Origin of the sequence: Deinococcus planocerae (assembly GCF_002869765.1) — a bacterium.
GTDB lineage: Bacteria > Deinococcota > Deinococci > Deinococcales > Deinococcaceae > Deinococcus > Deinococcus planocerae.
This window is the reverse complement of the sequence record NZ_PNOR01000023.1, coordinates 1-55,136: the sequence shown is the minus strand read 5'-3', so window position 1 is coordinate 55,136 and position 55,136 is coordinate 1. Positions and strand designations below refer to the sequence as shown.

Genomic DNA, 55,136 nt, shown 5'->3' with positions numbered 1-55,136 from the left:
TGATCCTGGCGGGCGCCGTTCTCAGCGCCATTCCCGTCATCATCGTCTTCGTGATCTTCCAGCGTTACTTCGTGGACACCGGGGCCGACAGTGCCGTCAAGGGGTAAGCTTCTCCTTTCCATCCTCCTCTCCCCCACCCCAGAAAGACCCCCATGCTGAGCACCCGCACCGTCCTCAAGGAAAACGACCTCTACCTCGTCGGCAACCGCCACTACCAGGCTGTCGGCGAGGAGGGGGGCCTGTACCGCCGCGACACCCGATACCTCTCCCGCTACGCCTGGAGGCTGGACGGCCAGCCCCCGCAGCACCTCGTCCTGCACGAGCGCTGGCCCTTCTGGCTCCACGAGCAGGCGGCGAACCCCAACGTGGGCTACACCATGCGGGTCGGGATCACCCGCGACCTCACCGTCACCGGGACCGAGCTGCGCGACCACCTGCGGGTCACCCTGTACGAGCCCGGCACCCACCGCCTGAGCCTGGAGCTCGGCGCGGACTTCCTCGACATGTTCGAGGTGCGCGGCTGGCCGGGCAAGCTCGGCGCGCGGGAGGTGGAGGCGCGCGAGACGCCGGGCGGAGTGGAGTTCAGCTACACGGCCCGGGACGGGTTGCGCTGCCGGACGCTCGTGCGGGCGAGCCCGGCGCCGAGTTGGGACGGCGGGGCGCTCGTCTGGGAGATCACCGGGGACACCGAGATTCGGGTGAGCGTCTTTCCCCTCCAGGGGGACGAGGAGCCCACTCCCGGCGACCCGGACGCCCTTGCCCGCGAGTACGCGGCCCTGCGCCCGCCCGTCACGCTGCCCGACCCCCTCGACGCGCAGGTGGTCGAGCGCAGCGTGCAGGACCTGCGCAGCCTGAGCTTCCACACCGACTTCGGCCCCTTCCCGGCGGCGGGGCTGCCGTGGTTCGTAGCCCCCTTTGGCCGCGACAGCCTGATCATCGCCCTTCTCGTGCACGAACAGCACCCGGACCTCGCCGTGACCGTCGCCCGCTTCCTGGCCGCGCGGCAGGGGAGGAAGCACGACCCGGCCACGCTGGAGGAGCCCGGCAAGATTATGCACGAGGAGCGGGTGGGCGAGCTCACCCGGCTGGGCCGCACGCCGCACCGCCCCTACTACGCGACCGCCGACGCCACACCCCTTTTCGTGTGGCTGGTGGGTGAGCTGAGCCAGAAGCGCCCCGACCTCGCCCGTGAGCTGCGCCCGAACTGGGAGGCCGCGCTGGAGTGGCTGACCACCCTGGGTGACCCGGACGGCGACGGCCTGATCGAGTACACCCCCGACCCCGGCGGCATCACGAACGCGGTGTGGAAGGACAGCGGCGACTCCACCTTCACGGAAGGCGGGGTGGACGTGAGCGGTCACGTCGCCGTGATCGAGGTGCAGGGGTACGCCTACGCGGCCTACCTCGCCGCCGCCCGGATGTACCGCGAACTGGGCGAACCGGAAAGAGGGGCGGAGTGGGAGGGGCGGGCCGCAAGCCTGCGCGAGACCTTCCAGCGCGCCTTCTGGTGGCCCGAGCGCGGCTACTACGTCCACGGCCTGAACGGGGACAAGCGGCCTCTGCGCGTCCTCGTGTCGAACCCGGCGCACACGCTCTGGACGGGGATCATCCCGCCCGAGTACGCCGAGCAGGTGGCCCGCACCGCCCTGGGAGACGAGCTGTGGAGCGGCTGGGGCATCCGCACGCTGGGGGTGAACGAGATTCGCTTCAACCCCGTGTCCTACCACAACGGCAGCGTGTGGCCGCACGACACGGCGGTCGCGGCGCTGGGGTTTGAGCGCTACGGGCTGCACGAGGAAGCGCGGCAGGTCACCCGGGCCCTCTTCGACGCGGCGCGCTGGGCGACCGATCACCGCCTGAGCGAGCTGTTCGCGGGCTTCCCCCGGGAGGACGGCCCTCCTGTGCCCTACCCCGCCGCCTGCCACCCACAGGGTTGGGACGCGGCGATTCCCCTGGCCCTCGCGCACCTGCTCGCCGAGCCCGTGGAGCGTGAAACGGTGGGCGCGACCCTTCTTTAACGCCCGCTCACCCGCCTTCCGGGAGGGGGGGCGAGAATCACGCCATGCTGGACAACCTTCTGAACAGCGTGCGCCGGGGGGCCGGGCGGGTGCAGCGCCGGGGCGAGGAGGTCGCGCAGGTCGCGCGGCTGCGCCTGGAGGTCTTCCAGCTCACCCGCGAACTCGACCTGCTCTACGCGCGCTTAGGCCGCTCGTACCACGCAGGAGCCGACGTGGGCATCCTCCAGGGCATCCGCGACGACATCCGCCGGGTGGACGACGAGATCGGCGCCCGCGAACGGCTGATGCGCGAGCTGGGCGGAGACCACCCGGAGAGCGGCGAGGCGGCCCCGGAACACCCCACCGACCTGCTCCCCGCCGCTCGGCAGCCCGACCCAGAGCTGGGCCCCAGGGTCGTGGTGGTCACGACGACCCCGGGCACCGAGCCCACCATCCCCGACGCCATGCCCCGCCCCCACGAGAAGGAATAAGGAGACCCATGACCGACCGCGACGCGAATATCCCGACCAGCCCCAATCCCACCGTCGAGCACAGCGACGAGCGGCCCGACCTCGGCGACTCGACCGCCAGCCAGGGCAACCTCCCGGCCCGCGAGAAGGGCTTTATCAACGAGCACCGCAAGGAAGAAGGCCGGGCCGCCACCGAGATGCCCGATCCCCTCGACCTCTAGCCTGACCCGCGCGCTCCAGGGGCCAGCGACCCACCCGTCGCTGGCCCCCCGTCGTGTCTAGAAAAGCCCGGGCGGTCACATCCCCTTCACGAGCCCGTGGGCTTCCCTGGGGCATGACTCAGGAGAACTGGAACTCCGGAACCGCGGTGATCGAGTTGCGCGGCGCGTGGCGCGGCGAGGTCCACGACCCGGAGCGCGCCTTCGAGGGCGTCGTCACGGACTCGAGCCTGCCCGAGGTCGGCCCGGGCGAGCGGCTGGAGGTGCAGTACCGGAGCAGCACGGGACGCGTTCCCGGAGCGGCCCAGCACGGCAGGTACGTGATGAACCTGCGAGGGGGCCGGGTGAGCTGGCCCCTGATGAGCTTTACCTGCCACGACACCGCCGGGCCGGGCCGCCAGGGCAACGACGACACGGCGGAGGCGAACTGGCGCGCGGTGCCCCTCCCGCCCGAGGAGGCCGAGCTCTGAGCCTTTCCAAACCTTTAGAGCGGTCACCTCTAAAAGGTGAAGTGTCTCCTCTTCCCGAAACGAAACGCTTCGCTCCTCTCAGCCTGACGGCGCTCCTGGGTCAATCCCGCTAGAGATCCCGGCGGCTGAAGTGCCACATCCCGGCGGCAACCGCCAGCACGGCGAGGGCGCACGCCCACACGATCAACCCCGGTGCGAGGGGCTCGCTTCCGAAAAAGGGGTTGGCCCCCCGCGCCGCCTGCCCCAGTTGCCGCAGCACCTCGGGCTGGAGGTGGTAGCTCGCGCCCAGCCACAGCGAGTTGGTGGGCATCAAGGTGTTGGCGAGGCGCCCGAGGGAGGTCAGCGTGGGGCTGTCCGCGAAGGAGCCGATGGTGCTGAGGATGCCCCCCGCGAAGCCCACCCCGTACAGCACGAAGACGCCGATGCCGTTCGCCAGCGTGGTGAACAGGGTGCTTCCCAGGACCGTCAGCGCCGTGATCAGGGCGATGGCGAGCAGGATCAGCCCCACGGCGGGCAGCGGCGCGGGCGGCACGAAGCCCGTGATGAGCCGGATGCCCCACAGCAGCGCCCCGCTGATCAGGGCGACGTACCCCACGTTCACCAGCGTGAAGCCCACCCAACGCCCGAACACGAGCTGCGCCCGGGTGATGGGCCGCGCGATCACGCTCTGCATGACGCCGCTCTCCACGTCCCCGCTGACCGCCCCCACGGTGGAGAGCACGGCCATCAGCGACCCCAGGAAAAAGACGAGGTACATCCCGAACAGCGTGGCGTACATGACGGGCGCGTTCGCCGCCCCATACACGCTGCGACCGTCGAGCCCGAGGTCAGCGGCCCGCTGGTCGAGGGTCTGCTCCAGCCGCACGATGCCGTAGAGGTAAAAGCCCACGAAGGCGGCGGTGAGGAGCAGCAGCACGATTACCAGCCGCTTGCGGACCGCCTCGCGCAGGCTGAGTTCGGCGATCAGGAGGACATTACGCACGGGCCGCCTCCGGGGTGCGGGGGGCGCGGGCGGCTTCCGGCGTATCCTCGATGAGTTCGAGGAACATCGTCTCCAGGTCCGGGCGCCGGGGCGAGAGTGCGTAGAGCCGGGCGCGGTGGGCGTGAACGGCGTCCGCGAGGGCGGGCAACGCCTCCTCCCGCTCCAGCCACAGCTCCACGTCCGCGCGGCCCGGGGTGTTCGTGTCGATGTGCCGGACCTCGCCGAGCCCCCTCAGCGCGCTCAGCAGCCCCGGCGAGAGGTGATCCACCCGCAGGTCCACGGGAAGGACGCCACCCTGAAGGTCGCGCATCGTGCCCTGCCGCAGCACCCGCCCGGCCTTGACAAAGGCCACCCGGTCGCACACCTGCTCGACCTCCGACAGCAGGTGCGAATTCAGGAAGACGGCCACGCCCTCGGCCTTGAGCCGCTCGATGATCTCCCGCACCTCGACGCGCCCGATGGGGTCGAGGGCCGAGGTCGGCTCGTCCAGAAAGACGAGGCGGGGCCGGGCCAGGATCGCCGCCGCGAGGCCCGCGCGCTGAAGCATCCCCTTCGAGTAGCCGCTCATCGCCTCGCCGCCGCGCCCACCCAGCCCCACCGTTTCGAGCACCTGCGGCACGCGGGCCTGAACCTCGTCTGCCCTCAACCCCGCCAGCCGTCCGTGGAAGCGCAGGAACTCCTGGGCCGTCATCCACGTCTGGAAGCGGAACTGCTCGGGCAGGAAGCCCAGCCGGGCCCGCACCGCCGGGTCGAAGGGCCGCCCGCCGAGGACCCGCACCTCCCCGCCCGTGGGGTGGACGAGGCCGAGGAGCATCTTGACGGTCGTGCTCTTGCCCGCCCCGTTGGGGCCCAGGAAGCCGAAGACCTCCCCCTCCCCCACCGTGAGGTTCAGGCCGTCCACGACCGCCCGCCCCCGGTAGACCTTGCGCAGTTCCCGCGTCTCGATGGCCGCCATCCCGTCAGGATAGAGGGCAGGGGTGGGAGGGGCGTGCGTCGGAAGTTGCAAAGGGCCAGGAGGAGAAGGTTCCCCGTGCCCTCATGCCCTCCGCTCGTATGCTTCCCTGAGCGCAGCGGCCAACGCCTCCTGACGCTCGTCCGCGAGGTACCGAACCGGCGAGGGAACCGCGTAGTGCGCCGGGTAGTCCGGGTCCTCGAAAGCGAGCGACTGGAAAAGCCGCACCGCCGCGTATCGGGGAACGACATGCAGGTGAACGTGCCGGTCCTGGTTCCGCAAGAACAGGAAGTTGAAGTGGTCGGGTTGCAGGAGCGTAGTGAGCGCCCGCTCGGTACGCCGCATGTCCAGGTGCAACTCCGCCCACTCGTCAGGGCGCAGCTCGGACACCCGCTCCTCGTGACGGCGCAGCACGAGCATTAGCTTGCCGAGCAGGTTCTGGTTGCGGTTAAGGACGACTCGCCAGTGTTCCCCCTCGGCGATGATGGGGCCGAGAGTGGGCTGGCAGAGGGAGCAGGGGGTCATGGGAGAAACAGCGTAGCTCCTGCGGCCTCATCGAGAGACCGGGCTGTTCCCCGCCAGCGCGGCAAACCAAGCAGGGGACGGGACCCTTCCCCCACCCCCTGCCCCGTTCGCCTACACCTAGCGGTTCAGGATGTCGTCGATCCGCCCCAGCGCGTCCGCGTCCATCTTCACGCCCGCCGCCTTCACGGTCTCCTCGATCTGCTCGACCCGCGTGGCCCCGGTGATGACGCTGCTCACGCCCTTCTGGCGCAGGAGCCAGGCGATGGCGAGCTGGGCGCGGGTCACGCCCAGACCGTCGGCGATGGGCTTGAGGTCGCGGACCTTCTGGATGTTCTCTTCCGTCAGGAAATTCTTGCCCCAGTTCTCGTTGTCGCTCAGGCGCGCGCCCTCGGGACGGCCCTGATCGTACTTGCCGGTCAGCAGACCCATCGCCAGCGGGCTCCACACGACGAGGCCGACGCCCGCCTCCTCGGTGTAGGGCAGGATTTCCTTCTCCACCCGGTCGCGCCGCAGCATGGAGTATTCGGGCTGCTCGGTGACGGGGGCGTGCAGGCCGTGGGCCTTGGCGAACTCGACCGCCTGGGCGATGCGGGCGGCGGGCCACATGGACGTGCCCCAGTACAGCGCCTTGCCGTCGCGGACGACCTGATCGAAGGCCATCACGATCTCCTCCATCGGGACCGTCTCGTCGTAGCGGTGGGCGAAGTAGATGTCGAGGTAGTCGGTGCCCAGACGCTTCAGGCTCCCGTCGATGCTCTCCAGGATGTGCTTGCGCGAGAGGCCGCGGTCGTTCACGTCGTCGCTCATCGGCCAGAAGACCTTGGAGGAAATGACGAGCGTGTGGCGGGGCAGCTCGCGCAACGTGGCTCCCATCAGCTCCTCGGACTTGCCGCGGGCGTACACGTCGGCCTGGTCGAAGAAGTTCACGCCTTCCTCGTAGGCCTTCATCACGATGTCGCGCACCATGCTCTGGTCGTTCACGGTCTGCCCGAAGGTGACCCAGCCGCCCAGAGAGACCTCCGAGACCTTGAGGCCGCTCTTGCCGAGGTTGCGGTATTCCATGCGGCCCAATCTAGCGACTCGCGGGTAAGGGGCCCGTCAGATTCAGGGGTGGTTAAGGCGGAGGCGGAGAAAACGCGTCAGACAGGCGGTGTCCAGCCGGGCGGGGCGAGCTCGAAGCCGCCGAAGCGGAAGCCCGGCGCCACCACGCAGCCCACCAGGCTCCACTCGCCCAGGGAACGCGCGCTCTGCCACGCGTCGGCGGGCACGATCCCCTGGGGCCGCTCACCGCCCGCGAGGTCGGGTCCCAGGCGCAGACGGCGAACCTCGCTCCCCTCCCAGAGCGCCAGCTCCACCGCCGCCCCCGCGTGGTGGCACCAGACCTCGGTGGCGTCCACCCGGTGCCAGTGCGAGACCTCGCCCGCCCGCAGCAGGAAATAGATCGAGGTGCACACGGGCCGCCCGTCCACCTCCCGCGCGTCGGAGTGAATCTGGACGTAGTGCCCGCCTTCCGGGTGAGGTTCCAGGCCCAGCAGGCGGATGATCTCCTCGGCGGTCACCGTGCTCCCCGTCGCCACTGGTTCGCCCGTTCGCCCCGCGCCGCCAGCGTCGCCGTCTCGCGCACCCGTTTCTCGCGGGTGGCGGCGGTCTTCGCCTGCGCGATCCATTCGAGGATGCCCCGCCTCGCGCTGCGGGGGAAGGCGTCCCATTGCTCGCGTGCGCCTTCCTCCGCCAGCGCTGCCTCCAGGTCGGTCGGCACCTCCAGCGCGTCCACCGCGTCGAGGAGGGTCCACGAGCCGTCCCCGATAGCCGCGTCGATCTTCGCCTGTCCCGCCGGAGTCATCAGGCCCGCCGCCTGCATCCGCTCCACCCGGGCTTTATTGACGGCACTCCAACCGCTGCCGGGCTTGCGGGGGGCGATATACAGCATGGAGCGTGCCCCGTCGAGCTTGCGCGGCTTGGAGTCGATCCAGCCGAAGCAGAGGGCCTCTTCCACCGCGTCGTCCCCGCTGAGGTTGACTGGACCCGCCGACTTCTTGCGCAGCACGAGCCACACGCCCTTTTCCGTGTCGTGGCGGGCTTCGAGCCATACCCGCCAGTCCGCTCGGGAGTCCGGCTCGAAGGCGACGTCGGGCAAAGTCACGGGGAGACCTCCACGGCCCGGGAGGCGTTCCAGCGTTCGGGCAGGGTCGGCGTGAAGATGTAGCCGCCCTCCAGCGTGCCCAGCACCTCGCTCCGTTCCAGACCCCAGCGGTGGGCGTACAGGGCGATGTAGGCGCAGAGGATGGCGTCGGTGCGGTCCTCGTGGTTCTTGAGGGCGCGGCCACGCAGGGCGGCGGGGTTCACGGAGAGGTGGGCGTCGAGCCCGGTCAGCGGCGGGTCGGCGTGTTCCAGCGCAGCGAGGTGGGGGTGCAGGCTGATCCAGGCGGCGTCCATCACCTCGCGCGCCTGTCCCTTGTTCTTGTACTTGAGGGTGCGGCTCAGTCCGAAGAGGGCGACCGTCGCCGGGTGCGGATAGACCTCAACAACTCGGCGAACGGGTTTTCCAGCCGGAATTCGGGGGTCGTGGACGAAGCCGCGCGCCTCTAGACCCTGTGTCAGCGCCTCTCCCCGAACGACGCCCGCCGCGTCGGCCAGCCGGGTGCGGTTGGTGGGGTGGGCCGACGCCTGGAAGCGTCCGAACACGGCCCCGACCTCCGCCTCGGCAAGGCGGCGCCCGGTGACGTTGGGGACGGTGAGCGGCGCGTCAATGGCGACGATGGCCGGACCCTCCCCGGCGTGGGCCTCCACGAAGGCGAGGACGCTCGCGTCGTCCGAGAGGAGAGCTGTGTCCAGGAGCCGCCCGCCTCCTGCGCCCCCCTCGATGACGGTGCCACCCGTGGGGTTACGGGCGGACCAGGCGAGGTCGAGGCCGATGAAGCGCATGGAACACGTTACCGGAAGAGGACACTCCTCTGCACTCAGCCGCCCGCGCGCCCTTCCAAGTGACGGGCGTACCACTGAGGCTGCGTGCCGTCCAGATCGGTCACACCGTAGAGGTCCGCCAGCTCACCCACGTTGAGAATGCGCCCGGTGTGCCGGGAAACCTGGGGATCGCCGGCCAGGGCGACGATGCCCCGGGCGGCGTAGTGGGGCGTCTCGGTCTGCCCGGCGAGTTCCTGCTCGGTGTGGTGCTGGAGCATGATCTCGGTGCGCATCCACCCGGGCGCGACCCCGACCACCGCGATCCCCCGGTCACGCAACTGGTGCCCGAGAGCGTAGACGAGGCGGTTTTTCGCCGCCTTGCTGACCTCGTAGGGCACCCAGCCCGGCGGCTCGTCGGTGTGCCAGGTGGTGGAGACGATCAGGCCGCGCCCCTGCCCGGCCAGGACGTGTTTCAACGCCAGCAGGCTGGTGACGTAATCGCTGTAGGCCCCCGCCAGCAGCATGTTCCGCAGTTGTTCCAGGGGTTCGTCCCAGAGCTCCGGGGCGCTGCCGCCCACGTCCCCGTCGTGCGCGCCCCAGGCGTTGTTCACCAGCACGTCCAGCCGCCCGTGCGCGTCCGCGATGTGCCGGATGACGGCCTCGACCTGCGCGGGGTCGGTGTGGTCGCACCTCAGCGGCGTAGCCTGACCACCTGCCGCGCGGATGGCGTCTGCCGTGTCGTCAACCGTCGTCTGGGGCAGCGTCACCTGCGTACTGTGCCCCCGCGTGCTGCGGGCCGTCACGATCACGTGGGCGCCCGCCGCCGCAAGTTCCAGCGCAGTGGCGCGCCCCAACCCGCGCGAGGCCCCGGTGACCAGGGCGACCTGACCCGCGAGTGGACCGCTCATGCCCGCTCCTCCGCCGAGACAACCTGGCCCCGGGGCGGAGTGGGCAGACTGCCGAACAGCATGGGATCGGCGTCCAGCCGCCCCCCCAGCCGCCACAGCCACGCGCTCAGGAGGTGGCGGCGGTGCGCGTCCACGGTGAGGACGTGGGCGAGCATCCCGCCGTAGGGAAAGACCTCGGGCGGCTCGCACAGGGCGTCCACGAAGGTCTGCCGCCACCGGCCCTCCGCCTGCACCTCCCGGGCGAGGGCGCGGAAGGCGGGAAAGGCGACGTTCACCCGCGCTTCTAACCCGTCCGGGGTGCGGTCCCGGTTCTCGGTGGGCAACTCGCCGCCACGCACCGCCGCCACCCAGACCTCCTTGTTCATGACCAACTTGTCGAGGAGGTCGCGCAGCGTGCGGTCGGGCGCCTCGAAGCTCAGGGGTTGCGCCTCCCCCAACGGCGTGTCGAGTGCTCGGCCCGGCAGGGCGCGGGCGTGTGCGAGGGCCTGACGGACGAACGCCTCGTCGAAGGCGAGCAGGTGGTCGAGCAGGTCCATATGATCCTCCGTCCGCAGGGCGACCCCCAGGGACTGAAAGTGAATGCCGTCAGGGGAAGGGAGGACGTGAGAACGCAGGCCCACCCGGCGGTACAGGCTCGGCGAGGTGCCGTAGGCGCGGGAAAAGGCGCGCGTGAAGCCCTCCAGGGAGTCGAAGCCCGCCTCCAGCGCAATCTGCGTCACGCTGCCCGCCGTGTGCCGCAGCGTCCACGCCGCCCGTTCCAGCGTCAGCCGACGGCGAAAGGCCGCCGGACTCTCCCCGAAGCGCGCCCGGAAGAGCCGCGCCGCGTGCGAGCGGCTGAGGTTGACCCCGCGCGCCACGTCCTCGCCCCGCCGCACCTCCCCGAGTTCGCCCAGCAGCAGGGCGAGGAGCGCCGCCGCCCGGTCTTTGCCCCCTGAAGTCGCCATGCCCCGTCAGCGTAAGCCGGGGGAACGGGAAGCGCCTGACCGTTTGTGCTTCCCTATCCCGGCTCACAGACCCCCCCGCCGTACCTGTCCCGGTACACCACGTACGCGAGCCCCAGCGTGGCGAGGGTCGTGACCAGGCTGCTCAGGCCGTAGCTGATCAGGGGCAGGGTCACGCCCGTCAGCGGCAACAGGCCCAGCGCCGCCCCCACGTTTTCAAGCACCTGCGCCCCGAGCTGCCCCAGCACCCCCGCGAAGAGAATCTGGTCCTGCAAGCGCGGCGACTCGGCGGCCATGCCCGACAGCCGCCAGAACAGCGCTCCGTACAGCACGAGAACGGCGAGCCCGCCCACGAGCCCCTGTTCCTCCGCCCACGAGGAGAAGGCGAAGTCGGTGTGCGCCTCGGGCAGGAAGCCGTTGTGCGACTGCGACCCCTGCCTGTACCCCTTGCCCTGCACCCCACCCGATCCGACCGCGATGGTGCTTTGGATGACCTGATACCCCGCGCCCCTGGGTTCCTGGTAGGGATCGAGGAAGATGGTGAGCCGCTTTTGCTGGTACGGCTCCAGGTGCGGGTAGACCAGGGTCGGAAAGGCCACCCCCAGGGCGACCACCGCCAGCAGCGCGTGCCACCACGGCACCCGGGCGGCCAGCATCATCACCCCGAACATCACGCCGAGCACGAGCGCCCCCCCGAAGTCCTGCAACACCACCAGCGCGAGGGCGGGGAGGAAGACCGCCAGGGCCGCCGCGTACGTCTTCGCCCCCTGATACCCATTGCGCAGTACGACGGGCAGCATCAGGATCAGGGCGAACTTGAGGAGTTCGAGCGGCTGGAACTGCACTGGGCCCACCACGATCCAATTCTGCTGCCCGTTCACCTCCTTGCCGATGACGAAGGTGCTCGCCTGGAGCAGGAGCGCCCCCGCGTAGAGGTACGGCGCGGCGCGGTAGGCCCGGTCCCGCCCCGCCCACCACAGCAGGGCCACCGGGACGGCGGCGAGGACGACCCCGATCACCTGCTTGGAAAAGATGCCGGGTGCGGCCCTCGGGCTCAGCGCCGCCGTGCTCACCGTCATCAGGCCGACGACCAGCAGGGCGGCGACCACCAGGGGGAAGCGCAGGTCGTACTTCAGGTTCATGGCCGGATCACCCCTCCAGGCTACTCAGCCGTAGGGGCGGGGAGGTGAAAGGCGAGGGGGCCGAGGAGCGTGTGCCCTCGGCCCCCGCCCTCCCCCAGGCTCAGCGCCCCGGTCGTCCCGCGTTCTCCGGCCTCTCGTCGAGCGCGATGCTGGCCGTCAGCACGACCTGATCACCGCGCTGCTCGACCTCCACGTTGCTGTTGCCCGCCGGGAAGTAGCGCCGCACGACCTCCAGCAGATCGTTGCGCAGGGCGTCCACCTTGCCGGGCGGAATCTGCGCGCGGTCGTAGGCGAGGACGAGTTCGAGGCGGTCCTTGAGGGTCTCCTTGCTGCGCTTGCCCCGGAGCCACGAGAACATGTCAGGCCCCCCCGAACAGACGGCGCAGCATGGCGATGAAGCCCCGGTTTTCCTCCAGGTTCGGGTACGGCACGTCCTCCCCCTTGAGGCGCCGGGCAGTGTCCATAAAGGCCGTCCCCGCCTTCGTCTTGCCCAGCACGGCGGGCTCGCCCACGTTCGTGCTCACCAGGATGCCCTCGTCCTCGGGAATCACGCCGATGGGCTTGACCCCCAGGATTTCGAGCACGTCCGCCTCAGAAAGCATGTTGCCGCTGGCGACCATCTTGGGCCGCAGCCGGTTGATCACCAGCCGGATTTCCCGAATCTGCTGGGCTTCGAGCAGCCCGATGATGCGGTCGGCGTCGCGCACCGAGGAGACCTCCGGGTTCACGACCACCAGGGCTCCCTCGGCGGGGGCGGCGGCGGTCTTGAAGCCCGACTCAATCCCGGCGGGCGAGTCGATCAGCACCCGGTCGAAGCCCTCTTCTTCGATCAGTTGGCGCACCGCCGCGCGGAAGACCTCGGCGTTCAGCGCCTCCTTGTCGCGCGTCTGCGAGGCGGGCAGGAGGTAGAGCGTCTCCACCCGCTTGTCGCGGATCAGGGCCTGCGAGAGGCGGCACTTGCCCTCGATCACGTCGATCAGGTCGAAGACCACCCTCGATTCGAGCCCCATCACCACGTCGAGGTTGCGCAACCCCACGTCCACGTCGATCACGACGACCTTTTCCCCTAAGCGGGCGAGCGCCGCGCCGATGTTCGCGGTGGTCGTGGTCTTTCCCACGCCCCCCTTGCCCGACGTGACCACAATGACCTTGGCATTCATGACGAGGGGCAGTGTACCGCGTGAATGAAAAATCAAGGACACGCGGAGGTGCCTGTCCGCTCTCAGGACCCGGCGGGTTGAGGAGGGGGCGGGTGGGCTGCCGTGTTACGATCTGGTTAGCTGACCAGGAGGGGGCGCCCTATGACCGTCAAACCCAAGATTTGGAAGTTGGAAGACGCGAAGGCCCAGTTCTCGGACCTCGTGCGCCGTGCCCAAGCAGGCCAACCCCAGCTCGTGACCCGGCGCGGGCAACCTGCCGTGGTCATACTGGACGCTTCTCAGTTTCGAGAGGACGAGACAGCGGTGCGGAGCGGCTGGTCCACCTTCGAGGCGGCGCCGAAGATCGAGGAGTTCGAGCCCGTGCGTCTCCCCGGAACCGGGCGCGAGGTTGATCTTTGATCCGTGCTTTCCCTGGAGCTGGGTTCTTGCTGGACACCAATGTCGTCAGCCAGGCCACCAAGCCTCAACCTGCGCCGGGCGTCGTCGCGTTCTTGCGGACTATACCGCTCCCACGCCTTTACATCAGCAGCATCACATTGGGCGAATTGGAGTTTGGGACGGAGGACTTGACCGACCCCTCCAAACGTGCCCGGCTGCGACTGTGGTTGGACGACATCCTCCGTCCCGACTACCAGGGCCGCATCCTGACGCCGGACGACGGGGTGATGACCACCTGGGCGCGCATGATCTTGGCCTCGGGTCGCCGTCCCAAACAGGTTCCCTGCATGGACGCGTTGCTCGCGGCAACCGCCCTGCACCATGACCTGACGATGGTCACGCGCAACGTGGGCGACTTTCAGGGTTTCGGCGTGCGTGTGTTCAACCCCTGGGACGAGCCCCTCCCGATGTGACACCCGCCCTACCCCTCCCCTCCTCCCGCCCTGTAGACTACTCGGCTGGAAGTCTCCGCGCCCTCCCCTGAACTGCGGCGCGTGAGCGAAGGGGAACAGACCTTGACCATTGCAGACCATCCCGTGCCCCGCACGGCGAATCAAACGAAGAAAGTCGGCTTCATCAGCCTGGGCTGCCCGAAGGCCTTGGTGGACAGCGAACGCATCCTGACCCAACTGCGCGCGGAAGGGTATGAGGTGGCCCCCAGCTACGAGGACGCGCACGCCGTCATCGTCAACACCTGCGGCTTCATCACCCCCGCCGTGGAGGAGAGCCTCAGCGCCATCGGCGAGGCGCTCGACGCCACGGGCAAGGTCATCGTGACGGGCTGCCTGGGCGAGCGCCCCGAGAAGATTCTGGAACGCCACCCCAAGGTCGCGGCGATCACCGGCTCCGAGGCCGTGGACGACGTGATGGGCCACGTGCGCGAGCTGCTGCCCATCGAGACGGACGCCTTCACGGGGCTGTTGCCCGTCGCCGCCCCCGGAATGCGACCCGAGCAGGAGGTCACCCGGCACGGCGACGTGTTCGCCCCCTCAGTCAAGCTCACGCCCCGCCACTACGCCTACGTGAAGATCGCGGAGGGGTGCAACCACACCTGCGCCTTCTGCATCATTCCCAAGCTGCGCGGGCGGCAGGTCTCGCGCGACGCGGGCGCGGTGCTGTACGAGGCGTATCGCCTGATTGCGGGCGGCACCAAGGAACTGATGATGATTTCGCAGGACACCTCGGCCTACGGGGTGGACGTGCGGTACCGCGAGTCGGAGTTCCAGGGCGGGCAGGTCCGCGCGCACCTCACGGACCTCGCGGAGCGGCTGGGCGAGATGGGCGCGTGGGTGCGGATGCATTACGTCTACCCGTATCCACACGTCGAGCGGCTGGTGGAGCTGATGGCGCAGGGCAAGATCCTGCCTTACCTCGACGTGCCCCTTCAGCACGCCTCGCCCAAAATCCTGAGGTTGATGCGGCGGCCCGGCGCGGGCAAGCAGCTCGACACCATTCGCCGCTGGCGCGAGATTTGCCCGGAGCTGGCTATCCGCTCGACCTTCATCGTGGGCTTCCCCGGCGAGACGGAGGAGGACTTCCAGGAGCTGCTGACCTTCCTGGAGGAAGCGAGGCTCGACCGCGTGGGCGCCTTCCCCTACTCCGACGTGGACGAGGCGGACGCGAACAAGTTGCCGGACGCCGTGCCCGAGGAGGTCAAGCAGGAGCGCCTCGCCCGTTTCATGGAGGTCGCCCAGCGCATCAGCGCCGAGCGGCTGGCCGAGAAGGTGGGCCGAGTGCTGGACGTGATCGTGGACGAGTTCAACGACGACGAGGACGACCTGCCGGGCACGCGGCTCATTGGCCGCACGAAGGGCGACGCTCCCGGCATCGACGGTCAGGTCTACCTCTACGCGGGGGACTTCGCAGGGCAGGTGAAAATCGGCGACATCGTGCGGGCCCGCATCGAGGACAGCGACGAGTACGACCTCTACGGCGAGGTGGTCGAGCGGCCCGAGTGGCGTCCGAACGTGCCGCTCTTGGGACACTTCGGCAAGCACTGAGCGGGAGAGGACGGGGGGCGCGGGCCGGGTGAGCCGCGCCCCCTTCCTCACCCGGTCCTCGCAAGCCTCCTGTCAGAGCGGGCGGCCTAGACTCGGAGGGTGAGTCTCGACCTTCTCCTCGTGGTGTTCGCGGGTGTCCTCGGGCTGCTCGTGGGCTCGTTCTCGAACGTGCTGGTCTGGCGGCTGCCACGCGGGGAAAACGTCGCCTTCCCGCCCAGCCACTGCCCCGGATGCGACCACCGCCTCGCTCCCCTGGACCTCGTGCCGGTGGGCTCGTGGCTGGCGCTGGGGGGCAAGTGCCGGTACTGCCGCTCGCCCATCAAGTCCCGCTACCCGGTCGTGGAGGCGTTGACCGGGCTGGGGTACGCGGTCATCGCGGCCCTCTTTCCGCTGACGACCTACGGGGTGGGCACGCTGGGGCTGATGGTGCTGTTCACCCTGCTTCTCGTGGCGAGCGCCATCGACCTCGACACCTACACCATCCCCGACGAGTTGACGTTGCCGGGCGTGGCGTTGGGGCTCGCCTTCGCGTTTCTGAACACACGCTCGGGGGCGGCGGAGGCGGGGCTTCCGACCTTCCAAGGAGCGGTTCAGGGCGCCCTCCTCGGCGCGGGGCTGCTCGTCACCATCGACCTGATCGGGTCGTGGGTGCTGCGGCGCTTCCGGGAGCGGCAGTACCCGGAGGCGCCCATCGGCTACCAGCAACTCAGCCTCGCCCTGCTCGCGGGCGCGTGGCTGGGGCCGTGGTGGGGGCTGGGGGCGGCCCTTCTTGCGGCGGGGGTGAACCTCACGGCACGGCGGGTGGTGCGGGTGCCGGAGGTCGTCACGCTGGGCGGCTTCCTCGTCTCCGTGGCGCTGGGGGGCAGCGGGTTCGGGCCCGGCCTGATCGTGATGGTGCAGGGAGCGTTGATGGCGGCGGGGGCGGCCTCCCTCGTCGCGGGCGTGTACTGGTGGCTCAAATCCGAGCCCGAGGGCGAGGCGGACGCCCCCTTCGACCCCTCGGCGATGGGCTTCGGGGACGTGAAGCTCGCCGCCGTGATCGGCGCGTTCCTGGGGTGGGAGCGGCTGCTCGTGGCGGTCGTCGTGGCGGTCGTGGCGGGGGCGGTGCTGGGCCTCTTGCAACTCGCCCTGAAGAAAGAGAACCGGGTGAAGTTCGGCCCCTACCTCGCCCTCGGGGCGGTCGTCGCGCTGGTCTGGGGCGGGGCCATCGTGCAGGGCTACCGGGGGATGCTGGGGCTGTAGGGTCCCGCGGCCTCCTCCTCGACCTCGGGAGGGAAAGCGTGGGCGCCTCCTCGAAAGGGGCGGGGGCCGACGGGGACAGGCACACCAAGACCCTCCTCCCCATTGTTGCGAAGGCGAGGAGGGCTCTCCTGTGCCGAGCTGCCGCCCGTAGTCTGTTTGGCCCACTTGATCACGCCAGACATGAACAGGTTCCGGTTCGCCATGTCCAAGCGTACCCCTTCGGCTGCGGCGTCAGCCCACCTCGGGCCGCGCCAGCACCGTCACCCTCTGCTCCTGCCTGAGCGCCTTGAAACGCACGTCGGCGCTGGCCGTCACCTCCGCCCCCAGAGCATCGGCGGAATCCTGAGCGACCGTCTGGACGAAGAACTCCATGTCGCGCACGACCGGGTGCCCCACGAAGGCGTCGACGTACGCGTCGAGGCTGAACAGTTCGAGTAGCCGCTCGCCCGCCTCGTACCGCAGGGTGAGGGTGCTGCCGGGTGCCGGGTTGTGGGTCGCCGGGCACAGCTCGGGCAGGTGCAGGACGTGTTCGACGACGGTGGGCAGCCCCGGCCTCGCGTTGGCGATGGTCTTCAGCCGCTCGGCGGGAGTGGGGACGGTCACGAGGCGGCGGCGCGGGCAGCGTGACGCACCCGCAGGGCGAACAGGGCGGCGATGGCGTACTTGGCGAGGATGTCGGCGAAGATGATCTGCCCGATGTCGCGCGTGCTCATGTCGCCCCAGAAGGCGAGCAGCGTGAAGATCACCGAGTCGAGCGGCACGCTCACGGCGTTGCTCGTCAGCACACGGGTCCACCAGCTCTTCCGGATCAGGCGCTGGTACACGGCGGTGTCCGCGAGTTCGCCCACCAGGATCGCCAGAAAGGACGCCCCGATAAATCTCCACGGGGTGCCCGTCAGCAGCGCGGCGAGGGTGTTCACCACGAGGGCCGCCGCGATGGCGACGTAGACGGCCTTCAGCCCGCCCTCCCGGTGGATGCGGTCGCGCAGGGTGAAGACCGCCGCGAAAAAGATCGTTCCCACGCTCAGCAGCCCGAAGACGGGCAGGGGGATGAACTGGTTCAGGGTCAGGTTGGCGAGCAGGATGCTCGAGGCGTACAGGAGCGTCAGCAGCACGGGCGTGCGGCGCAGGGCAGGAATAGTCACGGCGTCCTCCGGCCACAGCGACAGAACAGGTCACGGGCCGCGTCAAAAGGTATCAGGTGCACGCCGGGGAGAAAGGGAGGGTCTCTTACCCTGAGCGGCCCAGCGGCGGGGTCAGCGGGACGGCATTCAACGCGCGGGCCAGCTCCAGAAAATCCGGGTCATGTGCCGGACTCGTCCACGCGGGCGACTGCACGAGCAGCACGGCGCTCACCTCGGAGGGGTCGGGCAGGCCCTCGCCGGGAGAGCCCATGCGCCGAAGGGTCACCCGTTCCAACACCCCGGACAGGAGATGCGGCCCGATCTCCGCCCGCGTCCGCCCCAGGTCGAAGCCCTCGGCGACGGGGAGCCCGGCGTGCCAGTCGGGGTAGAGGCAGGTGTAGCGGCGGATGAGCCCCGCGCGCAGCCCCAGCCCCGCCCAGTTGCCGGGCCGCACCCGCCCAGCGTCGCCGCTGAGGCTGAACAGGTCGTGGTGGCTGTCCACGTTCAGCACGTCCTCACCGGGGTGGGCCTCAAGCCACGCCCACGCGTCCGCGTGCGTGAGGGTCACGGTGGTGGGGATGCCCGCGTAACGCTCCAACCCCTTCCAACCGGGATAGAGGGGGAAGTCGGCGGCGAGGGCCGTCCAGCCCGGTGCTCGCGGGTCACGTCTGCGGGCCCGGTCCCGCCACGCCTCCAGCCGGTCGTGCTCACGGTCGGCGGTGCCCCAGATCGGCGCGTCGAAGACGAGGGGAACGGTGCCGCTGAAGGCGTCCCAGTCGAGGCTCAAGAGCATGGGGAGGGAAACCGGGAACGAGGAAAGCCGGGTGGGGGTGACACGCTTCTCCCCTTATCGCACGGAAGGCCACCCCTCGACACCCCCTCTCAACCCCCGAAGGTCCTGACGTAGCTCACGCTCGCCGGGTCGCGCACGAAGCCCAGGCGGCCATTCACGGCGAGCATGGGCGCGTTGTCGCTGGCGTTGTCGGTGCGGATCAGGGTGCCGCCCAGCGCGCGGCCCGCCCGGATCGCGTGCAACTTGAGGAGGGTGGCGACTCCCTGGCCGCGCCACCCGCGGGTCACGCCCGTCAGGCCGGTGAGGAGGTCGGGGCTCGCCTCACTGCGGAAAAGGGTGGTCTGGCCGATCCAGTCCCCCTGATATTCGGCGACGAGGTAGGCGTCTTCGAGCAGGCCGGGGTCGCCGAGGACGGCCTCCTCGAACACCTCGCGGGAGAGGGGCGTGGCGGGTTCCGAGCGGGGCACGTCCCCCCGCACGTCGCTCATCAGGGCGTGAAGGCGGGCGGTGAGGTCGGGCACGGCGGCGGCCCGCAACTCGGCGAGGCTGCGGACGCGCACGCCCCGGGCGGCTAAACGGCCCTCTAGTTCCCGGTAGCCCGAGTCGTCGAAGGTGGTCAGGTCGAGCGAACCCGTGAAGTACCGCTTGTCGCCCACGAAGCCGCGCCGGGTCAGGAAACCGGGGGCGACCGGGTGATCCTCCCGGGCCAGGACGCGGACGGACTCGGCGCCGTGGCGGGTCAGATCGGCCCGCACCGCGTCCCACAGCGCACGTCCCGCCCCGTGGCCCTGCCGCTCCGTGTGGACGGCGCCCTCCAGCGTGTAGCGGCGCGGGTGGTAGGCGCCGGGGTTCTGCGAGTACGAGGCGACGCCCACCACCTCCCCCGCCGGGTCCAGGGCGACGAGGGTGGCGGTGGTGTAGCCCCAGCCGCGCTGCTCGGCGTCCCGCTTGCGGAAGTCGGCGCCGCTGAAGGGGTCGTGGGGCACGGCGAGGGTGTAGACGCGCCCGGCAGCGTCCCACTCGCCTTCCCCAACGGGGCGCACCGCGAACGTCATGCGTCCTCCACCGTGCCGCGCCGCATCTCGATCCAGGCGGGGCGGGGGCGGAAACCCAGGCGGGTGTTCAGGGCGAGCATGGGCGCGTTGGTCGTGGCGTTCCCGGTCCAGACGCTCGCCGCGCCGCGCTCCCGGGCGACGCCCAGGGCCGCGAGCTTGAGGGCCAGCGCCAAGCCTTTCCTGCGGTGTGCGCGGCGGGCGCCGGTCAGACCCGTGTGCAGTTTGGCGGGGTCCACGGCGTCCGTGTACAGCTCGGTCATCGCCGCGACCTCACCGCCCGGGGTCAGCGCGAAGAACACACCCTGCGGCAGGAAGCGCGGGTCGTCTCCGCGCTTGCGGAAGTGCTCGAAGACGATGGGGGTCGCCTCCCCCGTGCGCGGCACGTCCTCCCGAATCTCCACCACCGCGTCGAAGTAGGCGTGCCAGGCGGGCTCCTCCCCCACCTCGGCGATCACTTCGGCGAGGGTGGCCTGGCGGTAGGGGGCGGGGAGACGGGCGGCGTCCTCCCAGGCGGAGGGGTCGAACTCGCCCAACTCCAACACGTTGTCGAAAAAGCGCATGACCTCGGCAAAGCCCTGCCGGGCCAGGAAGGCGAGGCCGCGCGGGCAGTCCTCCTGGGTGCCCGAGAGCAGTTCGCGGGCGCCGCGTTCTCCCAGGTGAGCGTCCATCGCCCCGGCGAGCGCGCGGCCCACGCCCCGCCCCTGCGCCTCCGGGTGGACGAGGAGGTCCACGTGGTAGCGGTCCGGGTGGAACATGCCCGGGTACTGGAGGGCGGACGCGGTGCCGACCACCCGCCCGTCCTCTTCCACCACGACGCGCCACAGGTGGGGACCGCGGGGGTGGTCACGCAATTCGCGGTCCTCGTGGGCGAGGAGGTCCCCGGTCGTCCCGTGGTCGGGCCACACCGTGCCTTGCAAATCGGCGAGGGCCGGGTAGTCGGCGTCCGTGGCCTCGCGGACGTTCACGCCCCACCGCCGAGGTGCAGTTCGTAGCGGAAGTGGGTGGGGCCGCGTTTGAAGCCCAGGGCCCGGTTCATCTCCAGCATCGCGGCGTTGGGCTTGTCGTTCATGGTGCGAATCTCGCCGCCGCCCCGCCCCGCCAGCGCCCGCATCGCCGCCACCTTGAGCGCCTTGGCGACGCCCCGGCCCCGGTCCCCCCGCCGCACCCCCGTCATGCCGATCACGTAGGGGCCGCCGGGGGTCTGCATCAGGGTCGTGTAGGCGACGTAGGGGCCCGTGAGGGGGTCGTCCAGCCCCGGGCGCAGCGCCACGAAGGACAGCTCCGGCGCGAAGGTCGGGTCCTCCACCTCCTGCCTCACCCACGCCTCGAAGGGCCGCTTGGTGAGGGCGCTTCCCATCGGCACGTCCTGAAAGAGGAGCCAGTCGAGTTCCCAGAGCCTGCGGTCACGCTCGGGATCGTCCGCCAGCTCGGCGACGCTGCGGAGTTCGAGGCCCTCCGATTGCACCCGGTCGAGCAGCCCGCCCAGAGAGCCCAGGTCCACCTCCGCCGTGTTCAGGCGCGACTCGTAGCGCTCCCAGGAGACGCAAAAGCCCCGGCGTTCGAGGAAGGCGCGGCCCGGGTCGTGGTGCGGCGCGTCGGTGAGCATGGTGCGGACCTCGCGCGCACCCCGGGCCCTCACTCGCTCCAGCAATGTGTCGTACAGCGCCGAGCCGATGCCGCGTCCCCGGGCGTCCGGGTGGACGGCGAGGTTGCCCCAGTAGCGCCACTCCTCGAAGGCGAAATCGTCGTGGCCGATGCCCCCCGCCCCCACCACCTGCCCGCCCGCCTCGGCGACGGCCTCGGTGTAGAAGAGGGCCGGGTCGCGGGCCCCGTCCCACACGGCGAGGAGGTCGGGGGTGACGGGCCACTCGGGGTTGGCGGCGGTGAGGACGCGGGCCGCACCCGGGTAGTCGTCCGGCTTGCGCAGGGCACGGAGGGTGAAGCTGGTCTGGGTGACGTTCATTGCCCTCATCCTGCTCCGCCTCCCGTCATAGGCGCATCCGCCGCTTGCGCTATCTCGCCTATCCTGCCCGCATGAACGAGCGGCTGAACCTCCTCCTGATCGTCCCCCACCCCGACGACGAGGTGTACGGCGCCTCGGGCACCCTGATGGAGTTGCTGGACGAGGGCCGCCCCTGCGGCCTCGTCACCCTCACGCGCGGGGAGGCGGGGCGCACCCTGGGGCTGGCGGACGGCCCCGAGGAACTCGCCCGGATGCGGGAGGCCGAACTCCGCGCCTGCCTCGACGTGATCGGCCTGACGGTGCACGAGCAGCACGCCTTTCCCGACAAGTACCTCAAAGACCAGCCCTTTGGGCCGCTGGTGGAGGTCGCGCGGGAGGCCATGCTCCGTCACCGCCCCGAGACCGTCCTCACCTTCCCGCCCAACGGCGGCAACGGGCACCCGGACCACGTGACCACCCACCGGGCCGTGCGCGAGGCTTGGGAAAGCCTGCCGGAGGGCGAGCGGCCCCGCCTGTGGTACTACGCCAACCCCGTTCCGCCCGAGAACGAGGAGCTGCGCGCCCTGTGGCTCGCCCCCAACGTGCGCCGGGATGTGACGAGCCGCATCACCCGCAAACTCCAGGCCATCGCCTGCCACCGCACCCAGGCGCTGAGCACGGTGGATTTCCTGCGCAAGTTCCCGGGACGAATCACGGAGGAGACGTTTCACGAGGTCGGTGGGTAGTGGTCAGCGGTGAATGGGGGGAGGGGGCGTCGGCGGTTCGCGTTGCGACCCAGAGCCTCGGCTACACCGTGCGGGACGTGGAGCGGCTGCCGGGCGCGTCGGGAAACCCGAGCTGGCGGGTGGAGGCGGCGGAGGGGACCTTCGCGGCGCGGCTGTATCCACGGTCGGAGGCGGGGACGGCACACGGACTCGCGCGGCTGGCGGAGGCTTTGCGGGCGGGCGGCTACCCAGTGCCGCGTGTCGTGGCCGTGGGCGAGACGGGCGAGCACGCCGTCCTCGTGCAGGCGTGGGCGCCGGGGGTGCCGCTCCGGGCCGCGCTGGAGCAGGTGCCCGAACACGCCCACGACCTCGGCCTGGCCTTCGGGGAGACGCACGCCCGGCTGCACGCCCTGCCCGTCCCCGCCGAGGCGCACGCGGCCCTGCGGGTGCTGGGCGGACCCACAGGAGTCCCGGCCTCCCCTTCCTGGCTCCACCTCGACTATCACCCCTTCAACGTGCTCGTGGAGGGCGGGCAGGTGAGCGCCGTCCTCGACTGGGAGAACGTGGCCCTGGGCGACGCGCGGCTCGACGTGGCCCGCACGCTGAGCATCCTGAGCGCCGATCCGTCGGTGTGGCCACTGTCCGGAACGAGGCGGCGGGCGCTTCTGCTCTTCCGGCGGGGCTACCTGGCGGGGTACGCGCGGGGCGGGGGGCGGCTGGAGAACATGGCCCCCTTCCTGGCCTGGGCGGGCGAGTTCATGCGCCGGGACCTGCGGGGCCGCTTCGCCGACGGGGAGTTGTGGCACGTCGCGCGCTGGACGCGGGCGTGGAAGGCCAGGACCTGACCCTCACTCCCACTCGCTGACGGGGATGAAGTCCACCCCCTCCGCATCCGTGCCCGTCACGTTGTAGCGGCGGTCGAAGCGGACGACGAACTCGCCCCGGTCAAAGTGCTGCGGGCTGACCACGGGCTTGCGGAAAAAGTAGTTGCCGTCGTCGTCGATGCCGATGTGGGCGCTCTTGGTGAAGCGGAACTCGACGACCTCGCCGTGGGGGCGGGTGCGCACGCGGACGCGGTAGGTCTGGGAGTCGTCCTGCTGAACGTAGGCGTTGGCGGCGGGCTTGTTCCGACCGAAGAGGTTGAACATGGGAAGGCTCCTTGTCAGCAGGGTACGCGGTGCGCGGGGGGCAGGACGCGGGAAAGACGCCCCGGTCCCGCCTGTCGCCTACACCTCCTGCAAGAGGCGGGTCAGCAGCCGCACGTGGTCCGGCCAGCGGTCGAGGCGCACGTGCTCGTGGGCCGCGTGCGCCCCGTCACCCGGAGCGCCCAGACCGTCGAGGGTGGGACACAGCGGCGCCGTGAAATTGCCGTCGCTGCCGCCGCCGACGACTTCGCCCCCGATCTCGAAGCCGAGATCCCGGGCGATGGCCTGGGCCTGCCCGAAGAGGGTGAGCGTGCCCGGTCCCGGCTCGAAGGGGGGACGGTTCAGGCCGCCCGTGACGCTGAGCCGCACGCGGGGGTCGGCGGGGGTGAGGGCGCGGATGGCGTCCGTGACGCGCTCGCCCTCCGCCACCGTGGAGGCGCGCAGGTCGATTTCCAGGGTCGCCTCGGCGGGAATGACGTTCACGGCGCTGCCGCCCCGAATTCGCCCCACGCTGACGGTCGTGCCCAGGTCCGGGCGGGCGAGGGCCTGCACCTCCAGCACCGCGCGGGCGGCCTCGGTGACGGCACTCGCCCCCTCCTGCGGCTTGTTGCCCGCGTGGCTGGCGACCCCGTGGAAGGTCAGCGCGAACGAGCCCACCCCCTTGCGCCCGATCTTCAGCGCATGGGAGTCGGCCACGGGCGGCTCGACCACGAACACGGCGCGGGCCTCCCGGGCGGCGGCCTCGATGTGGGGGCGGCTCGCGTGGCTGCCCACCTCCTCGTCGGGGGTGAGGAGCAGGCGCACGCCCCCCCGGGGCCAGCGTCCCTCCAGGGCCCTCAGCGCGTGCAGCACGCCGACAATCCCGGCCTTCATGTCGTAGGTGCCGGGGCCGAAGAGGCGGTCGCCCTCGACGTGGAAGGGCATGTGTTCGAGGGTGCCGTGCGGCCAGACCGTATCGGCGTGCGTCAGGACGAGCAGAGGCTTCTCGCCGCCTCCCACGCCGAAGGAGAAGGCCCGGGTGCCGCCGGGGAGCGCCTCGGGGACGCCGCCCAGTTCGCGGGCGCGGGCCCCCACCACGTCCATCACGCGGGCCACGGCGGCGGGGTCGGTGGAGGGGGACTCGATTTCCGCCAGGGCGCGCAGGTCGGCGATCATGGCGGTCAGGTCGGGGGGCATGGGGGCCATGCTACCCCCGGCCAGGAGCGGCCCCGCCCGGCCCGGGTCAGGGGCGGCAGGACGGGGCGGCGCCTTTCGCGGCGGGCTCAGGTCAGCAGGGCGATCTGCTGGGTGTCCGCGCGAAGCACGGCGCGGCCCCTCAGGTACAGCTCGCTGAGGGCCTCCCGCCCGAAGATGCGCGCGAGGCGGGTGCTCGTGAGTTCGACCGTGCGCCCCGCGAAGCGCAGCCGAACGAGGTCGATGGTGCCGGGGACCCAGGTGCATGACAGTTCCTGCATCGTGTTCCTCCTGCGAAGTTGTCGGGTGAAGCAGCGGCCACACGTCCCGGAAGGGTCGGTGAACGAGGTTCCGCGCTGCTGTTCATTCAGCGTAGCTGATCTCAGCCTGACCGGCGCGAGAGGAAGGCCAACCCACCTTGAGCGAGGCGTCATGAGCCGGGTGAGGTCCCCGCCGCGTGATTGACTGCGGGCATGACCCACAACCCGGTGCCCGGTCCCGAGAGCCTCCTCGCCCTCGTCTTCCCCTCCGACCCGCAGGTGGGCGCAGGCGGGCACAGCGCCTTCTTCGTCCTCTCCCGCGTCGAGGAGGACGACCCGGCGCGGCCCGAGGAAGACTTCCCCAAGCCCCGCTACCGCTCGAACATCTGGCATTCGGAGGGGGGCGAGGCCCGGCAGCTCACGCGCGGGGAGGGCCGCGACACGTCGCCGCGCCCGTCGCCGGACGGGGGGACGCTCGCCTTCGTGCGCGAGGAGCGCGGCGGCAAGGGCCAGCTCTTCCTGCTGCCCCTGGGGGGCGGGGAGGCCCGCCGCGTGACGAGGTTTAAGGGCCCGGTGACGGACGTGAGCTGGAGCCCCGACGGACGCTTCCTCGCCTTCCTGAGCCTCGGGGACGACGAGGACAAGCGCGACGAGCGCGGTGAGGCCCGCGTGATCACCCGGCCCCGCTACCGCTTCAACGGGCGCGACTGGCTCCCCGAATCTCCCGCCCGGCTGTGGCTCTACGACGTGGCGGCGGATGAGTTGCGCGAGTGGCACGTGCCCGAGGTCGAGGTCACCTCCTACACGTGGTGGCCCGACTCGCGCGGCGTGCTCCTCGTCTCCAGCGAGACTGAGGACGATGCGGCGCAGTGGCGGCAGGAGGCGTACACGTTGCTTCTGGACGGCACCCGCACCCGCCTCACCCGCTGGAACTCGGCCATCGTCTCGGCCACACCGCATCCGGACGGGGAACGCTTCGTCCTCGTGGGCCGCCCGGAGGGGAAGGGCTCGCCCGAAGACGCCCACCTTTTCCTCGTCGAGAGGGACGGCGCGTGGCGGCGGCTGGACGAGGGGTGGGACCGCCCGGTCGGGAATGTGGTGGGCGGCGACTGCCACGTGGGCGCCTTCCCGGAGCGCCCGGTGTGGCTGGACGCGGAGACGCTGCTCTTCCCGAGCACGGTGGGCGGCTCGTGCGGCCTCTTCCGCCTCGGGCTGGACGGGACGGTCACGCCCCACGACCACCGCGAGGACGGGGTGATCTCCGCCTTCACGGCCCGCGCGGACGCCGTGGCCCTGATCCGCGAGCGCGCCGACCGCTTCCCGGAGGTGGAACTCAACGGCACGCAGGTCACCGACCTCCACGCCCGCCTCCCCTTCCCGGCCCGGGCTCATACGCGCGTCTGCTTCACGAACGACCTTGGCGAGGGGGAGGGGTGGGTCCTGCTGCCGGACGGGGAGGGCCGCGTGCCCGCCCTGCTGAGCATCCACGGGGGGCCACACACGGCCTACGGGCACGGCTTCACGCACGAGTTCCAGCTCCTCGCGGCGCGGGGGTACGGGGTCTGCTACGGCAATCCGCGCGGCAGCGTCGGGTACGGGCAGGCGTGGTCCTCGGACATCCACGGGCGCTGGGGCAGCGTGGACATGGACGATCTGCTCGCCTTCTTCGACGTGTGCCTGACGACCTTTCCCCAGCTCGACGGCGACCGCGCGGGCGTGATGGGCGGGAGCTACGGCGGCTACATGACAAACTGGATCACCGCGCACACGACCCACTTCCGCGCGGCGGTCACCGACCGGAGCATCTGCAACCTGATCTCCTTCGGCGGCACCTCGGATATCGGGATGCGCTTCTGGGACGACGAACTCGGCCTGAACTTCCACCGTCAGGAGGACGCACTCCGGCTGTGGGACATGAGCCCGCTGAAGTACGTCGAGAACGTCCGCACCCCCACCCTGATCGTCCACTCCGTCCTCGACCACCGCTGCCCCGTCGAGCAGGCCGAGCAGTGGTACGCGGCGCTGCGCCTGCACGGCGTCCCCGTGCGCTTCGTCCGCTTCCCCGGCGAGGACCACGAACTCTCGCGCTCGGGCAGGCCGGACCGCAGGATGGGGCGGCTGGAGGAGTACCTGGGGTGGCTGGACGGGCACTTGTTGGCGGGAGAAGAGGAACGACCCCACGGCCTCGGCCACCACACGTCGCACTCGTAGGCGAGGAGAAGGGGCTCTTTTCTCCCTCTCCCCTCGCGGGAGAGGGTGGGGGTGAGGGGGCGTGTGACCACCCCCACCGCCAGGAAGACGCCTTCCCTACCCAGTAGGCCTGACGCCCCGCCCATTATCCCCACCCGTCCTCCCCCCTCTCCTGCGGAGCTTTGCAAGCCAAGGAGGGAGGAGAGTTGCACCCTCCTCGGGATCAAGTGTTGCGGCTGCTCAGCCCCCGCCTCATCCCGACCCTCACCCCTGCCCGGCAAAAGGCGAGGGCCGGGACTCTCACCCCGGCCCTCCTTCCCTCTCAACCCTTACTCGTCGTTGCGGCGGTTGCCCCAGCCCCGGTCGGTGCGGGCGCGTGGGCGGAACCCCTCGCCCTGACCGCCCTGGTTGCCGCCCTCGCCCCCCTGCGGGCGGAACTCGCGGTCGCCGAAGTTACGGTCCCGGTCCTCGCGCGGACGGAACCCGCCGCCACCCTGACCGCCGCGGTCATCACGGGGGCGGAAGCCGCCCCGGTCCCCTCCGCCTTGATAGCCGCCACGGTCGCCACCCTGGAACCCGCCGCGGTCCTCGCGCGGACGGAACCCGCCGCCACCCTGACCGCCGCGGTCGTCACGGGGACGGAAGCCGCCCCGGTCCCCGCCGCCTTGATAGCCGCCACGGTCGCCACCCTGGAACCCGCCGCGGTCCTCGCGCGGACGGAACCCGCCGCCACCCTGACCGCCGCGGTCGTCACGGGGACGGAAGCCGCCTCGGTCCCCGCCGCCTTGATAGCCGCCACGGTCGCCACCCTGGAACCCGCCGCGGTCCTCGCGCGGACGGAACCCGCCGCCGCCCTGACCGCCGCGGTCCTCGCGGGGCTTGAAGCCGCTCGCCTGGGCACCCTGGCCCTCGCGGAGTTCGCGCATCTCACGGCGCAGGCCCCGGATTTCCTTGCCCTGGGCTTCGAGCATCTCCTTCATCTCGTTCAGGAGGCCGATCAGGTCGTCGGCGTCGATGTACTCGTCCTCGCCCTCTTCGCCCTCGGCGCTCTCGTCGTCGGAGACGTTGCCGCTGTCCATCACCGCCATCGCGGCGACCTGACCCTCCTGCTCGGCCTCCTCGGCGTCGAGCACGGGGTCCTCGTCGGGCTCGCCCTGAAGCTCGGGGAGGACGTCGCGCAGCTCCTCCGGGGTCTCGTGCAGGTCACCCCGGGGGTCGAGGGGATGCTCGTTGGTGTCGTTGGTCATGATCTTCCTTTCCCCGCGCACTCGCGCAGGCGTACCCCGCAGTCTACCACCCGGTCCCAGGTCAGGTCTTGCCCGCCGACATGAGGCTCGGGGCTGCCCGGAACACCCAGCGTTCATCGAGGGACGGGCCCCGCCGGGTTGGCAACCCCGGTCATGGTCCCGCCGCGCCGTCCTCCTATACTCGCCCTCATGAAGCCCGCCGCCCTCCTCGCGCTGCTCGCCCTGGGCACCGCGTCGGCCCAGACCACAGCCTCCCAGACGGCCCCCGCCCGCACGGTCGCCATCGGCCTCGGGTACATCCCCAACGTGCAGTTCACGCCCTTTTACGTGGCGGACAAGCTCGGGTACTTCCGGGCGGAGGGGCTGAACGTCAGGTTCCAGCACGGCTACGTGTCCGAACTCATGCCGCTGCTGCTCCAGGGCAAGCTCGACTTCATCGTGGGCGACCCCGAGGACGCGATCTTCGCGCGCAACCAGGGCGCCCCGGTGCGCTACGTCATGGCGATGTACCAGAAGCTGCCGGTCACGGTCTTCAGCACGAAGCCGCTCGGCACCGCCGCCGACCTGAAGGGCAAGACGGTGGGCCTCCCCGGCACCTTCGGGAGCAGCTACGCCGCGCTGCGGGCCGTGCTCGACGACGCGGGGCTCCAGGAGGGGCGCGACGTGCGGCTCGCCTCCATCGGATTTACCCAGCTCGACGCGGTGCGGGCCGGGCGGGTGGACGCCGCCGTGGGCTTCGTGAACAACGAGGTCGTGCAGCTCCGGACTTCGGGCACGCGGGTCTACACCCTCGACGTGACCGCCTCCTACCCGATGGTGGGCTCGGGCCTGATCACCACCGACAAGACCTTGACCGGGGACCTCGCCCGGCGGGTGGTGCGGGCCAGTCAGCGGGGGCTGAAGTTCACGGTGACCGACCCCGCCCGCGCCTTCCGGGTCGCCCAGCCCGTCTTCGGCACGGGGGGCGGCTCGCTGGACGTGCTGCGCGCGAGCGTGCCCCTGATGCAGAGCGCGTACACCCGCGCGAATGGGCTGGGCGCCAGCGACCCCGCCGCCTGGACGAAGGCCGTCGCCGCGCTCGTCCGGCAGGGGAGCCTCCCCGCCGGGGCGAGGGCCACCAACTTCTACACGAACAGCCTCGTCAGCAAGACGGTGCGCTGAGGGTCACGGGAAGGGGGAGGGGACACGCGCGGTCGCTGTCCCCTCCCCCTTCTCTGGCAGGGATTCAGGCCCCGAGCGGCTCCAGCAGGCCCTGATCGAGGACCACGGGCAGCGCGAGCGTCTGATACCCCGGCCCGTCGAAGAGGACGGTGATCTTCTCGCCCTCGTAGCGCATGACGAGGCCCTCGCCGAAGGTGCGGTGGGCGACGCGGGTGCCCAGGGCGAAGGGCACGTCGTCCCCGTCAGCGGTCGCCTGCACCAGCCCCGCCTCGCAGTTGTCGCAGTAGTTGCAGGGCGGGGTGGACGCCTCGCCGAAGTAGTTGAGCAGGAATTCGCGGCGGCAGCCCCCGGTCTCGGCGTACCCGCGCACCATCTCCAGGCGCGAGTCCTCGAAGGCGCGGCGGTAGGCCTGCGCGAGGGCGGCCTCGGCCACCACCTCGGGGGCCTGCGCCCCGTCCGTCGCGGTGACCTCCCCGCTCGGCAGGATTTCCACGGCGCCCACGTCTTCCAATCGGCTCACGGCGGTCAGCACCTTCGTCTGCGACAGGCCCGTCTCCTCGCGCAACTCCTCGGGGTCCACCGGGCCGTGGTGCTCTTCCAGGGCGCGCAGCACGTGTTCGACCTGATCGGCGTCGATCAGGCCGCTCCCCGCGAAGAAGCGGCGCAGCCGCAAGTCGCCGGGCGCGTAGAAGAGGGTGGCCTCCGAGGCCGCGCCGTCGCGCCCGGCCCGCCCGATCTCCTGGTAGTAGGCGTCCACCGAGCCGGAGATGTCGAGGTGGTGCACGAAGCGCACGTTCGGCTTGTCGATCCCCATGCCGAAGGCGGTCGTCGCCACGATGACCTCCAGCTCGTCCGCCATAAAGGCCGCCTGCGCCCCCCCTCGCGCCTCCACGTTCAGCCCGGCGTGGTAGGCCGCCGCCCGCACCCCGCGCCCCGTGAGGTCGCGGGCCAGCTCGTCCGCCGCCCGGCGGGTCGCCGCGTAGACGATGCCCGGCTTGGGGGCGGCGATCACCTCGGACAGCAGCGCCGAGCGTTTCGTCCCCGGGTCCTCGAAGCGCCGCACGCCCAGGCGAATGTTCGGGCGGTCGAAGCCGCGCACCAGAATCTCGGGCTCCCGCATCCCCAGCCGCTCCACGATCTCCGCGCGAACGGGGGGCGAGGCGGTCGCCGTCAGCGCGAGGACGGTCGGGTGCCCGAGCGCCTCCACCACAACTCCTAACCGCAGGTACTCGGGCCGGAAGTCGTGGCCCCACTCCGAAACGCAGTGCGCCTCGTCCACCACGAAGAGCGACGGCTCAGCCTCCCGCAGCCGGGCCAGCGTCTCCTCGTTGCTGAGCTGCTCGGGCGCCAGGAAGAGGAACTCGACCTCGCCCTCCTCGAAGGCGCTGAGGGTGGCCTCGCGCTCGGCGGGCCGCAGGGTGGAGTTGATCAGGGCCGCCTGACCCGGCGCACTCTCCTCCAGCGCCTCCACCTGATCGCGTTGCAGGGCGATCAGGGGCGAGACGACGACCGTGGGGCCGTTCAGCGAGAGCGCCGCGACCTGATAGATCGCCGACTTGCCGCTCCCGGTCGGCATGATCGCGAGGGTGTCACGCCCCTTCAGGACGGACGCGATGGCCTCCTTCTGCGCCTCGTGGAGCCCGTCGTAGCCGAAGACCTCCTGGGCGATGCGCTGCGCCCGCTGCATGTCCTTGGTCGGCCTGCCCCGGCGGGCGCCCGCCGGAGACGGAGCGGGAGGGGGCGGAGCGGGGCGGGGCGGCGGTTCGGCGAGGGTCACGCGGGGCGCGGCGGGCTGGTTGGGCTCCCCGGGAGGGGGAAGGACGACGACGGGAGAGGAGGGGGCGTCCTCGGGCGGGGTGGGCTCGGCGGGGGGCGCGCTGACCCGGATGCGCCGGGGCGGGGCGGAGGGCGCCGGGTGGGGGTTGGCGGGCTCGGGCGCGGAGGCCCGGAACCGGATGCGCTTGGGCATGACAGGCGTTCCTTTCTCGTCCACGGGGGAAAACACCCCAAACCCGGTGGCCCCGGCGTGGAGAGGAGCTGATCTGGCCGCGCTCTCCCGGCGCACCCGGCCTGGAGGAGCCGGGACGGAGCGGAGGCGGGAAGTCAGTCTCGTGGCACCGGGACCCCCGCAGATGATGCCCGGAACAAGCCCGCTTTACCGGGGCCGCGCCGCCTCCCCAGGATGGTGAGGTGGGCTTCAGTCCCGAGCCCGGAGGGTCTGCCCCCCGACCCCTAAGCGTGATGGCCTATCCGCCCCGCCTCCGTTCCCTCACGCCCGCCTCACCTGCTACGGTGAGGGCAACACCGGAAGGAGGTGCTGCACATGACCGACATCACCATCATTGTCACCGTCAGCCTGAACGCGACCGAACGAGGAACCCTCGCCCCCGATCCCAGGAGCCACCGTGCAGCACCAGCCCCCGCCGTTCCAACCCCCATGTGACACCCGAACGAGGCGCCCTTGAGCGTCCGCTGGCTCGAAGACGAACTCTCGGACGCGGACACCCGCCCAGGGAAGCGCCAGAAGCACAAGACGAAGAAGCCGCTGGGTCGCCGCCGTCTCTCCGCGCTGACCGCCGAGGAGGCAGGTGAGCAGGACGACACCATCCGCCGCCTCACCGACCTGGGGCACATCACCGAGGTCGTCGCCGAACTGGGGAGCGGCAAGGAGGCCACGGCGTACGTGGCGCGCGGGCCGAGGGGGAGCGTCCTCCTCAAGCTCTACCGCGAGCTGGAGGCCCGGTCCTTCAAGCGCGACGGCATCTACCGCGAGGGGCAGGTCATCCTCGACGAGCGGGCGAAGAGGGCGATGGAGGGCCGCAGCAAGAGGGGCCTGGAGATGCTTCAGGCGGGGTGGGTGGCCGCCGAGTACGCGCACCTGTGGCACCTGTGGGGGTCGGGCCTCAGCGTCCCCGAGCCGCTGGTCGGCCCCAGCCCCTACGAGTACACGCAGACCACCCCCGCCGTCTTGATGCGATTGATCGGCACCGAGGACGCCCCCGCCCCGCGCCTGAGCGACGCGGCCCTGAGCCCCGAGGAGGCCCGGAATGCCTGGAATCAAGCCCTGGACGGCATGGCGCACCTGCTGCGGCTGGGCTACGCGCACGGCGACTACAGCACCTACAACCTCCTCTGGTGGGAGAACACCGTGACGATCATCGACTTTCCCCAGCTCACGACCCGGCAAAACCCCAACTTCAAGGAGTTGCTGCGCCGCGACGCCGAGAGCCTGGCGACCAGCTTTCGCAAGCACGGGACCCAGGCGAGCGGCGAGGCCACCCTGCGCGAGGTGCAGCGGCGGGCGCTGGGCGTGGCGCCGGCGCCGCGGGTGGTGCTGCCGTAGGAGCGATCAGCCCTCAGCCAACCTGTGTCGTGCTGAGGGCTGACCGCCTGCCCTAAGCTCTCCCCATGCGCGCCTTGGAGACCTGCCTGTACGTGGACGATCTGGAGGCCGCCGAAGCCTTCTACTCGGGTGTCCTGGGACTGAGCCTGTACGGCAAGGTCCCGGGGCGCCACCTCTTTTACCGGCTGGAGGGCTCCATGCTGCTGATCTTCAATCCGGCCATGAGTGCCCAGCCCGGCGACGTGCCGCCCCACGCGGGAAAAGTCGGCGGGCACGTCTGTCTGGCGATTGGGTGCGAGGAGACGGACGCCTGGCAGGCGCGGTTGGAGGGGCACGGTCTGAGCGTCACCCGCTATGCCTGGGGCAACCGAGGCGAGAGCCTGTACTTCGAGGACCCCGCCGGAAACGTGCTGGAGCTGGCGCCGCCGAGTATCTGGGGGCTGGAGTGAGCCTGAAATTTATTGTGGCGAGCGCTGTGGAACGCGACTCGATGAATCTGGAGGTTTACCAGGATGCCTTCAACCTGCTGAGCATCGAGGAAACGGCGGAGCGGGAGTACATCGTCCAAGACTGGTCGGGGCCGGGGGAAGCAGCGTTTACGGCTCAGGAGGTGGCGCTCATCGTGGCCCACGCCCTTGGCTTCGCCGGGCTCCGCGTCCGCCAGCCGGAAGGGCTACCCTGACCCCATGAAACGCCCCCTGCGGTTCTTCCTCGCCCTGCTCCCCTTCCTGCTGTGGTCGAGTGCCGCCAAACCTCGCCGGGAGAATGCCGAGCGTGAGCGTTAAGCCCCTGCGCTCGGTGCTCTACGTGCCGGGCGACAAGCCGCGCGCCGTCGAGAAGGCCCGCACGCTGGACGCCGACGCCGTGATCCTCGATCTGGAGGATGCCGTCGCCCCCGAGGCCAAGGACGCGGCGCGGGAGAACGTGAGGGCGGCGCTCTCGTGGCACTGGTCCGGCCCGGTCCTCGTGCGGGTCAACGGCCTGGGCACCCCCTGGGAGCACGCCGACCGTGAGATGGCGCTGACGGCGGGGGCGGCGGGCCTCGTGCTCCCCAAGGTGGAGGACGCCCGCACCCTGCGCGACTTGCACCTCGGCCTCCCCCTCTGGGCGATGGTCGAGACGCCGCTCGGGGTGCTGCGCGCCGCCGAGATCGCCGCCGTGCCGGGGGTGGCGGGGCTGATCGTGGGCGCCAACGACCTCGCCCGCGCGCTCGGGACGCGCCCCGACCCCGACCGCCTGCCCCTCCTCCACGCCCTCTCGGCGGTGGTGCTGGCCGCCCGCGCGCACGGCAAAGTCCCTCTTGACGCCGTGTACAACGACGTGCGCGACCCGGAGGGCTTTGCCCGCGAGTGTGAGCAGGGCCGGACCCTGGGATTCTCTGGGAAAACGGTGATCCACCCCGGCCAGGTCGCCCCGGCCAACCTCGCCTTCGGGGTGACCCAGGCGGAGGCGGAGGAGGCCCGCGCCCTGCTCGCCGCGTGGGAGGAGGCGCGGCAGGGGGGTAAGAGCGTCACCACCTTCCGCGGCGCCCTGATCGAGCAGATGCACGTGGACGAGGCGCGGGAGAGGCTGGAGGCGTGGGAGGGGGCGCGGGCCCCCACGCCCGCCGACCCCGCCTGACGGGCCTGTCTTTCCCGCACGCCGGGGCGAGGTGGTTGAGGGAGCGTCTGCCCGAGGTGCCTGCCGAGGAACGCCAGACCGACTCGCCCGCGTGGGTCCGACCCGAGTAAGGCGCTCCTCCTGGCCGGAGGTCAGCCCGTCAAGCGCGCGTACTCCACCGCGACCCTTGCGGCCACCGCCGCGTTGTGGCGCACGAGGGCGATGTTCGCCTCCAGGCTGCGCCCGCCCGTGATCTCCACCATCCGGCCCAGCAGGTAGGGCGTCGTCTCCTTACCGCTCAGCCCGAGCGCGGCCATGTCGGCCAGCGCCCGCTCGATCTGCGGGGTGATCTCGGCGGCGGGAATCTCCGCGCCTTCGGGGATGGGGTTGGCGAGGAGGACGCCGCCCGACAGGCCCAGGGACCACTTGGCGTGCAGCACGCGCGCGGCCTCGGCTTCCGTCTGAACCGTCAGCGGCGAGGGAAAGCCGCTCGACCGCGAGTAGAAGGCGGGGAATTCTTCCGACCCCAGCGTGATCGCGGGCACACCCTGGGTTTCGAGCACCTCCAGGGTCAGGCCGATGTCGAGGATGCTCTTGACCCCGGCGCTCACCACGCACACGTCGGTGCGGGCGAGTTCGGTGAGGTCGGCGCTGACGTCCATACTCTGCCCTGCCCCCCGGTGGACGCCCCCCGTGCCGCCCGTGGCGAAGACCCGGACGCCCGCCAGCGAGGCGATCCGCATGGTGGACGCGACCGTGGTCGCCCCGTGGCCGCCCAGCGCCACCGTCACGGGCAGGTCGCGGGTGCTGATCTTCTGGACGCCCCGGTCGGTGGCGAGGAGGTGCAACTCGTCGGGGGTGAGGCCCACCTTCAGCCGCCCACCGAGGACGGCAATGGTGGCGGGCGTGGCTCCGTTCTCGCGCACGACGGCCTCCACCCCGCGCGCCATCTCGACGTTCTGCGGAAAGGGCATCCCGTGGCTGATGATCGTGCTCTCCAGCGCGACGACCGGCCCCCCGGAGGCGAGGGCGGCGGCGACCTCGGGGTGGAGGTCCATCAGGCGGGCGACTTCGGGGCGGATGGGCAGGGGGGTGGGCATGGTGTGGCTCCTTGGGTGAGGTCTTGGGTGGGTCTGTTGTCCGCCCGCGGAGCCCAGCCGCGCCCGGATGGCCGCAGGGCTCAGGAGGGGCGAGACCGCGCGCTCACTCTCGACCGTGAGCGCGGCGGCGGCGTGCCCGTGGCGGGCGGCCTCGGCGGGGGGGAAGGCGGCGAGCCGGGCGGCGAGGAAGGCGGCGAGCATGGCGTCTCCCGCGCCCGTCACGTCGGCCACGCGGGCGGGCAGGGCGGGGAGGGCGTGCGTTTCCCCCGGGGTCAGGAGCAGGCTGCCCCGCTCGCCGCGCCGCACCCAGACGGTGTGGACGCCCCGCCCGTGCAGCTCGCCCGCCGCCGCGTGAAGGGCGTCCGGCGTGTCGGGCACGAGGCGGCCCACGAGCGCGCCGAGTTCCGCCACGTTGGGGGTCACGGTGTGGGGGGCCAGCCCCGCCGCGAGGGCCGCCGACAGCCTTGCCGCCTTGGGCACGCTGACGGGCTCGAAGACGAGGGGGACAGCGGCCTCCTGGGCCAGCCCGAGCAGGTGCGCCAGTGTCTCGGCACGGAGGTTTCCGTCGGCGACGACCCAGGCCGCGTGCCGCACCAGGTCGCGCCGCGCGTCGAGGACGGCGGGGGTGAGGGCGTCCGTCGCGTCCATCGCCGCCACCGCGACGATCAGGTCGCCCCGGTGATCGAGCACCGCCGTGTATGTCCCGGTCGGGTGGTCCGTGCGGGGGGTGGCGCCCACGTCCACGCCCGAGGCCGCCGTCTCGCGCAGGAGGGCCTCCCCGAGGGGGTCGCGTCCGACCGCCGCGATGAGGGCGGTGCTCACCCCCAATCGGGCGAGGTTTTCGGCCACGTTGCGGGCCACGCCGCCGGGGGCCTGGGTCGTCCGGCCCGGGTTGCTCGTGCCGGGGACGGCGGGGGCGAGGGTGCGGGCCTTGATGTCCACGTTCGCGCCGCCGACCACGAGCACGCGGGGTGGGGGGAAGGTGGGCATGGCGTTAGCAGGGTAAAGGAAAGGGTGCGGTGGTGGGCAGGGGCACACGGGCGGCGTGAGTGGACGGGTCCTACAGAGTGCAAGGTCTGATCTTGTCGTACCCCACCCGCGTGCCCACCGTCTCGCTGCGCGAGCAAGGCGGGGCCGTGGGCCAGGAGCGGCCACTCTCTGCCATTCATGGGGCATCTGGATTGACGTTTTCAAAAGAGCAAAAGCTTTTGCTTTCTTTCCCCCTCTCCTCTCGCAGGACTCGTAGCGCTGCTTCCAGAGAGGGCCGGGGTGACTTGCAAAGCTGCGCAGCAGAGGGGGCGTGTGACCAGCTCCACCGCCCTACCCCCACCTGCGACCTGCCCCTCCCCCTTGACTCGTAGAGCTGCTTGCAGAGGGGGTGAACCGCAATCGACCTCCCACGCCCCCCACCGCCCAACGGCCTTTCCCCGTCGGTGGATCACCTCAACCTCCACAAGCCGCTCGCCCGGGTGCAAGATGGAAAACGTCTCCGCTCTGCCACCTCCTAACCCAACCCCTCGCGACTCTCGCCTTCCGTGCCTTCCGGTCCTGCCCGGGCCGTCACCCTCCTGGGAACGCGCCGCAATTGCGGTGAGAGGGGGGTGGTACGCTCGGGGGCGGTTATGGACGCTTACGACGTAGTGGTGATTGGCGGCGGCCCGGCGGGGTACGTGGCCGCGATTCGCGCCGCGCAGCTCGGCCTGGGGACCGCCTGCGTGGACGCCTTCGAACGGGAGGGCAAGGGCAGCTTGGGCGGCACCTGCCTCAACGTGGGCTGCATTCCCAGCAAGGCGATGCTCGACTCCAGCGAGAGATACGAGATGATCACCCACGAGGCCGGGGAACACGGCATCCAGGTGGACGGCGCGCGGGTGGACCTGGGCAAGATGCTCGGGCGCAAGGAAGCCGTCGTGGACAAGCTCACGGGCGGCATCGGGTACCTCTTCAAGAAGAACAAGGTCACGAGCATCCACGGTCTCGGGCGCCTCGTTCGGCAGGAGGAGGGCGGCTGGGTCGTGGACGCCGCCGGGACCGAGGTCAGGGCGAAGAACGTCATCGTGGCGACGGGCAGCAGCCCCCGCGAGCTGCCGCTGGCTCCCTTCGGCGGGCACGTGGTGGAGAACAGCGGCGCGCTCGCCTTCGAGCAGGTGCCGGGCAAACTCGGCATCATCGGGGCGGGCGTGATCGGCGTCGAGCTGGGCAGCGTGTGGCGCCGCCTGGGCGCGCAGGTGACCGTCCTCGAAGCCCTGCCCGGCTTCCTGATGGGCGCGGACGAGGCGATCAGCAAGGAAGCCCTCAAGCAGTTCCAGAAGCAGGGCCTGGAGTTCCACTTCGGGGTGCAGATCGGGGAAGTCCAGCAGCACGACTCGGGCGTCACCGTGACCTACGAGGAGAAGGGCCAGAGCGTCACGGCGAAGTTTGACAAGCTCATCGTCTCCATCGGTCGCGTGCCCCACACGGCGGGCCTGGGCGCCGAGGCGGTGGGCCTCGAACTCGACGAGCGCGGCTTCGTGAAGGTGGACGGGCACTACCGCACCAACCTCCCCGGGGTGTACGCGGTCGGCGACGTGATCGGCGGCGCGATGCTCGCCCACAAGGCGGAGGAGGAGGGCGTGGCGGTCGCCGAGCTGCTCGCCGGGCAGGCCGGGCACGTCAACTACGACGTGATCCCCTGGGTGATCTACACCAGCCCCGAAATCGCCTGGGCGGGCCTGACCGAGAAGCAGGCCAAGGACAAGGGCTTGACCGTCAAGACCGGCCAGTTCCCCTTCAGCGCGAACGGGCGGGCCCTCGGGCATGGCGACCCGCGCGGCTTCGTGAAGGTCGTCGCGGACGCGGACACCGACCGCATCCTGGGTGTCCACATGATCGGCCCGAACGTCTCCGAACTCATCGGCGAGACGGTCACCCTGATGGAATTCGGCGGCAGCGCGGAAGACCTCGCCCGCACCGTCCACGCCCACCCCACCCTCTCCGAAGTGGTGAAGGAGGCGGCCCTGGCGACGGACAAGCGCTCGCTGCACATGTAGGAGCGGGGAGGGCGAGGGGGCGGGCGGGCCGGGTGGCTCCTGCGCCCCTTCCCCGTGGCCCCTCAGCCGTGGTGGGCCGGGTCGTGGGCGAGGACCCGTCGCGTCGCCTCGGCGAGGATGCTCCGCACGTCCCCCGGCGTCTGGGCCTCGACGTACACGCGCACGACGGGTTCGGTGCCCGAGGCGCGGAACATGGCCGAGGCGCCGCCCGCGAGGAGGAGCTTCACCCCGTCGGCGGTCTTGCGGCCCTCGACCGGGTGCCCGGCGACCTCCCGGTACTCCCGCGCCTCGGCGAGCAGGGCGTCTTTGTCGAAGCCCGCGCCGAGGTGCAGGTCGTTGCGGTCGTAGTGGTGCCGGAAGCCCACCTCGGCCTCGATCTCGGCGAACAACTCGTCCAGGCTCTTCCCTGTGGCCGCGACCGCCTCGATGAGCAGCAGGCTGTTGAGCAGGCCGTCGCGCTCGGGGATGTGCCCGCGCGAGGAGAGACCGCCCGACTCCTCGCCGCCCATCAAAACGGCCTTGGTCTCGTCCGCCTGCCCCTCCAGGAAGGCGTCGGTGATGTACTTGAAGCCCACGGGGGTCTCCAGCAGCTCCAGACCCAGCCGCTCGGCGAGCAGCTCGATCACCCGGCTGCCCGAGACCGTCTTCACCACCCGCCCGCGCAGCCCGCGTCCGTGGAGGTGGCGCAAGAGCACCGCGAAGATCTGGTGGCTGTTGAAAAACCGCCCCCCCGCCGTTACCGCCCCCACCCGGTCGGCGTCCCCGTCGGTGACCACGCCGAGGGCCGTGCCCGTCTCGTCCCTGAGCAGCGCCGTCAATTCGCCGAGGTTCTGGGGGATAGGCTCGGGGTTCACCCCGTGGAAGAGTGGGGTGGGCTCGCCGTGCAGCTCGCGCAGGTCGAGGTTCAGGCCCGCGTGGCGCGCGTATCCGGTGAGCCAGCCGCACCCCGCGCCGCCCATCGGGTCGTGGATGACGGTGCCCCGGTACGCCCGCAGGGTCGCCAGGTCGAGCTGGCGGTCGAGCGCGGCGTAGTACTCCTCCTGGAGGTCGAGGGGCTGAACCGCGCCCGGCGGGCCGCCGTACGTCTCGGGACCTGCCAGCGCCCGCTCGACCTCCGCCACCACCTCCGGGGTGGCGCTGCCCCCGTAGGGCCCCTTGAGCTTGTACCCGCTGTAGGCGGGCGGATTGTGCGAGGCGGTGATCATCACCCCGCCCGCCGCTCGGTGGTGGACCACCGCGTAGGACAGGGCCGGGGTGGGGAGGTAGTCGGCGGCAAGGAGGACGTTCAGTCCCTGCTCGGCCATCACGTCGGCGACGACGCGGGCGAAACCCCTGCCCTGGAAGCGGGTGTCGAAGCCGACGACGACGAGCGAGCCCCCCTGCTCCCGCAGCGCCTGGGCGTGGGCACGGGCGACCACCCGCACGTTCCCGTAGGTGAAGTCCTCGGCGATGATGTCCCGCCAGCCGTCCGTTCCGAATTTGATGGGCATGGGTCAGCGCACTCCGTTCCCGGACTCTAGCAGGGGCGGAGAGTCTCGCCATTGACGAAATGGGGGGGCTCCGGTATGCTTCCGGGCGTGCTGAAAAGCATCCCTTGAGAGGGCGGCGGCGCGCGGAGACAAGCGAACTGCTGTGGGTGTGGCCCCATCGTCTAACGGTTAGGACACTACCCTTTCAAGGTAGCGATACGGGTTCGAATCCCGTTGGGGTCACCAGAAAAAGCCTCTGCCTCGGCGGGGGTTTTTGCTTTTGAGTCCTTCCTGGGGCCGCTATAGTGGCGCGCGTGACGCAGACTCAGGCCGGGCAGCCCGTCTTCACGCCGCCCAGGCGGGTGGGCTGGCTGATTGCGCTCGTGCCAGTCTTTCCGCCGCTGTACCTGGCCGCGTTCGCCTGTCTCGGAAGGCTGCGGACGCTGCCCCTCGCCGCCCGGTATGTCCTGTTCTTTTTCGCAGGGACTCAACTCGTCGCGGCCCTGTTTACCCCCCGGCCCCTACTCTCGCTGGGGCTGGCCGCTGGCCGCACCCTCCTGATCCTCGCCATGATCGCGGCGGGGGTGTATCTGCGAGACAGCCGGAACCTCCGGCCCCTGCTCTGGGGGCAACTCGTCATCTTCGTGACCGCCTGGGGGTACACGCTAGGCACCCAGGGTTTCGCGGGCGTGCAAGAAAGGCTGGGGCACCCCTATTACTACATCGTGTCGCTGGGGCTCGTCGCGGTCGTGGCGTTGTGGATCACGGTGTTCTGGTGGGGCGGGCGGCTGTGGTGGCGCGTTCTTGCGGGCATGCTCGCCGTCGTCACCTTTCTCGCCGCCGGGAGCCGGGGGCCGCTGCTGGCGCTGGTGGTGGGGAGTCTGGCGGCGCTGGGCCTGACGGGACGGCAACGGCGCTGGTGGGTGCTGGTGCCGGGCGTTCTCGTGCTCGCGCTGGCGGCCCTGACGAGCACCCTCAAGGTCCCGCTGGAGCCCGTGGAACGGCTGCTCAACGACCAGACCAGCGGGCGCGAGCAGGTCTGGCGAGAGGCCGTGCAGGGCTGGCAGACCAGTCCCGTCGGCGGCGTCGGCCCCTACCAGGGCGGACCGTACCTGACTTTCCTCTTCAAGGACGGGTGCCAGCTCACGCCTACGCTGGAGCGCAATGACGTCACCTGCCCGGAGTCGGTCAGCCGCTGGTCGAGCGTGTGGCTGATCGCCCATAACGTCTGGCTGCACTGGCTGCTGGAGACCGGGATCGTCGGAACACTCGGGCTGATCACCATCATGGGCTACGCCCTGTGGTGTGCCGTGCTCACCCGTGACCCCCTGACGCTCGCCCTGCTGTTCGGCTTCACGGCGATGAACGTAGTGGACGTGGTGGCTGCCCTGCCCAGCCAGCACTTCGCGGAGCTGTGGTGGGCGGCGGTGGGGCTCACGCTGGTCGCTTCCGGACGAAGGGTGGCAGATTCAACCCCCACCACAACGCCGAGATTAGAAGGAGCAGAATTCCTCCGGCCAGCAACCAGCCAGACGAGGCCATCGCCGTAGGCTTCTGCATCACAGTGATTCGCGTGAAATACAGGTAGCCACAACCCTTTGTTCCCAAAAGACAATCGACCTGCACGTTGATGTGGCTCGCCTGTGGAAAAGCCATCAACGAAACTGAGGGCCTGACCCCTGTTTGCTGGTCTCCCTTTTTAATGGACACCACTATATCGTCCACACGGGTCGTCACACGAAAAGGTTCTTTCGCGTTGATCTCAAAAAAGGCGTCTATAGGTTTTATATCCTTCGGCCACTCAAGGGAAAAACTATTCGACTCGACGTTACGGTAGTAGTTGGTGCCGTCCGATACTAGCGGTCCAGTGCCCTGAATGGTCAGGAGACTCTGCGGAGCATCTAGCCACCAGTGTTCAACACCTAACCCTACGTCAGTCTGAGCTTCGTTCCGTAGAGGCGAAGTCAGAGTAAGCCGCGTCCAGAATTGCTTGACAGTTCCATATTTACAAATGGTGGAGCCACACTGGTATTCAATGGTCAACTCGTTTCGACCGGCGTGGGTGAAGGCGCCCAACTCTCTGTTAGTATATCTCCCCTTCGGGAAGGTGTATGTATCAAGCAACCGACCGTTGAGGAAGACTCGGCCTGTCACCTCGGTGACAGGCGCGTGAACTTGATAGCGGTATTGAACGTACAATATTTCCGAGGTCGGAAAGGTCAAGGCCGTTTGTGTAGCGAGAGGGAGACGGTAGTGGGTGTCGCCTTCAGGTTGAGGGCTTGAAAACCCGCTCAGGCTCCAATCCTGCGGAACACTGGTGTTGAGGTCTTCTGCCCTGTGCTCACCCTTGGGCATGGCTACTCAGCATCGCTCTCAACGCCACCCACCGTTCCGTGTTCAGACTCACGTCCCCCGGCAGCGTCACGCCTGCCTGCGCCCGCGAGCCTTCCCGCACGTCAGGCTTTCTCCTCCTGGCGAGGTCGTACACGCTCTTGCGCCCGGTGACAATGTGCAGCACCTCGTCGGTAATCTCGGCGGCATGACGCACGGCCAGGGCGATCTCCGGCGCGATCACGTCCACATAGTCCTGCCCCGTGAACACGTCGCTGAAGGCCACCGGGTACTGGAACTCGCGCGGGCGGAAGCTGGTGCGCAGAATCAGGTGTCGCCGCGCCGCGCGGGCCGCCTCCTCCGCAACGAGCTTGGTCAGCGAGTAGTAGTTCACCACGGGGCCGGGCGTGTCGTCCTCACGGTAATTGCCCGTCTCGCCGCCGAACACGTAGTCCGTGCTGATGTGGACGAGCTTCGCCCCGACCGTGTTGGCGGCGGCGGCCACATGACGGGTGCCGATCACGTTCACCCGCCAGCAGCTCTCCCGCTCCCGCTCGGCCCCGCCCACGTTGGTGTAGGCGGCGGCGTGGACGATCACCTCGGGTCGCTCGCGCTCCACGGCCCTCATGACGCTCGCCGCGTCCGTCACGTCCAGCTCGGCGCTCGTGGGGGCCACGATGTCCGGCAGGAGGGTGCGCAGTTCCGTGCCTAACCGCCCGCTTCCGCCTGTCAGCATAATTCGCATCAGCCCCGGTCCTCGGCCCACAGGTCCTCCCCGAAGTGATTCCAGGGGAGACGGCCCTCGTTGGGGTCTTCGATGTTGAACTGGGCGTCCATGCTGTAGAGCAGGGTGGCGCCGTCGTTTCCGGCCTGGTAGCCGTGCGCCACGCCGCTGGGAATGTGCACCAGCGTGGGCTGCTCGCCGCTGAGGACCAGCTTACGCCGCACGCCCAGGGTGGGGCTCCCGGCCCGGCAGTCCACCAGCCAGACGGTCAGTTGCCCGCCGATCACACACCAGACCTCGTTCTGCTCTTCTTTGACGTGGATGTGAAAGGCGTTCACCCGTCCCGGCGCCGCCCACGACACGCTGATCTGGCGGGGCATCAGGGTGCCGGGGAGGCCCTGCACCCCTTCCTCCCCCAGCCGCAGGTACTCCATGAAGGCGCCATTCTCGCTCCGGTTCTTGCGGAGGGCGTGCGTCCAGACGCCCCCGATCTGGGGCGCGGGCGGGTAGGTCTCGAACTTGAGGATGTCTGTGAACTCGGGGGCCAGCTCGATCTTCATGGGTGCGTCCTGCCTTCCCGGGCGAGCTTGAGGAGGTAGCGCCCGTACTGGTTCTTGGCGAGACGCTGCCCCTGCTCGCGGAGGGCCTCGGTGCTGATCCAGCCGTGCCGCCACGCGACCTCCTCGGGCGAGGCGATCTTGAGGCCCTGGCGGTGTTCGATGGTCTGGATGAAGTGGCTGGCCTCCAACATGCTCTCGTGGGTGCCGGTGTCAAGCCACGCGAAGCCCCGGCTCATCACCTGCACGTCGAGCAGCCCTTCTCGCAGGTACGCCGTGTTCACGTCGGTGATCTCCAGTTCCCCGCGCGGCGAGGGCCGCAGCCCCCTGACGATCTCCACCACGTTGTGGTCGTAGTAGTACAGCCCGGTCACCGCGAAGTCCGACTTCGGGGCGGCGGGTTTCTCCTCGATGGACAGCGCCCGGCCCGCCTCGTCGAACTCCACCACCCCGTAGCGTTCGGGGTCCCTAACCTGATAGGCGAAGACGGTCGCGCCCAGGGGCCTGCGGCTGGCCGCCTGCATCAGGTCCGAGAGCTCGTTGCCGTAAAAGATGTTGTCCCCCAGGATCAGGGCGCTCGCCTGCCCCGCCACGAAGTCCTCGCCGATCAGGAAGGCCTGCGCCAGCCCCCCCGGCTCGGGCTGCACGGCGTACTCCAGCCGCAGGCCCCACTGCGATCCGTCCCCCAGGAGTTGCCGGAAGCGCGGCGTGTCCTCGGGCGTCGAGATGACGAGGATGTCGCGGATGCCGCCCAGCATCAGGGTGGTGAGCGGGTAGTAGATCATCGGTTTGTCGTAGATGGGGAGGAGTTGTTTGGAAACCGCCAGGGTCGCCGGGTAGAGCCGCGTGCCGCTGCCCCCCGCCAGGATGATGCCCCGGCGAGCGGAAGGGCCTCCCACAGGATCAGCCGTCATCGGCCCGTGTTCCCCGCCAGACGCTCGGCGTACTGCCGGTCGTAGTACTCGCGGAACTCGCCGCTGCGGACCTTTTCCCACCACGGGCGGTTCTGGGCGTACCAGCGCGCCGCCTCGGCCACGGCCTGCCGGGGGTCGTACCTCGGCGCCCAGCCCAGGGACCTCAGCTTGTCCACGTTCATGGAGTAGCGGCGGTCGTGCCCCGGTCGGTCGGTGACGTGGCGCACGAGATCATGACTGGCGTCCAGCGTCTCCAGCACGATGTCCACCATCTCCAGGTTGGTCATCTCGCGGCCCGTGCCGACGTTGTAGACCTCGCCGATTTCGCCGTGGAGCAGGACCGTCTCGATCCCGGTGCAGTGGTCGTACACGTGAGCGTAGTCGCGCATCTGCCGCCCGTCGCCATAGACGGGCAGCGGCTCGCCGAGGATGGCGTTCGTGCTGAACAACGGCACCGCCTTCTCCGGGTACTGGTACGGCCCCACGTTGTTCGCGCCGCGCGTGATCGTCACGGGCAGGCCGTAGGTGATGAAGTAGGCCTGCACGAGCTGATCCGCCGCCGCCTTGCTCGCCGCGTAGGGGCTGCGGGGGGCGAGGGGATCGGTCTCGACGCTCTGGTGGCCGTCGGGGATGTGGCCGTACACCTCATCGGTGCTGATGTGGTGCAGCCGCAGACCCAGCTCGCGGGCCACCTCCAGCAGGACGTGGGTGCCGCGCACGTTCGTGTCCGTGAAGACGAGCGGCCCCAGAATGCTCTGATCCACATGCGTCTCGGCGGCGAAGTTGACGATCAGGTCGGTGGCGTTCTCCTGGCAGGCGGCGCGCACGCTGCCCAGGTCTGCGATGTCGCCCACCACCAGCGAGAGGTTCGGGTGGTCCCACAGGTCATGCAGGTTTTCCTTCCGGCCCGCGTAGGTCAGCTTGTCGTACACGACGACGCGGCTTTCCGGATGCTGGCCCAGCCAGTAACGCACGAAGTTGCTGCCGATGAAGCCGCAGCCTCCTGTCACGAGCAGGTTCTTCACAACTTCTCCTTTGTCTTCTGCTGGTCCCAGTGGTAGCTGTGCATACTCAGCTTTTTCTTGATGGACAGAGAAAGCATCCGGTGACGCTTACCCACCTGGAAGCCTGTAAACTTGGCTGCGGCTTCGGCAAACACCCGCGGTAGCAGCTCAACCCGCCCATGTCTTAGGACGTACCGAATCTGCTTATATACAAATCGGAGTCCTTCACCACTCACTCTAGCTCCCGCCAGTTCTGGTCCGGCATCAGCCAGAAAAGCTCCCACATCGAAGTTGCGACGGAACTGCTGCTTAAGGGTGTATTCATGCGAATGGATAACTTCGGCCTCCGCGACGTACCTGATGCGGTGTCCGGCCCGCAGAAGTCTGGCGGCCAGTGTCATGTCCTCATTCATGATCACGTGTTCCGGAAAACCGCCCACGCTCCAGAAGATATCCGCCCGCACGGCTGAGCAGACGTTGGAAAAAAAGAAGGCCTTGATACCCATACGGGTGATATCTGCCTCAGCGCGAGTCTGGCTGGTATCTGGGTAGTTGAAATAACGCGAGAACTTCTCCAGCAAAGACGCCTCCGGCCTGGGGAGCTGACGGGCGAAGGTCGCCACCGCTTCCCCGGACACGATGGGGCCGACCAACTTCTCAAGCCACCTTTCGTCAACCGCAAGGGCGTCCTGGGTCAGAAAAACCAGAATATCGGAGCCGACCGCAAGGCGAGCACCGAGGTTACGGGTCCCACCATGATTGAAGAACGCTTTGGAGATACGCACAACAGCATAACCGAGCCCTTCCAGCATCTCCACACTCCCGTCGCTTGAATCGGAGTCGATAAAAAGAACTCGTTTCGGAAGATAGGTCTGTATAGAAAAGGCGGAAATTAAACTAAGTATATGAGGGGTGGCATTAAGGGTAGGCACAACGACCGTAATAGACTGCTTACTTCGCTCAATGCTACTCATACAAAGATCACCCAGGCAAGATTTTTCAGGAGAGTGGATTTGAAAAACTTGTGCCTAACGAGAGAATAACGGCGTGACGGATAAGATAAACTCGGTAACTCGGAGTAAATTCTCGCCAATTCTACCCAGGGACTGTCGACATAACGCTGGGCGAAGGCACCCGCCTGTGCCGTACTCTCCAGCAAGGAAGTCCTGATCTGTTCTCTGTACTGAAACTGTTTTACCGGGTTGATTACAAAACGTTTGGCTCCTACATTATTATCACGGTGCTGCCTATACAACACCGTCACCTCGGGAAGCCAGACGACCTTACCGAACGCACAGGCAACCATCGCCAGCCACCAATCATGCATCACGGCTTGACAGGGGATCGGCAGAGCTATCTTCAAGAGCGCCCTATTAACCATCATTGCGCAGCCAGTCACAGCATTCTGAGTCATGATCAAGTTAAAATGGTCCCCCCAGCGTGGATCTATTGCCTGATAGTACCAGAGTGAATCAGATATGGGACTGCCTGCCTCATCTATAAGACTCAAATCACTGTGAACAAGCAGGGGAGTATCCTCACCATAGACGCTTTCATAGAACTGGATAACCTGTTCGAACCGGTCGAGTTTACCCGGCATCCACACGTCGTCCTGGTCCGCACAGTAGACATAACGTGCCGAGGTCTGACCCAGCAGGAACGCGAAGTTCTCCTTGGGTCCTCCAGCAGGGGGATGGACCAATAGGCGGACCATGCTCTCCTGCCCCGCGATCCTTCTGAGCAGCTCCCGGGTTCCATCCGTGGACCCATCATCGTGCACCAGCAACTCGTCACGGTCACCCATCTGAGACAAAATACTTTCGAGTTGCTGTTCCAAAAACCGTTCACCATTGTAGGTAGCAAGAACTATCTGTCTATCAATCTGTGATCTCATCGTGCCTTCCTAAGTGGAAAAACTTCCCTGCCGACCCTACTCCTGTAAGCTGTTGATATTTTATGGACAAACATAAGTATGATGGTTGTAATAATGAAATACACCACTCTCGTTGAAAATATGCTGTTTGTTCTGAGTTGATCGAGTAGAAGCGCATACAGCGCTGGGTACAATAAGACTCCCCAGGGATTCATTGAAATGTAAAGGCTATACATATAATGTAAAGATAAGTACGAAAATAAGACTACAAATAATCCCCACACACCAAGATCTAGGAAGGAGTATCCGTAAATGCTAAATGTGTTATAACGTGGGTCCACGCCTAGGCGTGCAGCATACGCAAAATCATCCTCCCTGCTTTTAATGGGAATGTGACCAAATACACCCTCATACACCGCCTGCGTACCAAAGACCTCGCTAAGAAGAGGAACACCAAACGTGGACCTCAAAGTCCAATACAGTGGCTGACCAGTTCTATTCTGGGAGACGATCGTCGAGCCATGGCTGAGTGATATAGAGTAGTACTTCCCCATTTCCTCGAAGCCACGCCCGAGGTTATCTCCATACCGGGCCGCCTGTAACCCGGCCACTCCAACAATCAGGAGCACACCAGAGATAAGCAGGCCCATAAGTAATCTAACACGCAGCCTCGAAAGTAGAGCTGATGTTAGTATAATGGAGACAAGGGTGTCTAAGAAGAGAATCCGAGCTCCATATAGGTTAGAGGCGGCGAACAGAAGCAGCACAGGTAGTGCTAGCATAAGGAGCGACAAGCGAATGCCTTTATGCAGTACCAACGGCACAACAGCTACAGGCAGAATGTAATTCAAACTGATGAGATAACCCACCGTCCTAGGAGCATTATATTGCACATCGATGATAAATTGAGTACGTCCAAAATTCGCGATGGCGTTGGTCAAACCGCCGTACAACTCCACAAGTTGTCCTATAAGAAATATATTTCCTAGAGAGACCATTACTATCAGGACAATAGACGCTTTCCATACTAACGAGCCAAAAACAGTAGAGGCAGATACCCTGAACCTACTGGCTAAGCGCTCCCATATGAGTGCATAAACCAGATATACAATCGCTGGAATCGAAACAAGAACAACATACGCAAGGGTGAAAGATGGCTTCCCCCAGATTAAAATAAGGGCGAGCACAGTCTGAAGTCCGATGATCCAGATGGGATTGAACACCAGCGCGAAGGGCTTCTTATAACTCATTATACGCTTCCAAAGTTTTTTTCCCTACGTCAGGCCAGGTTAGAGAAGGTGGGAAGGGTGGAGTGGGAAGATTTTTGTACAAGGCTCTCTTCAAAGTCGCCCTCAAGCTCACTACACTGTACGGCGTGCACACGAAAACATGTTCTTCTAGCCAGTTACCGAAATAGGTTTCGACCGGGCAGAATTCCTGGGACGATACGACAATCTTGAGCCCGGAAGCCAGGGCTTCCAGGCTACTCAGCCCGGGAGATTCTCGAAAAGAGGGTAAGGCATGGACTGTATGCTCGTGCATAAGCTTGACCATCTCCTCCTGTGGCAAATGATCTTCTATCAAAGTGAAGTTGTGTCTGACCGCCTCGGCCCTCACGCGTTGGTTATATCTTAGATGATGACCTGCCCGGCCAACCAGGGTCAACTTCACGTCGGGCATCTTCGCCACCGCGCGTATCAGGGCAAGCTGGTTCTTGGTTGGCTCTATGCGCGCACAGCAGATGACCCCTGCTCTTCTAGTTGAATACTCCGGTCTGAAGATGCCGGTGTCCACCGCATTCATCACAACACGGTGAGGAGGCAGGTTGATGCCGAAGTCCCGTCTCAGGCACCTCATCTCTTCCTCCGAATTAGGCAACAGGAGATCGGCCGCCCTGATAGTGTCTCGTATCTCAGATAACCACCCCGAGCGGAAGGTCTTTACAGCTACCCGGAAAAACGGATGACTCAGCTCCCAGAGTGGGTTGGGAACACCAAAGAAGCTGGAGAGCAGGCTGCTCTGTTGTGCGTGACTCAAATCCCACCATATCGTAGAGAAAACTGTGGGCTTGCCGGCATGACGGGCCGCACGCAAAGCTGGCAGGGAACTTCTGGGCGTCTGGGCGTTAAAGACATGCACGATATCCGACCACTTCAGACTTTCGGCGGTTGGTTGACCAAGCCGGACCTGGACGCCCAACGCTTCCAGAGCAGCCGCCGTCTTTTGCAACTGAATAGTGTCTCCTCCAGGACGCGTAAGGGCGTCGGGCCGGGTTATAAATAAAACTTTCATCATAAAATCCCCGAAACACCTATCTGTCGCTTTTGTTTCCAATGAGAACAAACCCGCCACCCCAGGAGGGCAGCAAGCGTCAATTCGCCAATCACCAATCCACAGGCTACGCCCCAGAAAGATAGACGGTGGGATAGGACCAAGAACATCGCAAAGGCAAACAGGCTGCTGATCGTGAAGGCAGTCGCGTACCAGGACGCTTCTCCGACATTGGTGAGATACTGGATTCCCAACAAATTGTTCAACACGCCAAAGACCACCCAGGGACTGAGCACGACAAGGACATTGGCAAATCGCCTATAATCGGCACCAAATAACCACTCTACACCGCCCACCTCTGTCATTACGATCATCAGGACGGCCAACACGACTGATAATGTCAGGAGAGGAAGACCAAACCGCCGGAGAACAGACAGGCCTTCTTGATACGAGGCCGTGAAGCTGGCGCTCACACGCGGGTAGATAGCCTGAGTCACAGGCGTGAGCATGCTGGCGACCCCTTTGCCTACACGCTCCACTGCCGCATAACCTCCGGCGACTTGGGCTCCCGCCGTGGCGCCGAGCACCAGAATCCCCGAGTTGGTCAGGAGAGTGCTGAAAATCGCGGTCTGGAAAATATGCCAGCCGTCCAACAGTTCGGCCCGCATACCGGCCAGGGAAGGGCGGGCACCTCGGCGGGGAGTCAGTTGCCCTGCCCTCCACAGCGCGAGGCCAACAGGCAAAGCGGTCCCGAGTGTCTGCGCCCAGAGGGCCACACCTACATCCTGAGCCGAGCGCACCAGCGCCAATGTCAGGGCAGCCGCACTCAGCCTCGCCGACAGCACCACCACACTTACCAGCGTCATGCGTTGGTAGCCCTGAAAGAGCCACAGCGGAGTCAAAGCATTCCCCAGAACCAAGATCCCGAGAGCCAGGGCCACCGAGGGCGTCAGCTTCAGATAGGGAATAAAGCTCACGGCCAGACACATCCCCACGGTTGCGAGGAGAGCCAGGACTATCCGGGAGGACATAACATTCACATACACGTCTTGCACCTCCTGACCCTGCTCCAACATCGCCGCTACCTTACGCGTCGCCGACAGTTGAAACCCATAGTCAGTCAGTACCAGCCCGTAGGTGGCAATCGTCTGAAGGGTCGCCAGCCGCCCATAACCAGCGACACCCAGGGTGTTAGCCAGGAAGGGAAGGAGAAAAAGCGGTATGACGTAATTGGCAATCTGGACGATGTAGAGGGCACCGGCATTGCGAGCAACGTCAGCGCTTCTGGGATTGGCTCTCAATATGCACCCTTCCCCCGAATGACCACCCGCACCGTCTGGAGCAGGATCACCATATCCAGCCACGGGCTCCAGTTGGTGATGTAGAAGTGGTCCATCCCTACCCGTTCCTCGTAGCTCGTGTCGCTGCGGCCGTTGGCCTGCCAGTAGCCGCTCATGCCGGGCCGCACCTGCTTGTACACGGCGTAGATATCCCCGTACTTGCAGACCTCGGCCTGCACGATGGGGCGCGGCCCGACCAGACTCATGGTCCCCAGCAGCACGTTGGCGAGCTGCGGGAGCTCGTCGAGGCTGGTCTTGCGCAGGAAAGCACCCGCCCGGGTCACGCGCGGGTCATCCTTGAGCTTGTGGGTCGCCTCGAATTCGGCGCGCAGGTCCGCGTCGGCGTCGAGCATCTCCCCCAGCCGGGCCTCGGCGTCCTGATGCATCGAGCGGAACTTGAAGCAGTCGAAGGACCGCCCGTCACGGCCCAGACGGCGGGCCCGGTAGACGATGGGGCCGGGGCTATCGAGCCGGATGGCGAGCGCGATCAGCACCAGCGCGGGGAGGATCAACAGTCCCCCCACCCCGGCGCCGACGAGGTCCAGGGTCCGCTTGATGCCGCGCGACTGGAGGCTGCGCAGGTTGTTGCGAATCTCCACGCTAGCGAGGCTGCCGATGTTGTGCGGCTGGAGAGCCTGGTTGGGCACCCCGAACAGGTCGGGAATCACCCAGGTAATGGGGAACGCGCTATACACGCTGTTGACGATCCGCTTCTGGGTCTCGGCGCGGGCGCTGGGAATCGAGATGATCGCCTGCTCGGTGCGGGGCTCGGCGAGCGCGAGGTCAATCGGTCCGACCACCGGAACCCCATGAACCCGGCGGCCGTGCAGCGCGGGATTGTCGTCATACGCGGCGACCGGCTTCAGGCCGTAGGAGGGGTGGGTCTGAAGATGGGCAATGGTCAGCGAGGCGGTGTGCCCGGCCCCGATCACGCTGACGGCCCGGCCATACCGGCCCGCTCCGACCAGCAAACCGCGCACCGCGTACCGCACGAGCAGGGCCAGGGGTAGCGCGAGTGCCCATTCCATCACCACGCCGATGGCGCTGGGCGCAAAACGGGGCAGGGCGAAGGCGGCGGCGACCTGCACGACCGCGATTTGCAGCGTGCCGGTGGTATGCAGGCGCAGTTCCGTCTGGGGCGAACGGCCATACCCCGGATACAGTCCCTGGTAGGTTCGCCACAGCAGCCAGACCCCCAGCCAGATCAACGTGGTTTTCAGACTGACCCGGCCTTGATCCGTGAGGCTCAGCAGGGTATTGGTCAGGGCGTGGGCCAGCAGCACGCTCGCCGCGTCCCCCAGGATGAGCGCCAGCGATTGAAACAGACTTCGCAGCCAAACCGGCGCGGCGCGCTGGCCGGCGCGGGCAAGCGGCGTGGGGGCGGAGCGTTGAACGCTCATGATCAACGGGCTTCCTTGGTGCGGGGAGCGTAGCCGTAGCCGTAGGTCCGGACCTCCTGGTTGGAGGCGTCCACCTTGTTGATGATAAAGCCCATCACCGCCAGCCCCGCGCCCTGCGCCCGCCGCAGCACCTGCCGCACCGCCTGGAGGCTCGTCTTGCCCTCCTCAGTCACGAGCAGCACCGCGTCGGCGTGCTTGCCGATGACGAGCGCGTCGGCAATGGCCAGCAGAGGCGGGCTGTCGATGAGCACGAGGTCGTAGTGCTGACCCCAGCGACCCAGCAGACTCCCGAGGTCGGGGCGGTTGAGCAGGGTCAGGCTGTCGTGCAGTCCCGGACCGGCGGGCAGCACGTGGACCCCCTGCTCCGCCTCCATCACCTGAACGTTCTCGGGGGCGCGCAGGGCGTCTTGAAAGGTCCGTGCCCCGCCCGTCCCGCTGAGCTGGTGCCAGACGTGTTCACGGTCGTACTTGTCCCACACCTCCTGCTGGGTCCCCCGGCGCAGGTCCGCGTCGATGATCAGGACCCGCTTGCCGCTCTCCGCCAGCCCGTCCGCCAGAGTCGCGGTGAGGCTGCTCTTGCCCTCGCCGGGCACGGTGGAGGAGATCATCACGCGCCTGCCGGATTGATTGCCCAGACGGCTCAGCAGGTTGACCCGGAGAAACCCCACCGCCTCGTAGAGTCCGGCCTGCCGCGCCGCCCGCACGATGCCGCTGAAGACCACATCACGGCGGCGCAGGCGCGGAATCGAACCCAACGTGGGCAGCCCGAAGTTGAGCAGGTCCTCCTCACTGCGAACAGTGCGATCGAGGACGGTGCGCAGGGCGGCGACCCCACTTCCCAGCAGCAACACAAGTAGCCCGGTCAGTACCGCGTTACGCAGCGGCTTGGGAGCCACGGGGTTGAGCGGCGGCACAGCGGGCGCGACCAGTTCGAGCGAGCCGGTTGCCCCCTCCGCCTGAATCGTCGCCTGGGCGAGATTGCGCTGGGCATTCGCGCGAGCGGCCACTAGGGTCTGCCGCTCCAGGTCGCTGAGGGTGCCCGCCGCAAGCTGGCGGTCGATCTCGGCGAGCTGGGCGCGCAGGCTGGTCTCGGCACGCTGAACGCCCCGCAGGGCCCGGCCCTGATCCCAGTTTAGCAGCGCCTGCGCGGTGATGTCGGCGAGCAGGGTGGCGGCTTGGGCGCTCGGCCCCTGGGCCGTCACGGTGTAGATGCCGTTGCCGCCCGGATCGAGGCGGCTGAGTAACTCCACTGTGCGCACGTCCCGCTTTTGCAGTTCCTCCTGCAAGTCGCCTGCGATCTCACCGCGCACAGCAGGCGCCAGCCGGGACTCGGTTCGCACCCGCCGGATTACCTCACCGAGCACGATAGGTCCCTGCAACGCCTCCTGGAGGGCGCCCTCCGGGAGGGGCGGGGCCGTCACCTGTGAGTCGCGCAGGGTGCCCACGTCGCCGTTGCCGGTGGTGATCAGGCTGGACGAGGCCTCGTACACGTCGGGCTGGGCCCGCGACCAGAGGTACACCGCCAGCGCCAGCGCCAGCGCCGTGAGCAGGATGACGGGAAAGCGCCGCCGGACGCCGTGCCACAGCGTCCCGAGATCGACCTCGTTCTCCGCCTCGCGTCCGGAGCGGCCCGCCGGGTAGACCTCCGGGTCCCGTTGCATGATCACGCGAACCGCTCCAGTTCCGGGTGCGCCTTGAGCTGCTGCACGACCTTCTTGATGTCCTGGGTGCGGTCCTTGCGGACTACCAGCGTGACCTCGGCGGTCCGCACGACCACCACGTCCTCCAGCCCGATGGTGGCGATCAGGTCGTCGCCCTGGGTGGTGTAAAGGATCGCTCCCCCGGTGTCGAGCCCCACGTGCCGCCCGACCGCCACGTTCGCGTTCTCGGTCTTCAGGAGACGCTCCAGAGCGTTCCAGTCCCCGAGGTCGTCCCAGCCGAACTCGGCGGGGATCACGACCACCTGATCGGACTTCTCCAGGATGGCGTAGTCGATGCTGATCTTCTCCAGCGTGGGAAAGACCGCGCGCACACCCGCAAGCGAGCGCCCCTGGCCCACCGCCTCCCTCAAGCGCGCGTACATCTCGGGCTGGTAGCGCTCGAAGGCGGCGAGGATCGAGCCCACCCGCCACAGGAACATCCCGCTGTTCCAGGTGTAGCGACCGTCGGCGAGAAAGGCCTGGGCCGTCCCCGCGTCGGGCTTCTCCGTGAAGCGGCTCACCGCGTAGGCGGGCAGCTCGCCGCCGAGCAGCTCCTCGCCCGCCTGGATGTACCCGTAGCCCGTGGCAGGGTAGGTGGGGGTGATCCCGATGGTCACGAGCCGCCCGGTCCCGCCCGCCACCTCGATGGCCCGGCGCATCACCCGGTCGAAGGCTTCGGCGTCGCTCACGCGGTGGTCGGCGGGGAAGACGCCCATCACCGCGCCTGGGTGCTCCTGCGCGAGCCGCAGCGCGGCAAAGAGCACGGCGGGGGCGGTGTCGCGCGCAAGGGGGTCCACGAGCAGGGTCTCGATGGGCATGTCGGGCAGGTGTTCGAGCACCTGGGTGCGGTAGTCGCCGCCCGTCACGACCATCACGCTCTCGGGCTGGCCGCTCACCCGGCTCAAGCGGTCGCTCGTCGCCTGAAGTAAGCTGCGGCCCGTCTCGTCGAGGGCCAGGAACTGTTTGGGACGGTTCCGGCGCGAGAGCGGCCAGAACCGCTCGCCGCTGCCTCCCGCCGGAATCACCGGGATGAACGCCGTCATACCCGGGCGCCCCGCGGCCTGGCGGGCGGCGTCTCGACATTTCGTGTCGGTCCGCGGCCCGCACGCTGCGCCGCCAGACCTGATCTGGGATTTCTCATCGCGTCTCCTGAAGAGGCGGCTCCGGCAGAGCCATCACCTGAACGTTATACTCAGGAGTTGCACCTGCATAACGACGGGGAAGCGCTCCCAGCCGAGAAAATCTGGGAGTGTCTACGTCACAGATTCTGGGGGAGCGCGTCCGCATTCTGGCAGATGAGTTCCTGGCCGTTCCAACC

56 protein-coding genes, 1 tRNA gene and 1 pseudogene (1 of these 58 running past the window's edge) are annotated in these 55,136 nt (G+C 68.5%); 20 read left to right on the top strand and 38 right to left on the bottom strand.

Features of this window, described 5'->3' with window-relative positions:
- The 5 genes from A7B18_RS14005 to A7B18_RS13985 all read left to right on the top strand — a co-directional run.
- On the top strand, positions 1–107 hold the 3' portion of the coding sequence (locus tag A7B18_RS14005; protein ID WP_102127314.1) for a carbohydrate ABC transporter permease. 1,438 nt of this gene lie to the left of the window's left edge; only the last 107 of its 1,545 coding nucleotides appear in the window; its start codon lies off the left edge, out of view; it ends in the stop codon at positions 105–107.
- Between the two features lie 45 nt (positions 108–152).
- Complete coding sequence (locus tag A7B18_RS14000; protein ID WP_102127313.1) at positions 153–2,018, top strand: amylo-alpha-1,6-glucosidase; 1,866 nt, start codon at positions 153–155, stop codon at positions 2,016–2,018.
- A 44-nt stretch (positions 2,019–2,062) separates the two neighbouring features.
- Entirely contained in the window at positions 2,063–2,488 is a 426-nt protein-coding gene (locus tag A7B18_RS22030) for a hypothetical protein (protein ID WP_180970170.1), read from the top strand.
- A gap of 8 nt (positions 2,489–2,496) precedes the next feature.
- Entirely contained in the window at positions 2,497–2,688 is a 192-nt protein-coding gene (locus tag A7B18_RS13990; protein ID WP_102127312.1) for a hypothetical protein, read from the top strand.
- Between the two features lie 113 nt (positions 2,689–2,801).
- Positions 2,802–3,155, top strand: a complete 354-nt coding sequence (locus A7B18_RS13985; protein ID WP_102127311.1) for a hypothetical protein — start codon at positions 2,802–2,804, stop codon at positions 3,153–3,155.
- A gap of 109 nt (positions 3,156–3,264) precedes the next feature.
- On the opposite strand, the gene A7B18_RS13980 is transcribed toward A7B18_RS13985, so the two are convergent.
- The 12 genes from A7B18_RS13980 to minD all read right to left on the bottom strand — a co-directional run bounded on the left by A7B18_RS13980 (position 3,265) and on the right by minD (position 12,669).
- Positions 3,265–4,137 carry an ABC transporter permease gene (locus tag A7B18_RS13980; protein ID WP_102127310.1) on the bottom strand — a complete coding sequence of 291 codons (873 nt, stop codon included), beginning with the start codon at positions 4,135–4,137 and terminating at the stop codon, positions 3,265–3,267.
- Positions 4,130–5,092, bottom strand: a complete 963-nt coding sequence (locus tag A7B18_RS13975; protein ID WP_102127309.1) for an ABC transporter ATP-binding protein — start codon at positions 5,090–5,092, stop codon at positions 4,130–4,132. Before A7B18_RS13975 ends, A7B18_RS13980 begins: the two co-directional genes overlap by 8 nt.
- Before the next feature lie 81 nt (positions 5,093–5,173).
- A complete protein-coding gene (locus A7B18_RS13970) occupies positions 5,174–5,614 on the bottom strand; it encodes an HIT family protein (RefSeq protein ID WP_102127308.1) in 441 nt (146 codons plus the stop codon).
- 117 nt (positions 5,615–5,731) lie between these two features.
- Complete coding sequence (locus A7B18_RS13965; protein WP_102127307.1) at positions 5,732–6,676, bottom strand: aldo/keto reductase family protein; 945 nt, start codon at positions 6,674–6,676, stop codon at positions 5,732–5,734.
- A 77-nt stretch (positions 6,677–6,753) separates the two neighbouring features.
- On the bottom strand, positions 6,754–7,173 hold the full coding sequence (locus tag A7B18_RS13960; RefSeq protein ID WP_245872889.1) for a cupin domain-containing protein: 420 nt from the start codon (positions 7,171–7,173) through the stop codon (positions 6,754–6,756).
- The gene (locus tag A7B18_RS13955; RefSeq protein WP_102127305.1) at positions 7,170–7,757 is read right to left on the bottom strand and encodes a YdeI/OmpD-associated family protein; all 588 of its coding nucleotides are present in this window, start codon (positions 7,755–7,757) and stop codon (positions 7,170–7,172) included. Before A7B18_RS13955 ends, A7B18_RS13960 begins: the two co-directional genes overlap by 4 nt.
- Positions 7,754–8,539, bottom strand: a complete 786-nt coding sequence (locus A7B18_RS13950) for a DUF429 domain-containing protein (protein ID WP_102127304.1) — start codon at positions 8,537–8,539, stop codon at positions 7,754–7,756. The genes A7B18_RS13955 and A7B18_RS13950 overlap by 4 nt, the downstream gene beginning before the upstream one ends.
- 35 nt (positions 8,540–8,574) lie before the next feature.
- On the bottom strand, positions 8,575–9,426 hold the full coding sequence (locus A7B18_RS13945) for an SDR family NAD(P)-dependent oxidoreductase (RefSeq protein ID WP_102127303.1): 852 nt from the start codon (positions 9,424–9,426) through the stop codon (positions 8,575–8,577).
- Positions 9,423–10,370: a helix-turn-helix transcriptional regulator gene (locus tag A7B18_RS13940; protein ID WP_102127302.1), complete on the bottom strand. Its 948-nt coding sequence runs from the start codon at positions 10,368–10,370 to the stop codon at positions 9,423–9,425. Before A7B18_RS13940 ends, A7B18_RS13945 begins: the two co-directional genes overlap by 4 nt.
- Before the next feature lie 53 nt (positions 10,371–10,423).
- Positions 10,424–11,509 carry an FtsW/RodA/SpoVE family cell cycle protein gene (locus A7B18_RS13935; RefSeq protein WP_245872888.1) on the bottom strand — a complete coding sequence of 362 codons (1,086 nt, stop codon included), beginning with the start codon at positions 11,507–11,509 and terminating at the stop codon, positions 10,424–10,426.
- Between the two features lie 100 nt (positions 11,510–11,609).
- Positions 11,610–11,867, bottom strand: a complete 258-nt coding sequence (gene minE / locus A7B18_RS13930) for a cell division topological specificity factor MinE (protein WP_102127301.1) — start codon at positions 11,865–11,867, stop codon at positions 11,610–11,612.
- Between the two features lies 1 nt (position 11,868).
- Positions 11,869–12,669 (bottom strand): septum site-determining protein MinD, encoded by an 801-nt coding sequence (gene minD / locus A7B18_RS13925; protein WP_102127300.1) that lies wholly within the window; start codon positions 12,667–12,669, stop codon positions 11,869–11,871.
- A gap of 141 nt (positions 12,670–12,810) precedes the next feature.
- On the opposite strand from minD, the gene A7B18_RS13920 reads away from it, so the two are divergent.
- The 4 genes from A7B18_RS13920 (at position 12,811) to A7B18_RS13905 (ending at position 16,349) form a co-directional block, all read left to right on the top strand.
- The gene (locus A7B18_RS13920; RefSeq protein WP_102127299.1) at positions 12,811–13,068 is read left to right on the top strand and encodes a type II toxin-antitoxin system Phd/YefM family antitoxin; all 258 of its coding nucleotides are present in this window, start codon (positions 12,811–12,813) and stop codon (positions 13,066–13,068) included.
- A 26-nt stretch (positions 13,069–13,094) separates the two neighbouring features.
- Positions 13,095–13,520 carry a type II toxin-antitoxin system VapC family toxin gene (locus tag A7B18_RS13915; protein ID WP_219722132.1) on the top strand — a complete coding sequence of 142 codons (426 nt, stop codon included), beginning with the start codon at positions 13,095–13,097 and terminating at the stop codon, positions 13,518–13,520.
- 108 nt (positions 13,521–13,628) lie between these two features.
- Positions 13,629–15,107 carry a 30S ribosomal protein S12 methylthiotransferase RimO gene (gene rimO / locus A7B18_RS13910; RefSeq protein ID WP_180970171.1) on the top strand — a complete coding sequence of 493 codons (1,479 nt, stop codon included), beginning with the start codon at positions 13,629–13,631 and terminating at the stop codon, positions 15,105–15,107.
- A 99-nt stretch (positions 15,108–15,206) separates the two neighbouring features.
- A complete protein-coding gene (locus A7B18_RS13905) occupies positions 15,207–16,349 on the top strand; it encodes a prepilin peptidase (protein ID WP_102127298.1) in 1,143 nt (380 codons plus the stop codon).
- A 231-nt stretch (positions 16,350–16,580) separates the two neighbouring features.
- Here the strand turns inward: A7B18_RS13905 and A7B18_RS13900 are convergent, their stop codons facing one another.
- The 6 genes from A7B18_RS13900 to A7B18_RS13875 all read right to left on the bottom strand — a co-directional run bounded on the left by A7B18_RS13900 (position 16,581) and on the right by A7B18_RS13875 (position 21,284).
- The gene (locus A7B18_RS13900; protein ID WP_102127297.1) at positions 16,581–16,952 is read right to left on the bottom strand and encodes a hypothetical protein; all 372 of its coding nucleotides are present in this window, start codon (positions 16,950–16,952) and stop codon (positions 16,581–16,583) included.
- Positions 16,949–17,494, bottom strand: a complete 546-nt coding sequence (locus A7B18_RS13895) for a VUT family protein (RefSeq protein WP_180970168.1) — start codon at positions 17,492–17,494, stop codon at positions 16,949–16,951. Before A7B18_RS13895 ends, A7B18_RS13900 begins: the two co-directional genes overlap by 4 nt.
- An 85-nt stretch (positions 17,495–17,579) precedes the next feature.
- The gene (locus A7B18_RS13890; RefSeq protein ID WP_102127296.1) at positions 17,580–18,266 is read right to left on the bottom strand and encodes an arginase; all 687 of its coding nucleotides are present in this window, start codon (positions 18,264–18,266) and stop codon (positions 17,580–17,582) included.
- Positions 18,267–18,355: 89 nt separating this feature from the next.
- Entirely contained in the window at positions 18,356–19,321 is a 966-nt protein-coding gene (locus A7B18_RS13885; RefSeq protein WP_102127295.1) for a GNAT family N-acetyltransferase, read from the bottom strand.
- Positions 19,318–20,286: a GNAT family N-acetyltransferase gene (locus A7B18_RS13880; RefSeq protein ID WP_102127294.1), complete on the bottom strand. Its 969-nt coding sequence runs from the start codon at positions 20,284–20,286 to the stop codon at positions 19,318–19,320. Before A7B18_RS13880 ends, A7B18_RS13885 begins: the two co-directional genes overlap by 4 nt.
- Complete coding sequence (locus A7B18_RS13875) at positions 20,283–21,284, bottom strand: GNAT family N-acetyltransferase (protein ID WP_102127293.1); 1,002 nt, start codon at positions 21,282–21,284, stop codon at positions 20,283–20,285. Before A7B18_RS13875 ends, A7B18_RS13880 begins: the two co-directional genes overlap by 4 nt.
- A gap of 71 nt (positions 21,285–21,355) precedes the next feature.
- Between A7B18_RS13875 and A7B18_RS13870 the strand changes: the two genes are divergently transcribed.
- Positions 21,356–22,009, top strand: coding sequence for a PIG-L deacetylase family protein (locus tag A7B18_RS13870; protein WP_102127330.1), 654 nt, complete (start codon positions 21,356–21,358; stop codon positions 22,007–22,009).
- The gene (locus A7B18_RS13865) at positions 22,009–22,833 is read left to right on the top strand and encodes a phosphotransferase family protein (protein ID WP_180970167.1); all 825 of its coding nucleotides are present in this window, start codon (positions 22,009–22,011) and stop codon (positions 22,831–22,833) included. Before A7B18_RS13870 ends, A7B18_RS13865 begins: the two co-directional genes overlap by 1 nt.
- A 3-nt stretch (positions 22,834–22,836) precedes the next feature.
- Here A7B18_RS13865 and A7B18_RS13860 read toward each other — a convergent pair whose 3' ends face one another.
- From A7B18_RS13860 to A7B18_RS13850, 3 genes are all read right to left on the bottom strand, one after another.
- On the bottom strand, positions 22,837–23,136 hold the full coding sequence (locus A7B18_RS13860) for a hypothetical protein (RefSeq protein WP_102127291.1): 300 nt from the start codon (positions 23,134–23,136) through the stop codon (positions 22,837–22,839).
- Between the two features lie 78 nt (positions 23,137–23,214).
- Positions 23,215–24,318 (bottom strand): M20 family metallopeptidase, encoded by a 1,104-nt coding sequence (locus A7B18_RS13855; protein ID WP_102127290.1) that lies wholly within the window; start codon positions 24,316–24,318, stop codon positions 23,215–23,217.
- Between the two features lie 77 nt (positions 24,319–24,395).
- Positions 24,396–24,587 (bottom strand): hypothetical protein, encoded by a 192-nt coding sequence (locus tag A7B18_RS13850; protein WP_102127289.1) that lies wholly within the window; start codon positions 24,585–24,587, stop codon positions 24,396–24,398.
- 192 nt (positions 24,588–24,779) lie between these two features.
- On the opposite strand from A7B18_RS13850, the gene A7B18_RS13845 reads away from it, so the two are divergent.
- The gene (locus A7B18_RS13845) at positions 24,780–26,777 is read left to right on the top strand and encodes a S9 family peptidase (RefSeq protein ID WP_102127288.1); all 1,998 of its coding nucleotides are present in this window, start codon (positions 24,780–24,782) and stop codon (positions 26,775–26,777) included.
- Positions 26,778–27,085: 308 nt separating this feature from the next.
- Here A7B18_RS13845 and A7B18_RS13840 read toward each other — a convergent pair whose 3' ends face one another.
- Positions 27,086–28,003 carry a hypothetical protein gene (locus A7B18_RS13840; RefSeq protein ID WP_102127287.1) on the bottom strand — a complete coding sequence of 306 codons (918 nt, stop codon included), beginning with the start codon at positions 28,001–28,003 and terminating at the stop codon, positions 27,086–27,088.
- A gap of 189 nt (positions 28,004–28,192) precedes the next feature.
- Between A7B18_RS13840 and A7B18_RS13835 the strand changes: the two genes are divergently transcribed.
- Positions 28,193–29,164 (top strand): ABC transporter substrate-binding protein, encoded by a 972-nt coding sequence (locus A7B18_RS13835; RefSeq protein ID WP_102127286.1) that lies wholly within the window; start codon positions 28,193–28,195, stop codon positions 29,162–29,164.
- 64 nt (positions 29,165–29,228) lie between these two features.
- On the opposite strand, the gene A7B18_RS13830 is transcribed toward A7B18_RS13835, so the two are convergent.
- Positions 29,229–31,133: a RecQ family ATP-dependent DNA helicase gene (locus A7B18_RS13830; protein WP_245872886.1), complete on the bottom strand. Its 1,905-nt coding sequence runs from the start codon at positions 31,131–31,133 to the stop codon at positions 29,229–29,231.
- 492 nt (positions 31,134–31,625) lie between these two features.
- On the opposite strand from A7B18_RS13830, the gene A7B18_RS13825 reads away from it, so the two are divergent.
- The 4 genes from A7B18_RS13825 to A7B18_RS13810 all read left to right on the top strand — a co-directional run bounded on the left by A7B18_RS13825 (position 31,626) and on the right by A7B18_RS13810 (position 34,127).
- Positions 31,626–32,507, top strand: a complete 882-nt coding sequence (locus A7B18_RS13825) for an RIO1 family regulatory kinase/ATPase domain-containing protein (RefSeq protein WP_102127285.1) — start codon at positions 31,626–31,628, stop codon at positions 32,505–32,507.
- Between the two features lie 65 nt (positions 32,508–32,572).
- On the top strand, positions 32,573–32,956 hold the full coding sequence (locus A7B18_RS13820) for a VOC family protein (protein WP_102127284.1): 384 nt from the start codon (positions 32,573–32,575) through the stop codon (positions 32,954–32,956).
- Positions 32,953–33,189, top strand: coding sequence for a hypothetical protein (locus A7B18_RS13815; RefSeq protein ID WP_102127283.1), 237 nt, complete (start codon positions 32,953–32,955; stop codon positions 33,187–33,189). Before A7B18_RS13820 ends, A7B18_RS13815 begins: the two co-directional genes overlap by 4 nt.
- Before the next feature lie 92 nt (positions 33,190–33,281).
- Complete coding sequence (locus tag A7B18_RS13810; protein ID WP_102127328.1) at positions 33,282–34,127, top strand: HpcH/HpaI aldolase/citrate lyase family protein; 846 nt, start codon at positions 33,282–33,284, stop codon at positions 34,125–34,127.
- 131 nt (positions 34,128–34,258) lie between these two features.
- Here the strand turns inward: A7B18_RS13810 and A7B18_RS13805 are convergent, their stop codons facing one another.
- Positions 34,259–35,206 carry a pseudouridine-5'-phosphate glycosidase gene (locus A7B18_RS13805; RefSeq protein ID WP_102127327.1) on the bottom strand — a complete coding sequence of 316 codons (948 nt, stop codon included), beginning with the start codon at positions 35,204–35,206 and terminating at the stop codon, positions 34,259–34,261.
- A 99-nt stretch (positions 35,207–35,305) separates the two neighbouring features.
- Positions 35,306–36,196, bottom strand: a pseudogene (locus tag A7B18_RS13800) (carbohydrate kinase family protein); the annotation flags it as partial.
- 632 nt (positions 36,197–36,828) lie between these two features.
- Here A7B18_RS13800 and lpdA point away from each other — a divergent pair.
- A complete protein-coding gene (gene lpdA / locus A7B18_RS13795; protein ID WP_102127282.1) occupies positions 36,829–38,235 on the top strand; it encodes a dihydrolipoyl dehydrogenase in 1,407 nt (468 codons plus the stop codon).
- 62 nt (positions 38,236–38,297) lie between these two features.
- Here lpdA and A7B18_RS13790 read toward each other — a convergent pair whose 3' ends face one another.
- A complete protein-coding gene (locus A7B18_RS13790; RefSeq protein WP_102127281.1) occupies positions 38,298–39,725 on the bottom strand; it encodes a phosphoglucomutase/phosphomannomutase family protein in 1,428 nt (475 codons plus the stop codon).
- 150 nt (positions 39,726–39,875) lie between these two features.
- Here A7B18_RS13790 and A7B18_RS13785 point away from each other — a divergent pair.
- Together A7B18_RS13785 and A7B18_RS13780 are read left to right on the top strand one after the other, a co-directional pair.
- Positions 39,876–39,950: transfer RNA gene (locus tag A7B18_RS13785), tRNA-Glu, on the top strand.
- A gap of 68 nt (positions 39,951–40,018) precedes the next feature.
- Positions 40,019–41,254: an O-antigen ligase family protein gene (locus tag A7B18_RS13780; RefSeq protein WP_102127326.1), complete on the top strand. Its 1,236-nt coding sequence runs from the start codon at positions 40,019–40,021 to the stop codon at positions 41,252–41,254.
- Positions 41,255–42,045: 791 nt separating this feature from the next.
- Here A7B18_RS13780 and A7B18_RS13775 read toward each other — a convergent pair.
- The 12 genes from A7B18_RS13775 to A7B18_RS13725 form a co-directional block, all read right to left on the bottom strand.
- Positions 42,046–42,771 (bottom strand): SDR family oxidoreductase, encoded by a 726-nt coding sequence (locus A7B18_RS13775; protein ID WP_245872885.1) that lies wholly within the window; start codon positions 42,769–42,771, stop codon positions 42,046–42,048.
- A gap of 8 nt (positions 42,772–42,779) precedes the next feature.
- The gene (locus A7B18_RS13770; protein ID WP_102127279.1) at positions 42,780–43,319 is read right to left on the bottom strand and encodes a dTDP-4-dehydrorhamnose 3,5-epimerase family protein; all 540 of its coding nucleotides are present in this window, start codon (positions 43,317–43,319) and stop codon (positions 42,780–42,782) included.
- Positions 43,316–44,230 carry a glucose-1-phosphate thymidylyltransferase RfbA gene (gene rfbA / locus A7B18_RS13765; RefSeq protein WP_102127278.1) on the bottom strand — a complete coding sequence of 305 codons (915 nt, stop codon included), beginning with the start codon at positions 44,228–44,230 and terminating at the stop codon, positions 43,316–43,318. Before rfbA ends, A7B18_RS13770 begins: the two co-directional genes overlap by 4 nt.
- On the bottom strand, positions 44,227–45,255 hold the full coding sequence (rfbB, locus tag A7B18_RS13760) for a dTDP-glucose 4,6-dehydratase (RefSeq protein WP_180970165.1): 1,029 nt from the start codon (positions 45,253–45,255) through the stop codon (positions 44,227–44,229). The genes rfbA and rfbB overlap by 4 nt, the downstream gene beginning before the upstream one ends.
- Positions 45,252–46,208 (bottom strand): glycosyltransferase family 2 protein, encoded by a 957-nt coding sequence (locus A7B18_RS13755; protein ID WP_102127276.1) that lies wholly within the window; start codon positions 46,206–46,208, stop codon positions 45,252–45,254. The genes rfbB and A7B18_RS13755 overlap by 4 nt, the downstream gene beginning before the upstream one ends.
- Positions 46,205–47,128, bottom strand: coding sequence for a glycosyltransferase family 2 protein (locus tag A7B18_RS13750; protein WP_102127275.1), 924 nt, complete (start codon positions 47,126–47,128; stop codon positions 46,205–46,207). The genes A7B18_RS13755 and A7B18_RS13750 overlap by 4 nt, the downstream gene beginning before the upstream one ends.
- Positions 47,125–48,357, bottom strand: coding sequence for a hypothetical protein (locus tag A7B18_RS21480; RefSeq protein WP_146009544.1), 1,233 nt, complete (start codon positions 48,355–48,357; stop codon positions 47,125–47,127). Before A7B18_RS21480 ends, A7B18_RS13750 begins: the two co-directional genes overlap by 4 nt.
- Positions 48,347–49,336 (bottom strand): glycosyltransferase family 4 protein, encoded by a 990-nt coding sequence (locus A7B18_RS13745; protein WP_180970163.1) that lies wholly within the window; start codon positions 49,334–49,336, stop codon positions 48,347–48,349. Before A7B18_RS13745 ends, A7B18_RS21480 begins: the two co-directional genes overlap by 11 nt.
- Before the next feature lie 62 nt (positions 49,337–49,398).
- The gene (locus tag A7B18_RS13740; protein ID WP_180970162.1) at positions 49,399–50,679 is read right to left on the bottom strand and encodes an oligosaccharide flippase family protein; all 1,281 of its coding nucleotides are present in this window, start codon (positions 50,677–50,679) and stop codon (positions 49,399–49,401) included.
- Positions 50,676–52,118, bottom strand: coding sequence for an undecaprenyl-phosphate galactose phosphotransferase WbaP (gene wbaP / locus A7B18_RS13735; RefSeq protein WP_102127272.1), 1,443 nt, complete (start codon positions 52,116–52,118; stop codon positions 50,676–50,678). Before wbaP ends, A7B18_RS13740 begins: the two co-directional genes overlap by 4 nt.
- Before the next feature lie 2 nt (positions 52,119–52,120).
- Positions 52,121–53,779, bottom strand: a complete 1,659-nt coding sequence (locus A7B18_RS13730; RefSeq protein WP_102127325.1) for a tyrosine-protein kinase domain-containing protein — start codon at positions 53,777–53,779, stop codon at positions 52,121–52,123.
- Between the two features lie 2 nt (positions 53,780–53,781).
- Positions 53,782–54,861, bottom strand: coding sequence for a mannose-1-phosphate guanylyltransferase (locus A7B18_RS13725; protein WP_102127271.1), 1,080 nt, complete (start codon positions 54,859–54,861; stop codon positions 53,782–53,784).
- Positions 54,862–55,136 lie beyond the last annotated feature (275 nt).

Bases quoted from the DNA above. Each gene is read 5' to 3' on its own strand.
- A7B18_RS13805 (WP_102127327.1), bottom strand. From the start codon at position 35,206: ATGCCCACCCCCCTGCCCATCCGCCCCGAAGTCGCCCGCCTGATGGAC.
- A7B18_RS13845 (WP_102127288.1), top strand. From the start codon at position 24,780: ATGACCCACAACCCGGTGCCCGGTCCCGAGAGCCTCCTCGCCCTCGTC.
- A7B18_RS13945 (WP_102127303.1), bottom strand. From the start codon at position 9,426: ATGAGCGGTCCACTCGCGGGTCAGGTCGCCCTGGTCACCGGGGCCTCG.
- A7B18_RS13875 (WP_102127293.1), bottom strand. From the start codon at position 21,284: ATGAACGTCACCCAGACCAGCTTCACCCTCCGTGCCCTGCGCAAGCCG.
- A7B18_RS13750 (WP_102127275.1), bottom strand. From the start codon at position 47,128: ATGAGATCACAGATTGATAGACAGATAGTTCTTGCTACCTACAATGGT.
- A7B18_RS21480 (WP_146009544.1), bottom strand. From the start codon at position 48,357: ATGAGTTATAAGAAGCCCTTCGCGCTGGTGTTCAATCCCATCTGGATC.
- A7B18_RS13855 (WP_102127290.1), bottom strand. From the start codon at position 24,318: ATGGCCCCCATGCCCCCCGACCTGACCGCCATGATCGCCGACCTGCGC.
- A7B18_RS22030 (WP_180970170.1), top strand. From the start codon at position 2,063: ATGCTGGACAACCTTCTGAACAGCGTGCGCCGGGGGGCCGGGCGGGTG.
- A7B18_RS13725 (WP_102127271.1), bottom strand. From the start codon at position 54,861: ATGACGGCGTTCATCCCGGTGATTCCGGCGGGAGGCAGCGGCGAGCGG.
- A7B18_RS13970 (WP_102127308.1), bottom strand. From the start codon at position 5,614: ATGACCCCCTGCTCCCTCTGCCAGCCCACTCTCGGCCCCATCATCGCC.
- A7B18_RS13755 (WP_102127276.1), bottom strand. From the start codon at position 46,208: ATGAGTAGCATTGAGCGAAGTAAGCAGTCTATTACGGTCGTTGTGCCT.
- A7B18_RS13830 (WP_245872886.1), bottom strand. From the start codon at position 31,133: ATGCCCAAGCGCATCCGGTTCCGGGCCTCCGCGCCCGAGCCCGCCAAC.
- A7B18_RS13775 (WP_245872885.1), bottom strand. From the start codon at position 42,771: ATGCTGACAGGCGGAAGCGGGCGGTTAGGCACGGAACTGCGCACCCTC.
- A7B18_RS13920 (WP_102127299.1), top strand. From the start codon at position 12,811: ATGACCGTCAAACCCAAGATTTGGAAGTTGGAAGACGCGAAGGCCCAG.
- A7B18_RS13885 (WP_102127295.1), bottom strand. From the start codon at position 19,321: ATGACGTTCGCGGTGCGCCCCGTTGGGGAAGGCGAGTGGGACGCTGCC.
- A7B18_RS13860 (WP_102127291.1), bottom strand. From the start codon at position 23,136: ATGTTCAACCTCTTCGGTCGGAACAAGCCCGCCGCCAACGCCTACGTT.
- A7B18_RS13870 (WP_102127330.1), top strand. From the start codon at position 21,356: ATGAACGAGCGGCTGAACCTCCTCCTGATCGTCCCCCACCCCGACGAC.
- lpdA (WP_102127282.1), top strand. From the start codon at position 36,829: ATGGACGCTTACGACGTAGTGGTGATTGGCGGCGGCCCGGCGGGGTAC.
- A7B18_RS13890 (WP_102127296.1), bottom strand. From the start codon at position 18,266: ATGCTCTTGAGCCTCGACTGGGACGCCTTCAGCGGCACCGTTCCCCTC.
- A7B18_RS13835 (WP_102127286.1), top strand. From the start codon at position 28,193: ATGAAGCCCGCCGCCCTCCTCGCGCTGCTCGCCCTGGGCACCGCGTCG.
- A7B18_RS13790 (WP_102127281.1), bottom strand. From the start codon at position 39,725: ATGCCCATCAAATTCGGAACGGACGGCTGGCGGGACATCATCGCCGAG.
- A7B18_RS13840 (WP_102127287.1), bottom strand. From the start codon at position 28,003: ATGACCAACGACACCAACGAGCATCCCCTCGACCCCCGGGGTGACCTG.
- A7B18_RS13935 (WP_245872888.1), bottom strand. From the start codon at position 11,509: ATGAACCTGAAGTACGACCTGCGCTTCCCCCTGGTGGTCGCCGCCCTG.
- A7B18_RS13950 (WP_102127304.1), bottom strand. From the start codon at position 8,539: ATGCGCTTCATCGGCCTCGACCTCGCCTGGTCCGCCCGTAACCCCACG.
- rfbA (WP_102127278.1), bottom strand. From the start codon at position 44,230: ATGACGGCTGATCCTGTGGGAGGCCCTTCCGCTCGCCGGGGCATCATC.
- A7B18_RS13820 (WP_102127284.1), top strand. From the start codon at position 32,573: ATGCGCGCCTTGGAGACCTGCCTGTACGTGGACGATCTGGAGGCCGCC.
- A7B18_RS13730 (WP_102127325.1), bottom strand. From the start codon at position 53,779: ATGCAACGGGACCCGGAGGTCTACCCGGCGGGCCGCTCCGGACGCGAG.
- A7B18_RS13965 (WP_102127307.1), bottom strand. From the start codon at position 6,676: ATGGAATACCGCAACCTCGGCAAGAGCGGCCTCAAGGTCTCGGAGGTC.
- A7B18_RS14000 (WP_102127313.1), top strand. From the start codon at position 153: ATGCTGAGCACCCGCACCGTCCTCAAGGAAAACGACCTCTACCTCGTC.
- A7B18_RS13975 (WP_102127309.1), bottom strand. From the start codon at position 5,092: ATGGCGGCCATCGAGACGCGGGAACTGCGCAAGGTCTACCGGGGGCGG.
- A7B18_RS13940 (WP_102127302.1), bottom strand. From the start codon at position 10,370: ATGGCGACTTCAGGGGGCAAAGACCGGGCGGCGGCGCTCCTCGCCCTG.
- minD (WP_102127300.1), bottom strand. From the start codon at position 12,669: ATGAATGCCAAGGTCATTGTGGTCACGTCGGGCAAGGGGGGCGTGGGA.
- A7B18_RS13990 (WP_102127312.1), top strand. From the start codon at position 2,497: ATGACCGACCGCGACGCGAATATCCCGACCAGCCCCAATCCCACCGTC.
- wbaP (WP_102127272.1), bottom strand. From the start codon at position 52,118: ATGAGCGTTCAACGCTCCGCCCCCACGCCGCTTGCCCGCGCCGGCCAG.
- A7B18_RS13985 (WP_102127311.1), top strand. From the start codon at position 2,802: ATGACTCAGGAGAACTGGAACTCCGGAACCGCGGTGATCGAGTTGCGC.
- A7B18_RS13770 (WP_102127279.1), bottom strand. From the start codon at position 43,319: ATGAAGATCGAGCTGGCCCCCGAGTTCACAGACATCCTCAAGTTCGAG.
- minE (WP_102127301.1), bottom strand. From the start codon at position 11,867: ATGTTCTCGTGGCTCCGGGGCAAGCGCAGCAAGGAGACCCTCAAGGAC.
- A7B18_RS13850 (WP_102127289.1), bottom strand. From the start codon at position 24,587: ATGCAGGAACTGTCATGCACCTGGGTCCCCGGCACCATCGACCTCGTT.